Raw genomic sequence first — 56,830 nt, forward strand, 5'->3', positions numbered from 1 at the left:
AAGACGTCGGTGAGGACCAGCTGCTCGCTGACGTCGAGGGCGATGATCTCCTGGGCCTTGCGCTGGGAGGCGGCACGCGCCGCGGTGATCGCCAGCTCGACCGCGCGATCCGTGGCCGTCATCGGGTTCCTCCCTCGTCGGTCAGCGTCATGGTCGCCGATGCCTCCTCCGTGCCGAAGTCCTCCGTGTCGGGGCCGTCGAGCAGGAGGTTCCAGACCAGTGCGCCGAGGACGAACGCCACGACGACCAGCACGATGTAGTGCAGCCAGGTGTAGGACGGCTCGGCCTCGTCCCACTCGTCGTCCTCGTCGAGCTCCGGGTCGAGGTCGACCCGGACGGGCTGCCCCTCCCCGACCACCGAGGCGAAGGGCGAACCTGGCGCGTCCTGGCGGAGCGGTGCCGCAGGCTGACCTGACGGGGCGGGGGCCGACCCGGCGCTCGCCGAGCCCCACGGCAGAGGCGGGGCGACGGTGGTGGCGTCCGGGTCGTGGCTCGCGGGAGCCGCAGGGGTGGCGGGGCTCGCCGCACCAGGCCACGCCGGCGCGGTGCGGGCCTGCGTCGGAGCCGCCGCCGGCGGCGTGCCCGCGGGCGACGCGACGGGCGCACCCGGCGCGCCCGGGGAACCCGACGACGGGCCGAACGCCGAGCGTCGGCTGGGCGCGCCCTCGAACGGCGACGGCGCAGCCTCCGGGCCGGTGGCCGACGACGCGGACGAGGCGGACGCGCCCGCTCCTGCACCGGCGAACGGCGATCGCGGCGACTCGGTCCGCCCGGGCGCGCCACCGGCGGGAGCAGAACCGCTCTGGCTGCCGAAGGGGGTGGCCGGGCGCGGCGACGGCCGGGCCGAGGTGCGTGGGGGCCCGGTCGGCGTCGGCGGCCCGGCCGCGCCGGGCTCACCGCCAGGGCGGCGCACCGGCGTCAGACGACCCGTCTCGTCGACGCCCCGCACCCCGCCGGACGTCGACGGCGGTCGGACCGTCGGGGAGGGAGCGGGTGCCGGGCTCGCGGCAGCGGGTTGCTGCTCCCGCAACGACCGGCGCGACGGCGGCGCGGCGGCACTCGGTGCCGGAGCCGGCGGGGCGGGCGGCGCCGACGAGGCGCTCGGCACACCGCGCCCGAAGGCGGCCGGGCCCGCACCGGGGACCGGTGCCGACGGGCCGGGCGGTGGAGCGGCCTGCCGGGCCGCAGCCTCGGCGGCGGCCTGCTCACGTTCGCGGATCTCCCGACGTGTCAGCGGCCGGGACGTGTTGTCACTCATCGAGACCTCGATACAGACCGTGCTTGGCGATGTACTGAACGACGCCGTCCGGCACCAGGTACCAGACGGGCTGGCCCGCCTCCGCGCGCCGACGGCAGTCCGTGGACGAGATCGCCAGCGCCGGCACCTCGAGCGTCGTGACGCCCTCCGAGGGCAGGCCGTCGACCGTGAGCCGGTGGCCCGGCCGGGTGACGGCCACGAAGTGCGCCATCTCCCACAGCGATCCCGCGTCCTTCCATGTCAGGAGCTGCTCGATCGCGTCCGCGCCCGTGATGAAGTACAGGTCGGCGTCGGGGCGATCCTGCCGCAGGTCGCGCAGCGTGTCGACCGTGTAGGTGAGACCGGGGCGGTCGATGTCCACGCGACTGACCGTGAACCTCGGGTTGGACGCCGTGGCGATGACCGTCATGAGGTACCGGTGCTCGGCCGGGGAGACCCGGGTGTCCTGCTTGAAGCTGGGCTTGCCCGTCGGCACGAACACGACCTCGTCGAGGTCGAGCAGCGCCGCGGCCTCGCTCGCGGCCACGAGGTGACCGTGGTGGATGGGGTCGAACGTACCGCCCATCACCCCGATCCGGGGACGACCCTGCTCACTCACCGGTAGGCGGTCTCGTCAGTGCTTGTTGCTGGCGTTGCGGAAGGCGAACGTCGCGAGCAGCGCGACGACGAATCCCCCGAAGGCGAGCACGCCCAGCATGACGGGCGAGATCCCGGACGACGCGTGCTCGGCTGCCTCCTCGGCAACCTGGACGGCGGTGTGCAGCACGGGGGCTCCTCAAGAAGTAGTCGGGGCAAGTCGGGGCACAGTCTCTCACGACGCACGGTCAGGGCCGTACGTGACCGTCACCGTGCACCACCCACTTGGTCGTGGTCAGCTCCGCCAGCCCCATCGGCCCCCGGGCATGGAGCTTCTGGGTGGAGATGCCGATCTCCGCACCCATGCCGAGCTGGCTGCCGTCGGTGAACCGGGTGGACGCGTTCACCATCACCGCCGCGGAGTCCACCTCCGCCACGAACCGCTCGGACGCGGCCAGGTCGCGGGTCACGATCGCCTCGGTGTGGCCGGAGCTCCAGGTGCGGATGTGCTCGATCGCCTCGTCGAGCGAGCCGACGACCCGCACGGCGAGCTCGGCCGCGAGGTACTCGGTGGCCCAGTCCTCGTCCGTGGCGGGAGTCACCTCGACGCTCTCGGGTGCCAGCGCCCGCGTGCCCTCGTCCCCGTGCAGGACGACGCCCGCGCCACCGAGCGCGGCGAGCGCGGCCGGCAGGAACCGCTCCGCGGCGTCGGAGTGCACCAGCAGGGTCTCCGCGGCGTTGCAGACCCCTACGCGCTGGGTCTTGGCGTTCATGATGATCTCGACGGCGGTCGCCGGGTCCGCCGAGGCGTCGACGTAAACGTGCACGTTGCCCGTCCCCGTCTCGATCACCGGGACCGTCGACTGCTCCACCACGGTGCGGATCAGGTCCGCGCCGCCACGGGGGACGAGCAGGTCCACCAGACCGCGCGCCTGCATGAGGGCGATCCCGCCAGGACGGCCGTAGGCGTCGATGGACTGCACGAGGTCGGCGGGCAGCCCACGGGCCTCGAGCGCCGCGCGCAGGACCGTCGTGATGGTCGTGTTGGACGACGCCGCAGCGCTGCCGCCGCGCAGGATGACGGCGTTGCCGGACTTGAGCGCGAGGCCGGCGGCGTCCACCGTCACGTTGGGACGTGCCTCGTAGATCATGCCGACCACGCCCATCGGGACCCGGAGCTGTCGCATCCGCAGCCCGTTCGGCAGCGTCTGGCCACGGACCACCTCCCCGACCGGGTCGGGCAGCGCGGCGAGCTCACGCAGGGCGTCGGCGATCGCGACGACCCGGTCGCCGGTGAGCGTGAGGCGGTCGAGCAGACCGTCGCTCATGCCGTTCTCCCGCCCGCGGGCGAGGTCCTCGGCGTTCGCCGTCACGATCTCGCCGGACGCCGCCACGAGGGCGTCGGCCAGCGCGTGCAGCGTCTGGTCCTTCTCGGCACGGGTCGCGGTGGCCAGCACGCGGGACGCCTTCTGGGAGCGGCGCGCGACGTCCTGGACGGCCGCCGTCACCTCGGCGTCCGGCTGCGGCCTCCCGACGGGGCCGGGCGTCGCGGTCGCTGCGTGCTCGAACGTCGTGGTCATGCCCTCGAGACTACGACGCCGAGGCGGACGAGGACAGGCCGTTCCGTCCTTCGAGCACCAGGTCGTCGCGGTGGACCACCTCGCGGTCGTACCCCACGCCGAGGTCGTCCCGCAGCTCGTAGGTGGACCGGCCCAGCAGCGGCGGCAGCTCGGCGGCGTCGTAGGCCACCAGCCCGCGGGCGACCACGGAGCCGTCCGGCCCGACCAGCTCCACCGGGTCACCGGCGTCGAACTGTCCCTCGACCCGGGTGATCCCGGCGGGGAGGAGCGACGCGCGTCCACCCAGCACCGCGCGCGTGGCGCCGTCGTCCAGGTGCAGGACCCCTGCGGCGCGTGCCGCGTGCGCGATCCACAGCCGCCGAGCCGTGGTCCGCTTGCCGCCGGCGGCGAAGAAGGTGCCGACGTCGTCGCCCGCCAGCGCCCCGGCCACGTTCGCGGCGGCGGTCAGCACCACGGGCACCCCGGCCTCCGTCGCGATGCGCACCGACTCCAGCTTGGTGACCATCCCGCCGGTGCCGACGCTGCTCCCCCGCGCCGTCACCTCGATCCCGGAGACGTCGGCGAGGTCCGCGACGTGCGAGATCCGTCGCGCGCCGGGACGGCTCGGCGGGGCGTCGTGGAGGCCGTCGACGTCGGTCAGCAGCACCATCGCGTCCGCCCGGACCAGGTGCGAGACCAGGGCGGCGAGCCGGTCGTTGTCGCCGAAGCGCAGCTCGTCGATGGTCACGGCGTCGTTCTCGTTGACGACCGGCACGACGCCGAGGGCGAGCAGCTTCTCGAGCGAACGCTGGGCGTTCCGGTACCGCACGCGGCGCACCGTGTCCTCGGCCGTGAGCAGCGCCTGGCCCACCTGCAGGCCGTGCGCGGCGAACGCCTCGTTGTACCGGGCGACCAGCTGACCCTGCCCGAGCATCGCGCAGGCCTGCATGGTGGCCAGGTCGCGCGGCCGTGCCGCCAGGCCGGCCGGACCGATGCCCGCGGCGATGGCCCCGGAGGTCACGAGGACGACCTCCTGGCCCTGCGCGCGGCGCGCGGCCAGCACGTCCACCAGCGCCCGCAGCGCCACCACGTCGAGATGCCCGTCCGGCCGTGTCAAGGAGGACGAGCCGATCTTGACGACGAGCCGACGAGCGGCGGGCAGCGCAGCGCGGGAGGAGGCGTTCACGAGGCCATCATCCCCGCAACCGGCGTCAGTCGTCGGCGGGGTCCGCCCAGTGACCCGCGTCGCGCTCGGTCCACAGCTCCTCGCGGGCCGCCGTCTTGGCGTCCATCCGCTCGCTGTGCTCCTGGCGCTTGCTCGCTCGGGTAGGCCGCGAGGGCTCGTCGAAGCGCAGGTCGGTCCCCCGGGCGCCGAGGAGCTCGGCACCCGTGCTCATGGTGGGCTCCCAGTCGAACACGACGGCGTCGCGCTCGGTCCCGATGCGGACCTCGTCGCCCGCCACCGCCCCGGCCTTGAGGAGCCTGTCCTCCACGCCGAGCTTGGCCAGCCGGTCCGCGAGGAACCCGACGGCCTCGTCGTTGTTGAAGTCCGTCTGCCGCACCCAGCGGTGCGGCTTGCGCCCCTCGACCAGGAAGTACACGTGGCCGGTGCTGCCGTCCGTGCGACGGGTGACGGTGAACCCGGCGTCGTTGACGGCCCTGGGCCGCAGGACCACCCGGGCCGGCTCGGGCGGGGGCGCCGCGGCGCGGGCCCGCGCGACGATCTCACCGAGCGCGAACGTCAGCGGACGCAGGCCCTCGTGCGAGGCGGTGGAGATCTCGAAGACCCGCAGCCCTCGTGCCTCCAGATCGGGCCGGACGAACTCCGCGAGCTCACGCGCCTCGGGCACGTCGATCTTGTTCAGCACGACGAGCTGGGGACGCTCGGTGAGCGGCACGCGGCCGCCCTCGATGCCCAGGTCGCCCGCGTACGCCGCGAGCTCCGCCTCGAGCAACTCCAGGTCGCTGATCGGGTCGCGGCCCGGCTCCAGCGTCGCGCAGTCGAGCACGTGGACGATCACGGCCGTCCGCTCGATGTGACGCAGGAACTCCAGACCCAGCCCCTTGCCCTCGCTGGCGCCCGGGATCAGGCCGGGCACGTCGGCGATCGTGTACCGGGTGTCGCCCGCCTGGACCACCCCGAGGTTCGGCACCAGCGTCGTGAACGGGTAGTCGGCGATCTTCGGCCGGGCCGCCGAGACCGCGGCGATCAGGGAGGACTTGCCGGCGCTCGGGAAACCGACCAGCGCGACGTCGGCGATCGACTTGAGCTCGAGGACGACCTCGCGCTCCTCTCCCGGCTCGCCGAGGAGCGCGAAGCCGGGCGCCTTGCGCTTGGGCGACGCGAGAGCGCGGTTGCCCAGCCCGCCACGGCCACCCTCGGCGATGACGAACTCGGTGCCGTCGCCCACGAGGTCGGCCAGCACGTTGCCGTCACGGTCCTTGACGACCGTACCGTCGGGGACCCGGAGGATCAGGTCCTCGCCCTTGGCCCCGTCCCGGTCGTCGCCCATGCCCTGGCCACCCTTGGGAGCCCGGCGGTGCGGCGAGTGGTGGTACTCGAGCAGCGTGGTCGTCTGGGCGTCCACGACGAGCCGGACGCTGCCGCCGTCGCCACCGTTGCCGCCGTCCGGGCCGCCGAGCGGCTTGAACTTCTCGCGGTGCACGGACGCGACCCCGTGCCCGCCGTCACCGCCGGCGGCGTGCAGCACCACTCGATCGACGAAGCTGGCCATGGGTAGATCCTCTCAGGACGGCGGGCGGAGAACAGCACGAGGGGCGCACCCGAGATGGTGCGCCCCTCGTGGGAAGTGCGGCAGCGGTTCGCTGCGCGACGGCTCAGATCCGGTGGATCAGGCCTGCGCGGCCGCGACGATGTCGACGACCTTGCGGCCACGGCGGGTCGCGAAGGCGACCTCGCCGGCGGCCAGGGCGAACAGCGTGTCGTCGCCACCGCGACCGACGTTCTCGCCCGGGTGGAAGTGGGTGCCACGCTGGCGGACGATGATCTCGCCGGCGTTGACGGCCTGGCCGCCGTAGCGCTTCACGCCGAGCGACTTCGCGTTCGAGTCACGACCGTTGCGCGAGGAGCTCGCGCCCTTCTTGTGTGCCATGTCAGGCCTGCTTTCTGGGAGTACGAAGAGAGTACGAAGAGGGTGGGACCGGGAGGCCGGGGCCGCCGGGCGTCACTTGATGCCGGTGACCTTCAGGCGGGTCAGCTGCTGACGGTGACCCTGGCGCTTCTTGTAACCGGTCTTGTTCTTGTACTTCTGGATCGAGATCTTCGGGCCCTTGGCGTCCCGCACGACCTCGGCGGTGACCTTGACCTTCGCGAGCTTCTCGGCGTCGGAGGTCACCTTCTCCCCGTCCACGAGCAGGATCGCGGGCAGCTCGACGGTGTCGCCGGCCGCGCTCTGGATGCGGTCCATGACGACGATGTCGCCCACGGACACCTTTTCCTGACGGCCACCGGCCTTGACGATCGCGTACACCATGCTGATGCTCATCTCTCCTGGTCTTGGCGTGCTCGCCCGACGTCGGTCACCGGCTTGATCTGGGACTCGGGCCGCCGCGGCGGTCGAGTGCGGTGCGCCGAGGGCACACGGGACAGGCACGCTGAGGGCGCGCCGACGCACTACTGTACGCGACGCCGCCAGCCGCGATCAACTGCCACGGCCGCCCGCGGGCGTGACCTCAGGCACGTCGCGGCCGGGACCGGCGCCCGACAGGGCGCACTCGCTGGGCCCGCTCGCAAGGGGCCCGCTCGCAAGGGGCCCGCTCGCAACGGGCCCGCTCGCGACGGGCCCGCCTCCGGCCGATCATGGCACGGTGAGGTCATCACCTCCGCCGGCCGGCAGCCCACCCACCGACGACGGCGCCGACGCCGTCGCGGGGGTGATGCATGCCGTCGACCGGCGCGACTTCCTCCCCCGGACCCAGCGTGCCGCCGCCTCCCAGGACCGCCCCTTGCCCATCGGGCACGAGCAGACGTGTTCGCAGCCGTCGACGGTCGCCGCCATGCTGTCGCTCCTGCGCGTCCCGTGGGGCGGCTCCGTCCTCGACGTGGGCTCCGGGTCGGGATGGACGACGGCGCTGCTCGCGCACCTGGTCGGCCCCGGCGGCGAGGTGCTCGGCGTGGAGCTCGTCCCCGACATCGCGGCCTGGGGCGCCGCGAACCTGGCTCGGCAGGAGATGCCGTGGGCCACGATCGTGCCGGCGACGAGTGGCACGCTCGGTTCGCCCCGCGAGGGCGGGTGGCAGCGGATCCTCGTCTCGGCGTCCCCCGCCGAGCTGCCCGGCGAGCTGGTGGACCAGCTCGCCCCCGGCGGTCGGATGGTCATCCCCGTCCGCCACGCGATGCTGCTGGTCGAGCGGTCCGACGACGGCACGGTGCGCACCACCGAGCACGGGACCTACAGCTTCGTCCCGCTCGTCCAGGACTGAGCCGACTGGTCGTCACTTCACCTTGACGATGTCCGCCGCCCGGTCCGACGTCAGCGTCGACGTTCCGGTGTACTTCACGATCCACTTGCCGGACTTCGACTGCTTGAACTTCTTGGAGAAGGCCCCCTTCGACGTCACCGTCGCCGTCCCCTTGTACACCGCGCCGCGAGAGCCGGCCGGATCGAAGTAGATCTTGACCTTCTTGCCCTCAAGCGGGCGGGTGGCACCATCACCGTAGTGATAAGCAGGGTTCCAGAACTTCAGCGTCCCCTTGACCGTGACGTACCGCCCTTGGCGGACCGGCTCGGGCGAGACGTTCACACCGAGGTACGTCGCCCGCTTGAAGTAGAAGGTGTCGGAGTAGTGCGCGTCCGGGAGCTGGCAGTAGTGCTCCCAGTCCCATCCGTCCTCGTCCACGCCGAAGACCTCGAAGTCCCGGTCGACGGTCGCCACGGCCTTGTACCGACCGAACTGCTCCCAGTCGTACCAACGGCTCGAAGTCACCGCGCCGGACGCAGCGGCCTTGCTCGGGTAGAGATACGCCCCGCCGCCCACGTAGTTCCCGTACCGGTCGTGGTAGGCGACGTCATAGGTCCAGTCGAAGCCACCCCAGCCCGTGTATTCCTCACCGTACTGGGGAAAGCTCTGCGCATCGAAGCAGGCACGGATCTGCGCACTCGTCGGCTTCTTCACCGAGTACGAGATCTTGACAGTCTTGTTGTGCTGACCCTTGTACAGCACGACGTCGGGATGATTCACTTCGCCACCCGATCCGCTCGAGGCGGCGGCTGCGGGAGCCACTGCCGCACCGACGCCGAGAGCGGCTCCGACGAGCACCGCGATGACCTTTCGCCTCATGTCGTCCCTCGTTCTTCAGCGGGCCGCCCGGACCGGGCTCGCTCAGATTAGTCCGGACTCCGCGGTTTCGACTCGGCTGCGGGCGGGTGATCTTCCGGTCGGACCTGCGCGAGACCTTCACGTCGGGGCCCGTGCCCCGAAACCTACGGTCCCGTAGGCTCGGGCCATCTGCACGACCGGGCACCTGCCCACCACCTCGGCTGGGAAGCCGACACCGACCCTCTGCGAGGCATGCATGGCCCCCACCGCCCCGTCCGTGATCGACCAAGCCGGTCCCCCACCCACCGCCGCCGCCAAGTTCACGAGCAGCTACAGCGACCTCGCCCGCCAGGTGCGGGAGGCGGGTCTGCTCCGGCGGGCCTACGGGTACTACCTCGCGACCGGCATCGGCGTGGCACTCGCGCTCGGCGGCATCATCACCGGGATGGTCCTGCTCGGCGACTCGTGGTTCCAGCTCCTCATGGCGGGCGCGCTCGGCATCGTGCTCACGCAGATCGCCTTCCTGACGCACGAGGCCGCGCACCGGCAGGTCTTCGCGAGCGGGCCGGTCAACGACAAGGTCGGGCGCTGGCTGGCCAACGCCGTGGTCGGCATCAGCTACTCGTGGTGGATGACCAAGCACACGCGCCACCACGCCAACCCGAACCAGATGGGCAAGGACCCGGACATCGCGCCGGACACGATCCGGTTCAGCGCGGAGGACGCCGCCGAGGTCCGCGGACCGTTGCGCCACATCACGCGGCGACAGGGCTGGCTGTTCTTCCCCCTGCTGACCCTCGAGGGCCTGAACCTGCACGTCACCTCCATCCGTTCGCTCCTGACGGGTCCTCCCAAGACCCTCGCCGCGCGCCGTCGCGAGCTCGTCACGATCGCCGTCCGGCTGACCCTCTACGTGGGCGTGATCGTCTGGTTCATGCCGCTGGGGCTCGCCGCCGCGTTCATCGGCGTCCAGCTCGCCGTCTTCGGCGTCTACATGGGCGCGTCGTTCGCCCCGAACCACAAGGGGATGAAGCTGGTCCCGGCGGGGACCAAGATGGACTTCCTGTCCAAGCAGGTGCTCACCTCCCGCAACATCCGTGGCGGCTGGTTCATGAACGTCCTGATGGGCGGCCTCAACCACCAGGTCGAGCACCACCTGTTCCCGAGCATGCCGCGGCCGAGCCTGGCGAAGGCGCGCCTCCTCGTGCGTGAGCACTGCGCGAACCACGGGCTGCCGTACACGGAGACCAGCCTCGTCGCCTCCTACGCCATCGTCGTCCGCTACCTCAACCAGGTCGGCCTCGCGGCGAGGGACCCGTTCGACTGCCCCCTCCGGCAGGAGCTGCGCGGGTACTGACGCCCGCGAGCCGTAACGAGGGCCGGCAATCGGTCGGGTGCCACGCCGTCAGGCATGGCGGTGCGCCCGGCAGCGCGCCTGGTAGGAGTCAGTCCCGCCGACGTGTGCGGGCACCGCGACGAGGGCGTCGCCAGGCGAGTTCCCGGCGTCGGGCAACCGCACGTGATACGCGGCGTCCCGTCCGCACACGCTGCACACGGCCGTGAGCTTGACGACGGTCTCGGCCACCGCCATGAGGGCGGGCAGCGGTTCGAACGGTCTGCCGTCGAAGGTCACGGTGAGCCCGGCGACGACGACGTCGAGCCCGGAGTCCAGCAGGTCGAGGACGACCGTCACCAGCCCAGGACCGAAGAACTGCGCCTCGTCGATCGCGACCATCCGGGTGTCGGCTGAGACGAGCCCCGGGATCCCGGAGGTCGCGTCCACGGATCGCGACGCGATCTCGACCCCCGAGTGGGAGGCCAGCACCCCCGCCCCGTAGCGGTCGTCCAGCGTGTGCGCGACCGTGAGGACCTCATGTCCCGCCACCTGCGCGCGCCGCACCCGGCGGGCCAGCTCCTCCGTCTTGCCCGCGAACATGGGCCCGCCGACCACCGCGAGCCGACCGGGGTCTCGACCGTCGTCCATGCGGACCAGTCAAGCACCCGCCCGGCCGCCTCCGCCCCGGAAACGCCGACGCCCGTGCCCGACCGCTGACGGTCGGGCACGGGCGTCGGGACGCGACGACCTATCGGCCGTCGGTCGGCTCGCCGTCGGTCAGCGCCGCAGCCTCGTCATCAGCCTGCTCAGGAGCCTCTTCGGCTCCGGCTCCTTTGGCCGGTCCGGCCTCCGGGCCCGCCACCGGCTCCGGCTGCTCGCCGGGCTCGGGCGCCGGCTCGGGCAGCACGATCGCCTCGACCGCAGCCTCCACGGCGGCACCCGCCTCGGCGGCGGTCCCCTCCGTGACGGGCTCCGGCTGGTCCACGGTCTCCGCGGACGCCACGGTGTCGGCAGCGGTGGCCACCGACCCGTCCGCGTCGTCGTGCTCGTCGTGAGCGTGGTCGTGGTCGTGGGCGTGGGCGGCCGCGGCCGCGATCGTGGCCAGCGTCGCCTTGACCGCCTCGCGCGCCTCGGACTTGTCGTCCGGCAGCTTCGCCATGTCGACGCCCGCCGTCTGCGACTCCTCCTTCTTGCCGCCGCCGCGCTTACGGCGCGACCGCTTGGACGCGTCGTCGCCGGAGCCCGCGGTCGCAGCAGCGCCACGCTCGACCGGCTCGCTGTGCACGATGAAGCCGCGGCCCTTGCAGTGCTCACAGGTGGAGGAGAAGGCCTCGACGAGCCCCTGCCCGACACGCTTGCGGGTCATCTGGACCAGTCCCAGCGACGTCACCTCGGCGACCTGGTGCTTGGTGCGGTCCCGGCCGAGGCACTCGACCAGCCGCCGGAGCACGAGATCGCGGTTCGACTCCAGCACCATGTCGACGAAGTCGATGACGATGATGCCGCCGATGTCCCGCAGCCGGAGCTGGCGGACGATCTCCTCGGCCGCCTCCAGGTTGTTGCGGGTCACCGTCTCCTCGAGCGTGCCGCCCGAGCCGGTGAACTTGCCCGTGTTGACGTCGACCACTGTCATGGCCTCGGTCCGGTCGATGACCAGCGAGCCGCCGGAGGGCAGCCAGACCTTGCGGTCCATGCCCTTGGCGAGCTGCTCGTCGACGCGGTGCTTGGCGAAGACGTCACCCGGCTCGATCCACTTCGAGACCCGCTCGCGCAGGTCCGGTGCGAGCTCGGCCACGTAGGACGAGATCTCGGACCAGGCGTGGTCGCCCTGCACGACGAGCGAGGTGAAGTCGTCGTTGAAGATGTCGCGCACCACGCGGATCGCCATGTCCGCCTCGCCCTGCAGCAGGCTCGGCGCGCTGGTCGACGACCTGCCCGCCTTCTCGCTGATCGCCTGCCACTGCGCCTCGAGCCGCTCGACGTCGGCGCGCAGCTCGTCCTCGGACGCACCCTCGGCGGCGGTGCGGACGATGACCCCGGCTCCGTCGGGGACGACGTCGCGCAGGATCTTCTTGAGGCGGCTGCGCTCGGTGTCGGGCAGCTTGCGGCTGATCCCGGTCATCCCGCCGCCCGGCACGAACACCAGGTAGCGGCCCGCGAGCGTGATCTGCGAGGTGAGGCGCGCACCCTTGTGCCCGATCGGGTCCTTGGTCACCTGGACCAGGACGGAGTCACCCGACTTGAGGGCGTCCTCGATGCGCCGCGGCTGCCCGTCGATCCCGGCGGCGTCCCAGTTGACCTCGCCGGCGTAGAGCACGGCGTTGCGGCCCTTGCCGACGTCGACGAACGCCGCCTCCATGGAGGGCAGCACGTTCTGGACCCGGCCGAGGTAGACGTTGCCCACCATCGAGGCCTGCTCCTGCTGGGAGACGTAGTGCTCGACGAGCACGCCGTCCTCGAGCACGGCGATCTGCGTGCGGTCGTGCTCCTCGCGCACGAACATCGAGCGCTGCACCGACTCCCGGCGCGCCAGGAACTCCGCCTCGGTGATGACCTGGCGGCGGCGGCCGGCGTCGCGCCCGTCCCGGCGACGCTGACGCTTCGCCTCGAGGCGGGTGGAGCCCTTGAGCGCCGTGACCTCGTCCTCGGCACGTTCCTTGCGCCCCGTGTCGCGGTCGTTGCCGCGGCCACCACGCCGGCGACGGCGACGGCGACGGCTGGAGCCCGACGACTCGGACTCGTCCGTCTCGCCCACGTCCTCGGCGCCGGGCTCGGCCGCGTCCTCCGGGTCAGCGCCCTGCTCCGGCCGCGAGGTGACCTCGTCGGCCGACGACTCGGACTCGTCCGCGCTGTCCTCGCCCTGGTCGTCACCGTCGTCGGAGTCGTGCTCGTCGTCGCGCTGGTCGACCTTGCGCCCGCCCCTGCGGCCACGCCCGCCACGCCGGCGCCGGCGCCGCGGGCGGATGTCCGACTCGTCGCCGTCCTCGCGGAAGTCCTCCGGCCGCAGCTCGGGGAGCGCGACACCCTCCGACTCCAGCTCGCTCTCGATGACCTCGAGCTCCGAGACGGCGGCCTCCTCGGCCTCGCTCAGCGTCAGCGCCGTGGGCTCCTCGTCCGCAGCGGGCTCGGCAGCGGCAGCCGTGGGCGCCTCGGCGGGCGAGGACTCGACGGCCTCCTCCAGGGCCTTCGTCGACCGGGCCCGGCGGGAGGTGCCGGACCTCTTCGTGGACCTCTTCGCGCTCGTGGTGGCGGCCGTCCCGGTGGCGGCATCGTCGGTCGGCGCGTCGGTCGCCGGACGGTCGTCCGCCGGCTGCGGCTCCGGTGCGGCGACCGCGTCGTCGTCGTGCGACCGGGGCGGACCGGCCGGTGCCTGGGCCCGACGCGACTTGCGCGGTCCGGACATCTCGGGGGCCTGGAACAGCAGTGCGGTCGTCGCGAGGCGCGGGCTGCCACCCCCACCGGCAGTGCGCGCGGTCGCCGGCTCGGCGGCCTCCTGCGCGGCAGGCTGCTCCGTGGCGGCCTTGCGGGTGGCGGACTTCTTCGCAGCAGGTTCGGCAGCCGGGGTCTCGGGAGCCGAGGTCTCGGCAGCCGGTGCGGCGGTCGCGCGCCCGGCCCGGCGCCGCTTGGGCGCCCGGGTCTCGGGTGCCTGCGCGTCCGGTTCCTGCGTCTCGGGCGCCGGAGCCTCAGGGGCCTGCTCCGCCTCGGCGGCCGGCTCGGCCTTCTTGGCTGCTCGCGAACGGGAGCGCTTCGCCGGCTGCTCGGTCGTGCTCGGGCTCTTGGCACGCGAGGTCCGCTTGGCCGCCCCCGTGGACGACGGCGCCGAGTCGGCCGCCGGTCCGCCGGGCAGCACGATGTCGTCCAGCGAGAGGGCGGCGGCGGACGGGGCGGGCTCCTGGGCGGGCTCGGGCAGCGCGATGGCCTCCGGGCCCGCGCCGCTGTCAGCGTCGGCGGCCGACGCCGGCGCCTCGTCCGGCGCGTTCGTCGTGGGTCCGGCGGTGCGCCGGGTGGCCCGGCGCGGCCGGCGGCCTGAACCGGTGGCGGGCGCGTCCTCGGCGGTCACCGGCTGCTCCGGCTGCGCCGGTGCGGAGGTCGCCGGCGGCGTCGGCTCGTCGGGCGGACCTGCCGTCCCGGGTGCCGTCGCGGCGGGCACCACGATCGGCGCCGGTCCGCTGGTCTGGGGGGCCGAGGTCGGCCGGGTGACTCGCCGGCGGGTCGCGCGGCGAGGCGGGGTGCTCTCGGCCTCGGTCGTCGCCTGGTCGCCGGTCGGGATGTCGGACGTCACGAAATACGCTCCTGCTCCCGGTCGCCGGCCCACACCTACCGGCCGCCGGGTGGTCGCCGTCGGGGTGGCAGCGCTGCTCAGCGCGCCGCCCGGACGGAAGTCTCGGTCTCGGCTGCGTCACCCCCGTCTTCGCGGCCGCCGGCTGCCGGGCCCCTTCACGCCCCGCCGCGGCACCGCGTGCGGGACGCGGGAGCTGCAAGCTTGTCGACCGTCCGGGGGATGTGGCCCCGAAGGTCTGCCGTCCAGTATCGCACTCCTCACCGGAGGTGCCGACCGGTGTACGGCGTCGGCGTGGCGCCGCTCACAGTCGGCCCCCACGGCTTGACTTGTGAAAACCTTCACGAGATTGTTCGTGAAGACCTTCACAAACCTGATCGTCGCCCTCCCCGCGCGGACCCGCCTCGCCGGTTCTACCGTCATGGCACAGCCCATCGGCCGCAGGGCGACCAGCCTCCCCTCCGGCTCGTACCGAAGGAGTCGTCTCGTGGACGCTCTCGCACTGGCTCGGTGGCAGTTCGCCATCACCACCGTCTACCACTTCATCTTCGTCCCGCTCACGATCGGCCTCGCTCCGATCGTGGCCGGGATGCAGACGGCGTGGGTCGTCACGAAGAAGGAACGCTGGCTGCGTCTGACGAAGTTCTTCGGCAAGCTCCTCCTCATCAACTTCGCCCTCGGCGTCGTCACCGGCATCTGGCAGGAGTTCCAGTTCGGCATGGCCTGGAGCGAGTACTCCCGGTTCGTCGGCGACGTCTTCGGTGCGCCCCTGGCCATGGAGGCGCTGGCCGCGTTCTTCGTCGAGTCGGTGTTCCTCGGCGTCTGGATCTTCGGCTGGGACCGGGTGTCCAAGAAGATCCACCTCGCCTCCATCTGGCTGTTCGCGCTGGCGACCAACCTGTCGGCGTTCTTCATCCTGGCCGCGAACTCCTGGATGCAGCACCCGGTCGGCGCGGTGTACAACCCGGAGACCGGCCGGGCCGAGATGGAGTCCATCTGGGCCGTCCTGACGAACAACACCCTGCTGGCGGCCTTCCCGCACACCATCACCGCAGCCTTCCTCACGGCCGGCACCTTCGTGGCGGGTATCGCCGCGTGGTGGATGGTCCGCCTCGCGCGCAGCAGGAAGCCCGAGCACCTCGAGACCGCACGGACCGTGTACCGGCCCGCCGTCCTCGTGGGCGTGTGGGTGATGATCGTGGCCGGGCTCGGCGTCGCCTTCACCGGGGACGTCCAGGGCAAGCTGATGTACGAGCAGCAGCCCGGCAAGATGTCCTCCGCGGAGGCTCTCTGCGAGGGCACCGAGTCGGCCGAGTTCTCCATCCTGGCCATCGGCCCCCTCCAGGCGGGCTGCGAGGACGTCAACCACGTGCTGTCCGTCCCCGGGCTGACCAGCTACCTCGGGACCGGCCACTTCTCCGGCGAGGAGTCCTACCTGCCGGGCGTGTACGACGTCCAGGAGGCGTACAGCGAGCGGTACGGCGACGTCACCGTCGACGGCGAGCCCGTCACGTACACCCCGCCCCTGGCCATCACCTACTGGTCCTTCCGGCTCATGATCGGGTTCGCCGCGTTCTCCGTGGCGCTCGCGCTCGCGGCGCTGTGGCTGACGCGTCGGGGCCGTGTGAGCGACAACGTCTGGCTGGGCCGGCTCGGCATCCTGGCGATCCCCATGCCGTTCCTCGCCTGCTCGTTCGGCTGGATCTTCACCGAGGTGGGCAGGCAGCCGTGGGTGGTCGCACCCAACCCGACCGGTATCGACGCCGTCCGCCTGCTCACCGACCGGGGCGTGTCGACCGCTGTCCCCCCGGGCATGATCCTCACCTCGATGATCGTGCTCACCGTGATCTACGCGGCCCTCGCCGTGGTCTGGTACCGGCTCATGCACCGGTACACGATCGAGGGGGTGCCCGACGCCGTCCGGGACGAGTCGCCCGAGGCCCGGGACGACGACACCGACCGCCCCCTGTCCTTCGCCTACTGAGCGCCCGAGCATCCCGACTGGAGACCTGACGTGGACCTCGCGATCCTCTGGTTCGTCATCATCGCCGTCCTGTGGACCGGCTACCTCGTGCTCGAGGGCTTCGACTTCGGCGTGGGCATGCTGCTGTCGATCCTGCCCCGCGGCGACCGGGAGCACCGGGAGAAGGAACGTCGCGTGCTGGTCAACACCATCGGCCCCGTCTGGGACGGCAACGAGGTGTGGCTGCTCACGGCCGGCGGCGCGACCTTCGCCGCGTTCCCCGAGTGGTACGCCACCATGTTCTCCGGGTTCTACCTCCCGCTGCTCATCATCCTGGTGGGTCTGGTCGCCCGCGGCGTGGCGTTCGAGTACCGCGGCAAGATCGCCGACCCGGCCTGGGCACGCCGCTGCGACCTGGCGATCCAGGCCGGGTCGTGGATCCCGGCCGTGATGTGGGGCGTCGCGTTCGGCAACCTCGTGCGCGGCCTGCTGCTCGACGAGTCCTTCCAGTACGTGGGCGGCTTCTGGGCGCTGCTGAACCCGTTCGCTTTGCTGGGCGGGCTGACGACGGCGACGCTGTTCCTGCTGCACGGTGCCGTCTTCGTCGCGCTCAAGACCGACGGCGACATCCGCCACCGCGCGGCCCGGCTCGCCTCCGGGCTGTCCGTCGTGACGCTCGTCGTCGCGGGCGGCTGGGCGCTCTGGGCGCAGCTCGCCTTCTCGGAGCCCTGGACCTGGATCGCCGTCCTCGTCGCGGCCGGCAGCCTCGTCGGGGTCGTGGTGACCACCCGGCAGCGCCGCGAGGGGCTCGCGTTCGCCCTGTCCGCGGTGACCATCGTCGCGGCCGTCGTGCTGATCTTCGGCTCGATGTTCCCCGACGTGATCCCGGCGGTCGACGGCGGGACGTCGCTCTCCGTCGCCGAGGCCTCGTCCACCGACTACACCCTGACGGTGATGTCGTGGGTGGCGGTCTTCCTCACCCCGCTGGTGATCGCGTACCAGGCCTGGACGTACTGGGTGTTCCGCCGTCGTCTCAGCACCCGGGACATCCCCGCCCCGGCCGGCCTGAGCTGGCAGAAGATCAAGGACGCGGCGTTCTGACGTGAGACCGCTCGACCCGCGACTCCTGCGGCAGGCCCGCGCCGCCCGCTCCTACGTCGTCCTCACCGCCCTGCTGGGGGCCGCCTCGGCCGCGCTCGTGGTGGTGCAGGCCTTCGCGATCGCGCACGCCCTCGGACCGGTCGTCGTCGCCACCGGGCCCGGTGGCGACGGGGCTCTCGACCCGGCGCGAACCGCCCCCTGGCTGGTCGTCCTGGCCGGCGCCGCCGCCGGCCGCGCCGCCGTGGGCTGGGCGCAGGAGCGCTACGGGCGGCGCGCCGCCACCCACGTCGTGGCGGACCTGCGTGAGCAGGTGGTGGCGCACGCGGTGGAGCTCGGGCCGCGGCCTCCGGCAGGTGCCCGGCCCGCCGACGTCGCGACGCTGGCCACCCGCGGGCTGGCGGATCTCGAGCCCTACCTCGTGCGGTTCCTGCCGCAGCTGCTCCTCACCGCTCTCGTCACTCCGGCCACGGTGCTGGTGGTGCTGGGCCTCGACTGGGTCTCCGCGCTGATCGCGGCGGTGACCCTGCCGCTGGTGCCGTTCTTCATGTGGCTGATCGGCACGATGACGGCAGGCACGTCCGAGCGACGCCTGGCCACCGTGGAACGACTGGGCTCGCAGGTGCTCGATCTCGTCGCCGGCCTGCCGACGCTGCGTGCGTTCGGTCGCGAGATCGGCCCTGGCGCACGGGTGCGGGCGCTCGGCGAGTCCTCCCGCCGGGCCACGATGGCCACCCTGCGTGTCGCGTTCCTCTCCGGAGCCGTGCTCGAGCTGCTGACCACGCTCTGCGTGGCGATCATCGCGGTGGGTGTCGGGCTGCGCCTGGTGCACGGCGGCATCGAGCTGGTCCCCGCCCTGGCCGTGCTGGTGCTCGCGCCGGAGATCTTCCTGCCGCTGCGTCGCGTCGGTGCCGAGTTCCACGCCTCGAGCGACGGGCTCGCCGCCACGGCCCGCGCCTTCGCCGTGCTCGACATGCCCGTCCCGCCACCCGCTGACCGGGCCGCACCGGGCGCCGTCGGCGGCATGCTGGTGCTCGACGACGTCACCGTGCGTGCACCGGGCCGGAACGTCGACGCGCCGGCTCACCTGTCGGCCCGGATCCCGCTCGGCACCGGCGAGCCGGGTGGCGGCCGGGTGGTCGCGCTGCGCGGCCCCAGCGGCGCCGGCAAGTCCACGCTGGTCCTGCTGCTCCTCGGCCTGCTGCGCCCGGACGAGGGTCGCGTCCTCCTCGCCCCGTCCGCGGCCGGGGAGGACGCTCAGGAGCTGGACCGCGTCTCCGGCTGGTGGGAGCAGGTCGCCTGGGTGCCGCAGCGCCCCGCGATCGGCCCGGGGACCGTGCACGACGTCGTCACCGACGGCCGCGACGTGCCCCTCCCGACGCTGGAGGCGGTCGCCAGGACCACCGGACTGGACACGGTCCTGGCGAGCCTGCCGGACGGCTGGCGGACCCGGGTGGGCCTCGGCGGCACCGGGCTCAGCGTCGGGCAGCGTCAGCGGGTGGCCCTGGCCCGCACGCTCATCGGTGCCACCGACCGCCCCGTGGTGGTCCTGGACGAGCCGACCGCCCACCTGGACGCCCGTGGCGAGCAGGTGGTGCTCGACACCGTGCGGGCGTGGCGGGACGCCGGACGGACCGTCGTCGTCGTCGCGCACCGCGGATCCGTCCTCGCCCTGGCCGACCAGGTCGTCGACGTCGACGCGCGAGAGGTGGTGGCGTCGTGACCGACCCGCTGCGGCAGCTCCTGCCCCTGCTGGAGATCCGATGGTCCCGGGTGGCCCGTGCCGTCGCGCTCGGCACCCTCACGCTGGTGTGCGCGATCGGGCTCGCGGCCGCTGCCGCGTGGCTCGTCGCGCGGGCCTCGCAGATGCCACCGGTGCTGGTGCTGTCCGTGGCGACGGTCGGCGTGCGCGCCTTCGGGACGGGCCGGGCCTTCTTCCGCTACCTCGAGCGGCTCGCGTCCCACGACGTCGCGCTGCGCGGCATGGCGGCCCTGCGCGCCAACCTGTACGAGCGGATCGCCCGGGGCGGCGCCGACGTCGTGGCGCTGCGTCGCGGCGACCTCCTGGCCCGGGTCGGCAGCGACGTCGACGACGTCGGCGACGTCGTCGTGCGGGCGATGATCCCCGCGGCCGTCGCCGTCGTCGCGGGACTCGGCTCGGTCCTGCTGGTGGGGGTCTTCCTGCCGGCCGCCGGGCTCGTGCTGCTGGCCTGCCTGCTCCTGACCGGCGTGGTCTCCCCCTGGCTGGCGTCCCGCGCGTCGGCGTCGGTCGAGCTGCGCGGCGCGGCGGCACGTGGAGAGGTGGCCGCTCGCACGCTGGAGCTGCTGGAGGACGGCCAGCAGCTCCGGGTCGGCGGCCTGCTCGCCGACCGGCGGGCCGGGCTCCGCGCGGCCGAGGCCCGCCTCGCCGCCGCGACCGACGACGGCGCGCGCGTCGCGGGCGTCTCGGCAGGCATCGAGGCCGGCGCCCAGACGCTGGCCGTGCTCGGCTGCCTGCTGCTCGGCGTCCCGGCGGCGCTCGCCGGGGACCTGGCCGCGACGGAGCTCGCCGTCGTCGTCCTGACCCCGCTGGCGGTGTTCGAGGTCACCGCGGCGCTGCCGGCCGCCGCCGTCCAGCTGCGCCGGTCCCGCGCGGCGGCGCGGCGCCTGCTCGAGCTCCTCTCCCCCGCCGACGGCGCGTCCGCGCCCGCACCCGAGGCCCGGCCGGTGCGGCCCGGCACGTCGGGCCACCTGGTCCTGACGGGGGTGGGTGCCGGGTGGGGCGGCCCCGCGGGAGCCACCGTGGTGTCCGGTGTCGACCTCGACGTCCGTCCCGGATCGGTCGTCGCGCTGGCCGGTGCGTCCGGCGTGGGCAAGACGACGTTGCTGCTGACCGCCGCCGGTCTCCTGGCGCCCACCGCGGGCGAGGTGGACGGGCACGGGCTCTTCGTCGCCGAGGACGGCCACGTCTTCGGCACGACGGTGCTGGAGAACCTCCGGGTGGCCCGGGCGGACGTCGACGAGGCCGAGGCGTGTGACGCCCTCGCGGCCGTGGGGCTCGGCGACTGGCTGGACGGGCTGCCGGACGGCCTGGCCACGGTGCTCGGCACCGGCGGCAGCGACGTCTCCGGCGGCGAACGGCGGCGCCTGCTCGTCGCGCGGGCGCTGCTCGCCCCGCACCGCGTGCTGCTGGTCGACGAGCCGGCCGAGCACCTCGACGCCCGCACCGCCGACGCCCTGGTGGAGACGCTCGCGACGATCGCCCGCACGACCGGCCGCTCCGTGGTGCTCGCCTCCCACCGGCTCGCACCGCTCGGCACGGCCGACGAGGTCCTCCTGCTCGGGCACCACGGCACGAACGAGACCGGCGCGCCGGCGCACGTCCTCGCGCGCGGCACCCATGCGGACCTCCTGCGCGACGTCCCGGACTACCGCTGGGCGGCGGGTCAGGAGCTGGCCCCGGCCTGAGCCGGCCAGGCTCCGCCCGAGAGGACCCTGGGCGCACGGCACCCCGACCAGGGTGGGGTTGGGGGTGTTCCCTGATGTCCGGCCGTGCGCGGCCTCCGTAGCGTTCCAGCCATGATCAGGATCGACTCGCTCACCCAGCGCTACGGGAGCGTCGCCGCCGTCGACGACGTCTCGTTCGCCGCGTTCCCCGGTCGTGTCACCGGATTCCTCGGCCCGAACGGCGCCGGGAAGTCCACCACCCTGCGAGCGCTCACCGGGCTCTCCACCCCGACGGCAGGCCGCACGACGGTGCTGGGCCACCGCTACCAGGACCTGCCGAACCCCGGGCTGGAGGTGGGCGTCCTGCTCGACGCCTCTGCCCAGCACGGCGGCCGCACCGGTCGGGAGACGCTCGTCCTGGCCCAGCGCATCATGGGCCTGCCCGCCATCCGGGTCGACGAGATGCTCGATCTCGTCGGCCTCACGTGGGCCGAGGGCAAGCGTCGCGTGCGCGACTACTCCCTCGGCATGCGCCAGCGCCTCGGGATCGCGACCGCGCTCATGGGCGACCCGAGGGTCCTCGTGCTCGACGAGCCCGCCAACGGGCTCGACCCCGCGGGCATCCGCTGGATGCGGGACCTCCTGCGCGGTTTCGCGGACGACGGCGGGACCGTCCTGCTGTCCAGCCACCTGCTCTCGGAGATCGAGATGATCGCGGACGACATCATCATGATCGGCCACGGCCGCATCGTCGCCTCCGGTGCGACGGCCGAGCTCCTCGCCGGCGCCGGCACGCTGGTCCGGTCGGACGACGGCGCGCTGCTCGCCGACGCCCTCGTCGCCGCGGGCTTCCAGGCCACGCCGCGACCCGACGGTGCGGTGGCCACCGACGCCGACCCGGCGACCGCGGGGCAGGTCGCGTTCCGCGCCGGGCTGCCCGTCACCGAGCTCCGCACCGCCGACGGCCACGGCCTGGAGGAGATGTTCCTCGAGCTCACCGCGGCCGACCAGCGCGAGGGAGCCACCCCGCGAGGAATCCACCACCCGAACGGAGCCGCAGCATGAGCGCCCCGGTCCTGGACACCGCCGTCGTCGAGCAGCTCGCCACCACGCGACCGCGCATCCCCCTGGCGCGGCTGGTCGACGTCGAGTTCCGCAAGCTGGTCGACACCCGGTCGAGCCGCTGGCTCCTCGCCTCGGTACCCCTGCTCACCCTGGTCGTCGTCACCGGCGTCACGCTCTGGGGCCGCGACGACGAGGTCACCTTCGGCATGCACACGACCACCAACATGATGCCGCTGGAGCTGGTCCTGCCCCTGGTCGCCGTCCTCTCCGTGGCCGGTGAGTGGAGCCAGCGGAGCGCACTGACGACGTTCGCTCTGGTGCCTCGGCGGGGCCGCGTCGTGGCGGCCAAGGCGGTCGCCCTGCTGGTCGCCACGCTGGCGGCGACGGCGACCGTCGTCGCCCTGAGCGCGGTCGGCACGGTGGTCGCCGCGCAGGTCCGCGGCATCGGGACCGTCTGGGACCTCCCGGTCGACCTGGCGCTCCGCCTGGCCCTCGCGAACGTCCTGGCGGTGGCGTTCGGGTTCCTGGTCGGCCTCGCGATCCGCAGCACGGCGCCCGCCATGGTGGCCTACCTCGGCTTCATGCTCGTGCTGCCGATGGTCTCCAGCGTGATCGCGGGGCTGTGGGACTGGTGGGCCGCGAACGGTGCCTGGCTGGACCTGAGCTGGTCGACGAGCTTCGTCACCGCACCGGAGATGACGGGCGAGCAGTGGGCCCAGGTCGGCACCTCGGCCCTGCTCTGGATCGTGGTGCCCCTGGCTCTCGCGGTGCGGCGGCTGCTGCGGACCGAGATCCGCTGAGAGATCGGGCCCTCGGGGCGGTCAGCGACCCAGCAGCGACATCGCCGCCGCCCTGCCCGGGATGGCGCTGACTCCCCCGCCCCGACGTGCCCCGGCGCCGGCCAGCAGCACGCGGGCGTGGACGGTCTCGACGCCCCACGTGCCCGGGGCGTCGAGACCGTCACCCGTCTCCGACCAGGGCCACGACAGGTCCCGGTGGAAGATGTGCCCGCCCGGGAGCCCGACGCTGCCCTCGAGGTCCACCGGCGTGCGCGCCTCGAGGCAGGGCGCACCGTCGGGGGCACGCCACAGCACGTCCTCGACCGGCTCGGCCAGCACCGAGTCCAGCGAGCGCAGCGTGGCCGCGAGCGCCCGCTCCCGGGCTCCCTCCGGATCGGCCCGGAACAGTCGTGCCGGCATGTGCAGCCCGAACAGCGTCAGGGTCTGCGCCCCGGCGGCCCGCAGGTCCGGCCCGAGGATCGAGTCGTCGGTCAGCGAGTGGCAGTAGATCTCGCAGGGTGGCAGGTCGGGGACGTGCCCGGCCGCGGCCTGGCGGTACGCCGCCTGGAGCTGGCTGTGGCTCTCGTTGACGTGGAACGTCCCCGAGAAGGCCGCGACGGGGTCGAGGTCCTCCCGCAGCCGCGGCAGGCGGCGCAGCAGCATGTTGACCTTGAGCTGGGCCCCCTCGGGCTCCGCGGCGGTGGCGCGGCCCGACGGCGTCGCCCCGGCGGCGGCCAGCACGGCGTCCAGCGTGGCGGGGGCGGCCCCGCTCACGACGGATCCGGCACGCACCCCGTGGGTCCTGCCGTCGACGTCGGTCCACGCGACCTCGGCGTCGCTGTCCGCCGAGCCGGGGTCGACGGCGGTGACGTCCGCTCCGGTGACCACCGTGGCACCGGCGGCCAGCGCGGCGTCCCGCAGCGCTCCCGAGACCGCGCCCATCCCGCCCACCGGCACGTCCCAGTCACCTGTCCCACCACCGATGACGTGGTACAGGAAGCACCGGTTCTGGATCAGCGAGGCGTCGTCGAGGTCGGCGAACGTCCCGATGAGGCCGTCCGTGGCCGCCACGCCGCGCACGACGTCGGAGTCGAAGGTGGCACGCAGGGTCTCGCCCAGCGGCTGCTCGACGACGGCACGCCAGGTCGCGTCGTCGTCCACCAGCGCCCGGGCCTCGTCCCGGGAGACCAACGGCCGGGTGACGGTCGGGAAGAGCCGCTCCGCCAGGCGGCCGACCCGGGCGGAGAACGCCTGCCAGGCCGCGTGGTCCGCGCCGGCGCCGAGCGCCTCGAACGAGGCGCGCGTCGCGTCGTCGGACCCGGTGTCGACGAGCAGCCCGCCCGTGCCCACCGGCGTGTACGACGAGAACCGTCGGCGGCGCAGGGTCAGGCGCAGACCGAGCTCGTCGACGACCTGCCGCGGCATCAGGGAGACGAGGTAGGAGTACCGCGACAGGCGCGCGTCGACGCCGTCGAACACGCGCGCGGACACCGACGCACCGCCCACCGCTGCGAGACGTTCGAGGAGCAGTACCGAGCGACCGGCACGGGCGAGGTAGGCGGCGGTGGTCAACCCGTTGTGGCCGCCGCCGACGACCACGGCGTCGTAGCGGGCGGCGGTCTGCGGTGCGCTCATGCGCGTCATCCTGGCACGGCGTCTCGGGTAACGTCCGAGCCGTGAAGATCCTCGTGCCGAGCAACGTGCCCTTCGACCTGACGATCGACGTCGACGGCGTCGAGGTCGCCCCCTACGTCATGCGCGAGGAGGTGCCGGCCGAGCACCTCGACGCCGAGGCCATCGTGACGTGGGCGAGCCCCCAGCGGGTCATGGACGACGCGGCGCGCCGGCTGACCCGGCTGCGCTGGGTGCAGACCCTCAACGCCGGACCGGACCAGGCCCTGGCCACCGACTTCGCGCCGGACGTCGTGATCGCCTCGGGCCGCGGGCTGCACGACACCACCGTCGCCGAGCACACCCTGGCACTCCTGCTCGCCTCCGTGCGCCGCCTCGACCGGACGCTGGACGCCCAGCGCGCGCACGAGTGGGACCGGGACCTGGGCCGCGAGCAGGCCCGCGCGGAGTCGGAGTTCACGCTGCGCGGCGCCCACGTGGTGGTCTGGGGCTTCGGCTCGATCGCTGCCGTGCTGGCTCCGCTGCTCACCGCGCTGGGTGCCCGCGTGACAGGCGTGGCGTCCACCGACGGCGAGCGGTACGGCCACCCGGTCGTGGCGGCGTCCCGCCTGGCGGAGGTGCTGCCGACGGCGGACGTGCTCGTCTCGCTGCTGCCCGCGACGCCGCAGACGCGCCACGCGCTCGACGCGTCGGTCCTGGCGATGCTCCCCGCCCACGCGCGGTTCGTGAACGCCGGCCGTGGCGCCACGGTGGACGAGGACGCGCTGGCGACCGCGCTGCGCTCGGGTGCGCTGGCCGGTGCCGCCCTGGACGTCACCGAGACCGAGCCGCTGCCCGCGGGCTCCGACCTGTGGGACGTGCCCGGGCTCATCCTCACGCCGCACGTCGCCGGGGGACGTCCGCAGGGAGCCGCGCGGTTCGTCAGCGAGCAGGTGCGCCGCTGGCTGGCCGGCGGCGCCGCGGACCTGCGCAACGTCGTCGACCGCTGACCTGTCAGCCGGCGGCCCGGCTCCGCTGCCGCACGTGGCGGCGCTCCTGGAGGTAGGTGGCCACGATGGTGACGAGGAAGAAGAAGCCGACGCCCTTCAGGCGATCCTCGGGCGCCGTCGTGCCGAGGACGACGGCGAGCAGCACCAGCACGACGCCGAGGTAGAGGCCGAACCAGAGGTAGCGCCGCGGGTCGCCGTCGTCGTACGCCGTCCAGTAGCGCGTGGTGAGGAACGACGCCGCCACCGGACCGACGATCGTCACGGCAGAGCTGAGGTCGGCGGCGTCCAGCACGGGGGCTCCTCGTCGGTCGGTCGGTCGGTAGGCGGCTCGGCGACCGAGCCTAGTGCTCCCCGCCGGGGGCGAGCGACGCTCCAGCGGGCCTGGACCGGTCTACCAGCGCCCCTGACGCGGGCGTGGCTGGCAACCGGGGCAGCTGAACGACGAGCGGTTCATGAACTCGTCGCGTCGCACCGGTGTCGCACAGCGCGGGCACGGCTCGCCCGCCTGCCCGTAGACCGCCAGGGAACGGGAGAAGTAGCCCGACTCGCCGTTGACGTCGACGTAGAGCGCGTCGAAGCTCGTGCCGCCCTGGCCGAGCGCCTCGGTCATCACCTCGGCGGCGGCGTCGAGCACACGGTGCGCCACCGGGCGCGTCATCGCGTCCGTGGCGCGGGCGAAGTGCACCCGGGCGCGCCACAGCGCCTCGTCGGCGTAGATGTTGCCCACCCCGGACACCACGGTCTGGTCCAGCAGGGCACGCTTGATGCCCGTCCGACGCCGGCGCAACCTCGCGACCACCAGGTCGCGGTCGAGCGCGGGGTCGAGCAGGTCGCGGGCGATGTGCGCCACGGGCTCGGGCAGCGCGGGCAACGGCGAGCCGTACCCGCCCGGAGCGCCGTCCGGCGTCGGCGCCAGATCGGTCACGGAGAGGTGGCCGAAGGTGCGCTGGTCGACGAAGTCCACGTAGCGCGCCCCGGACGGCGCTCCGTCGACGTGCAGCCGCACACGCAGGTGGGGGTGGGCCCACTCCCCCGCGACCGCCGGATCGCGGACCAGGAGCTGACCGGACATCCCCAGGTGTGCGAGCAGCGCCGCCGACGGCTCGTGCCCCGGCTCGTCCAGCGGCAGCCAGAGGTACTTGCCGCGGCGCGCCGCACCGATGACGCGACGCCCGCGGAGCTGGTCGGCGAACCCGGCCGGGCCGCCGTCGTGCCGTCGCACGGAGTACTCGCGGAAGACCTCGACGTCGCGCACCACGGCGCCCACGACGAGCCGGTCGAGACCGTCCCGCACGGTCTCGACCTCGGGGAGCTCAGGCACCGACGGGGAGGGCCGTGATCGCGCGGTACGCCTGCTCGGCGGCCGCCTGCTCCGCGTGCTTCTTCGCGGTGCCCTGGCCGATCCCGACCACCGGGCCCGCCGTCACCTGCGCCTCGAACCTGCGCGCGTGCTCGGGCCCTTCGCCCACGACCGAGTAGACCGGCGCCCCGAAGCCCCGCTCGGCCGCAGCCTCCTGCAGGGACGTCTTCCAGTCCAGGCCGGCGCCGAGGTCGGCGGCCTGGTCGAGCGTCTCGTCGACGAGCCGGTGCACGAGGTCGCGGGACACCTCGAGCCCGTGCGAGAGATAGGTGGCGCCCAGGAGCGCCTCGACGGTGTCCGACAGGATCGAGTCCTTGTCGTACCCCCGGGTGCGCATCTCCCCCTTGCCGAGCAGGACGTAGCGGCCGAGCTCCAGGCGGCGGGCGATCGCCGCGAGAGAGCGCTGGGAGACCGTCGCGGCGCGCATCTTCGCCAGCTCGCCCTCGGGCTTGTCGGGGTGGCGCCGGTACAGCGCCTCCGTCACCACGAGTCCGAGCACGGTGTCGCCGAGGAACTCGAGCCGCTCGTTGGTGGGGATCCCCCCGGCCTCGTGCGCGAAGGACCGGTGCGTCAGGGCAAGCACGAGAAGCTCGGGATCCAGATGGACCCCGAGCTTCTCGAGGAGCTCACGCGGCTCCGGCCTCCCGGAAGAAGATGCGGGGCCGGTTGCAGGCATCTCAGCCGGCGTGCTCGGTACGCAGCGCCTCGGCGTACTGACGACCCTTGTACGCGCCGCAGGTCGGGCACGCAGTGTGGGACAGCTTCTGTCCCTTGCAGCTCGGGCACGTGGTGAGGGTCGCCGCGGTGGTCTTCCACTGCGAACGACGCGCACGGGTGTTGCTGCGCGACATCTTGCGCTTCGGAACAGCCACGGTCAGCTCTCTTTCGTCTCGTCGGACACGCTCGACTCCTCGAGCATGGTCTGCAGCGCCGCCCAGCGAGGGTCGACGACGTCATGATGGTGCTCGGGGTCGTCCGCGAGCCGCGCTCCGCACTCGGAGCACAGGCCGGGGCAGTCCTGCCGGCACAGCGGTTGAAATGGTAGTGCAGTCACGAGCGAATCCCGAACCACGGGTTCGAGGTCCGCCAGGTCGTCGGTCAGCTCGGGCTCGTCCTCGGCCTCGTCGTCGCCCGACTCGTCGGCCGCCTGGGCCCGCTCCGGGTAGACGAAGAGCTCCTGGACGCGGACCGTCACCTCGTCACGGACCTCGTCGAGGCAGCGCACGCACTCGCCCACGGCCGTGCCCCGCACGACGCCGGAGACCAGCACACCCTCCAGCACGGACTCGAGCCGCAGCCCGAGCGTCAGGTCGGCACCCTCGGGCACGCCGATGACCGCCGTGCCCATGTCGGCGGGCGCAGGAACGACGCGCGCGACCTCCCGCATGGTGCCGGGACGTCGCGACAGCTCGTGCGTGTCGAGCACGAGCGGCGATCGCTTGTCGGTCGTGATGAGCTGCTCCTGGGGGTGGGCGCGCCGAGACCGGCGCACGCAGGCGGTGGGGATGCTGTGGTCCGAGCGGACCAGCGTCCCAGTCTACGCGATCGTGCGACCTCGGCCAACGGACCGCCGACGTGACGTGCACAACGCCGGCCGGGGGCGGCAGGTCAGGCGCTGCGCTCCTCCGCGCGGTCGCCCGCCTGAGGCCACTCCGGGTCGCTCACGGCGTCCCAGCGCACCCGCGGCGCCCCGGTGTTCAGCCGGCCCGCCAGCTTGGCGCGGCCCGCCTGGACCTGGGCCCCGAGCTTGCCCAGGTCGGCCTCGAAGTCCGCGAGCCGCCCGTCGTAGTACTCGTCGGCATCGGTGCGCAGCGCGGCGGCCTGCCGCTCGGCGTCGGCGACGATCTCCGCGGCGCGGGACTCCGCCTGCACCACGACCTGCTCGGCCTGCACCAGCTCGATGGCCCGTGCCCGGGCGGTCGCGAGGACCTCCTCGGCCTGGCGATGGGCACCCTCGAGCGTCCGCTCCGCGTCGGCGAGGACGTCGTCCGCCCGCGCCAGCTGGGTGGGCAACGACCCGCGCAGCTCCTCGACGAGCGTCAACGCCTGCTCCCGGTCGATCTTGACGTTCGTCGACAGCGGCGACGTGCGCGCGCTCTCGATGAGGGCGGCCAGGTCGTCGATGATCTCGAGAAGTCCGGCGGTCGGGTTCTGTGTCTCGGTCATGTGCTGCTCCTCACGCACGGTGCGCGATCGCGGCGCGCACCGCCTCGGCCGCGGCGGGCGGCACGAGGTCGTCGATCGGCCCGCCGTGACGGGCGATGTCCTTGACCAGCGACGACGCCACGTGGGCGTAGCGCTGCTCGGCCGGCAGGAAGACGGTCTCCACACCGCTCAGGTGTCGGTTCATCAGAGCCATCGGATGCTCGCCGTCGAAGTCCGCCCCGCCCCGCAGACCCTTCACGACGGCGACGGCCCCGACCTGCCGGCAGAAGTCGACCAGGAGGCCGGGCACCGGCTCCACCCGCACGGAGCCGAGGTCCGGGTCCTCGGCGAGCGCACCGCGCACCACCTCGATCCGTTCCTCGGGCTTCAGGAGAGCGGACTTGGAGGCGTTGTGGGCCACGCCGACCACGACGACCTCGAACAGGCGCGCCGCGCGGCGCACGATGTCGAGGTGCCCGTACGTGATCGGGTCGAAGGACCCGGGACAGACTGCGATGCTCACGCCCCGACGCTAACGCGGGAGGCGGCGGATCCGGCCGAGGCTCCCCGGAGTGGTCCGCACCCGACCGGAGCTGCGGCTCGCGGACCGTCAGGACGGCCGGTCGGGCTCCGCGTAGTGCACCGTCGTGTCCCCGTACGTCTTCGAGGCGATGGGCACCAGCCCGTCCGGCCACTCGGGTTCGCCGCTGCGCCGGGCGCGCTCCACCACGACGACCGCTTCGGGCGCGAGCACGCCCGGTGCGGCCAGGTCGACGAGGATGCCGGCCAGGGCGGCTCCGGCCAGGTCGTACGGCGGGTCGATGAGCACCAGGTCGAACGGCACGACCGGGCCGCCCGCGCCGCCGTCGGACGCCAGCCGGGCCGCGCAGCGCTCCGCGGGCTCGGCGAGGACGCGGACGGTGCCGCCCAGGCCGAGGGTGGCGACGTTGCGCCGGGCGACGTCGGCGGCCTTGCGCGCCGACTCCACCAGGAGCACCTCGGCCGCTCCACGGCTCGCCGCCTCGATGCCGAGGGCTCCCGAGCCGGCGAAGAGGTCCAGCACCCGGCCGCCGTCGATCACCCCGTAGTGCTCCAGGCGGGAGAACATCGCCTCACGGACACGTTCGCTCGTGGGCCGGGTGCCCGACGGCGGCACCGCGAGGGTGCGCCCGCCGACGGTCCCGGAGACGATCCTGGTCATGCCGCCGAGCGTAGCCGCCGTCGGTCAGTCGGACGGGAGCGCCACCTCGGCGAGCACCGGCCGGTGGTCGCTGCCCGTGCGCCCCAGGGTGGCGACGCGGGTGACCTCGGCACCCCGGGCGAGCACGTGGTCGATCCGCACCACGGGCAGCGTGGCCGGGAAGGTGAAGCCGAACGAGCCGCGCGGCGTCGCCACCTGCTCGAGCACCGGGTCCAGGGCGCGATCGGCGAGGGTCGTGTTGAGGTCGCCGCCCACGACGATCGCGGTCGAGGTGTCCTCGGCCAGCACGTCCGCGAGCCTCCGCAAGGAGGCGTCCCGCGCGTCCGACCCGAATCCCTGCGCACCGAGCCGGACCGACGGCGAGTGCACCGCGTACACGCGCACGTCCGCGCCCTCGACGGTGTCGACGACGACCCGGAGCCCGCGGTCCCACGAGGCGTCGCCGCCGGGTGGGCGCAGGTCGACCGGCTCGGCCCCGACCAGCGGGAACCGCGACCACACACCGACGGTGCCCTGGACGGCGCGGTAGGGCAGAGCCGCGGCCAAGGCCTCGGTGAGCTCCTCGTCGAGCTGGGGCGTCACCTCCACCAACGTCACGACGTCCGGCTCCGGCTCGAGCAGCACGGCCACCGTGCCGGCGACGTCGGTGTTGGTGTCGGCGACGTTGTGGTGGACGACGACGAGGTTCGGCCGGGGTGCCGGCGTGGCGGCGGAGAACGGCCAGCACACCCACAGCCAGATGCCCGAGGCGAAGAGGACGGCGAGGCCCGCACCGCCAGCACGACGCCGGACGGCGAGGACGCCCAGCACCAGGAGGACGAGGCAGCACCACGGCAGGAACGTCTCCACCAGGCTCCCCAGGCCGCCGACGTCCGGCAGCGCGCCGTGCAGGATCATCAGCAGACCGGTCGCCAGCGCCACCGCGGCCAGGACCGTCCCGGAGCGACCGGCCGGGCCCTGCCCCGCAGGGCGGACCTTCGGCCGGTCCTTCGGGCGGCCTGGAGGACGGGGCGTCGGCCGACCCGGCCGACGAGCCGCCGGACGTCGCCGCGGGCGCGCCGACGGGCCGGGCGTCGCGACGGTGTTCACGCCCCGACCGTAGCCAGCGGCGGCGGACCGCGCCGGTCGCCACGCTCAGGCGCGCTCCAGGAACTCCTCCTGCTCGGCGTCGAGCTGCGCCGCGATGGCGTCCCGGAGCGTCGCGTGGTCGCCCAGCGCCGGGTCCGCCTCGACCACCTGCGTGGCCTCCGCGCGCGCCTCGGCGATCAGGTCGGCGTCCTTGACCACCCGCAGCAGACGCAGGGAGCTCGAACGGCCCGACTGCGCGGCACCGAGCACGTCACCCTCCGAGCGCAGCTCGAGGTCGAGCGTCGCGAGCTCGAAGCCGTCGGTGGTCGCCGCAAGCGCCTCGACGCGCGCCGCCGCGGGCGTACCGGGCTGCGCCGTGGAGACCAGCAGGCACAGGCCGGGATGCCCGCCACGGCCGATGCGGCCCCGCAGCTGGTGGAGCTGGGAGATGCCGAACCGGTCGGCGTCGAACACGACCATGACGGTGGCCTCCGGCACGTCCACACCCACCTCGATGACCGTGGTGGACACGAGCACCGACGCCTCGCCCGCGGCGAACCGCGCCATCGCGGCGTCCTTGTCCGCGGGCGGCAGCTGGCCGTGCAGCACACCGATCTCGACACCGGCCAGGCGCGGCATCGAGCGCAGCATGTCGGCGACCTCCAGCACGGCCCGCAGCGGCGCCCGGTCGCCGGCCTCGCCGTCGGCCAGCTCGAGGAACTCGGGGACGTCGTCGAACTCCGCCGAGCCCTGCGCGCCCCGGCCGGTGCTGCCGGGCACGTCGACGTCGTCGTCCGGATGGATCCGGGGGCACACCACGTAGGCGCGCCGTCCCGCGTCGACCTCCTCGCGCACCTTCTCCCACACACGCTCGTTCCAGCGCGGGTTGGCCGCCGGCACCACGTGGGACGTGATCCCGGCCCGGCCGGCGGGCAGCTCCGTGAGCGTCGACGTCTCCAGGTCGCCGAACACCGTCATCGCGACGGTGCGTGGGATCGGCGTGGCGGTCATGACCAGGAGGTGCGGCGCGACACGCCCCTTGGCGCGCAGCGCATCGCGCTGCTCGACCCCGAACCGGTGCTGCTCGTCGACGACCACGAGCCCGAGGTCCGCGAACTGCACCTGGTCGCCGAGCAGGGCGTGCGTGCCCACGACGATCCCTGCCTCGCCGCTCGCCGCCTGCAGCAGCGCCTCCTTGCGTGCGCCGGCCCCGAGCGACCCGGTCAGCAGCGCGACGCGGGTGCCGTGCGCCGCACCGCCGAGCAGACCCCCCTCGGCCAGCGGCCCGAGCATGCCCCGGAGGGTGCGGGCGTGCTGGGCGGCGAGCACCTCGGTCGGCGCGAGGAGGGCTGCCTGCCCCCCGGCGTCGACCACCTGGAGCATGGCCCGCAGGGCGACCACCGTCTTGCCCGAGCCGACCTCGCCCTGCAGCAGCCGCTGCATCGGGCGCGCCTCGGACAGCTCGGCGGCGACCTGCTCGCCGACGCGGCGCTGGCCGTCGGTGAGCGCGAAGGGCAGCGCCGCGTCGAAGTCGTCGAGCAGACCGGCGGGTCGAGGCGGCCGGGCCGTGGCCTCCTCCGCGGCGGTGCGGGCGCGGCGCTGGGCGAGCGCTGCCTGCAGCACGAACGCCTCCTCGAACCGCAGCCGACGGCGTCCGCGCTGCCAGTGCTCGGCGGCGTCGGGGACGTGCACCGCCCGCAGGGCGTCGAGGCGCGTGGGAAGGCCCAGCCGTGCCCGGACCTCGTCCGGCACCGGGTCGTCGACGTCGTCCTCCGTGAGCGGGTCCAGCACCGTGCGCACGGCCCGCTGGATGCGCCACGTCGGCACGGCGGCGGTCGCGGGGTAGAGGGGGATGGGACGCGACGCCTCGACCATCGCCTCCTCGTCGTCGTCCGCGTCGACCCCCACCAGGATGTAGTCCGGGTGCGTGAGCTGACGGGTACCGCGGTACTCGGAGACCACGCCGGTGAAGAGGCCGGACCGCCCCGGACGCAGCTTGTCCTCGTGCGGGCGCAGCGCACCGGCCCGCTTGGCGAAGAAGGTGAGGCCGAGCTCGTGCCGCCCGTCCGTGACGACGGCCTGCAGCAGCGCCCCGCCGCGGCTGCGCATCGGGCGCACCGTGGCCCGGGCGACCCGCGCCATGACGGTCACGTGCTCACCCAGCTGCAGCCGGTCCATGTCCGTCAGCCGGCCCGGGTCGCCGTAGCGCCGTGGGTAGTGCCGCAGGAGGTCGTCGACGGTCTCCAGCCCCATCTTGGCCAGGGGCCCTGCCGCGCGCTTGCCGAGCGTCGTGGCGAGCGGCTCGGCCAGCCGTCCGGTCACCAGGCCTCCCCGCTCAGCGCCCCGATCGCCGGTTCGTCCCCGGGGTCCTCCGCCGGTTCGACACCGATGCCCACGTGGTCCCCGGCGCGTCCCGTGGGCAGCACGACGACGTCGGCACCGGCGGCGACGGCCGCCACCTGCTCGGCGAGCGCGTCCACCACCGCTGCCGGGACGTCCCGGTCCGGCAGGAGCGCGACGATGCCGGCGTCCGCCCCGAGGTCGGACACGAGCCGCGTCAGCGCGGTGGGCGCGGCCGCCGCGGCGGGCCGTGCGGCGCGCAGTCGGTCCAGGGCGCCACGGACGACGCCGGGGACGTCGGCCGGTTCGCCACCGCTGCCCGCGGCGTCGAGGGCTCCGGCGAGCGCCGCGACGGCGGTGACCAGGTGCACGTCGCTCGCGGCAGGCACGACGACGACGTCGGAGGCCGCGGCGGGGCCGTCCCCGACCCCGTCCCGCCCGCCGAGCGCGTCCACCGCGTCCTGCAGCCCGCCGTCGCCGAGCACGGCGGGTGGGGCGAGCACGAGCACGTGGGGCGTCCCCGCCCCCAGGACCGCCTGCGCGAGGTCCTCCCGGGTGGGCGGCACGTCGAGGTCGAGCAGCACGACCGCACCTCCCGAGGCGAGCTCCGTCGCCAGGGCGGGGGCCGACGTCGTCGTCACGACCGCCCAGTCCGCCGGCGGGACCGCCAGGTGGCGCACGTGGACACGGGAGACCGCGCCGCGGCCGGACCAGCGGCGGGCGACCTCGAGCGCCCGGTCCAGCTCGGGCGTGTGCACGTGCGCCTGCCACACGGACTCCACGTCCTCGCCGGTCGCGTCACCGGCGCCGCCACCCACGACGACGACGGAGTTGCCCACCTCGTCGAGATCGGCCCGCAGGGCGTCGGCCACAGCACCCGGCCGGAACCCCGCGGCGTCGGCCGCCCGGTGGAGGACGAACATGAGCTCCACCTCGTCGGCCGCCGGGACCTCGCCGTGCCCGCCCGGGGGCGCGACGGCGGTGTCGGCCCCGCCGTCCGCCGGCGCGTAGCCCGTCAGGTCCAGGTCGAGCAGCACGGGCGCCATGATGCCTTCCGGGGCTGACACACCGTCGTGGCCGGATGCCGCGCCCGCGTGCCGCTGGGCCTCGGCGAGCGCGGCCAGGATCAGCAGCAGGCCGCACGCCCCCGCGTCCAGCACACCGGCGTCACGCAGCGGGGCGAGCGTGCCCACGCTGCGCAGCGCGGCCTCCCGGGCGCCCCGGCGCGCGGCGTCCAGGACCGTGAGCCGCTCCGGTGCGCCCAGCGGCCCGACCATGCCGCCGGCCTCGGCGTGCCGGGCAGCCGCGGCCGCGGAGTCGGCTGCCGTGAGGATGGTCCCGGACGCCGGGTGCGCCACGGCCCGCCGCGCCGACCGTGCGGCCACGTCCAGGGCCACGCCGAGGCTGTCGCGCCGGCTCGCCGCGAGGGCGAGTCCTCGCCACCACTCGCTGAGGATCACCCCCGAGTTGCCGCGGGCCTGCAGGAGCGCGGCACGGGCACCCAGCCGGAGCAGGCGCGCCCCGCTCGCCCCGTCGTCCGCGTCGTGGATGGCGGCGCCCGCCTCGCGCACGGTGAGGTACATGTTGGTCCCGGTGTCGCCGTCGGCCACGGGGAACACGTTCACGCCGTCGAGCTCCGTCCGCGCGGAGGCGAGCGCGTCGGTGGCGCCACGGGCCCACGCACGGACGACGGAGGCGTAGAGGAGCTCGGGCTGGACCACGCCCCCCACCGTAGCGGTGACCAACCCAACGCCGGCGCTGTTGAGCCCGGCGCCGTCCATCGGCTATCCTCGTGTGGTTGCCCGGACTTCCGGGCGCCCCCAGACCATCAACACCTCACGTCTTGCTGCCATGGTGCGCGGGACGTGCACGACGATTCAGGAGAAACCGTGGCTGCCAACTGCGACGTCTGCGGCAAGGGCCCGGGCTTCGGGCACAGCATCTCGCACTCCCACATCCGCACCAAGCGCCGCTGGAACCCCAACATCCAGCGCGTGCGTGCTGTCGTCGCGGGCACTCCCAAGCGCGTGAACGTGTGCACCTCGTGCCTCAAGGCCGGCAAGGTCCAGCGCAAGGCATGAGCCCCAGCGCCTCGGCGCGACGAACTGCATGACGAACGCCCGTCGGGTCCTCCCGGCGGGCGTTCTGTCGCGCCTGGACACCTGCCGAAGGCAAAGGGTTCGTGAAGCGTTCACCTCCACCCCTAGGCGAACCTTCCCCGACGTGGCAGTCTGAGGTCATGATGGTGGAGACCGACAACGACGTGGTGATTCGCTCTGCGACGACTGCCGACGCCGCTGCGATCGCCCACGTGCACGTGACGTCCTGGAAGGGCGCCTACTCCCACGTGCTGCCCGCCTCCTACCTCGACTCCCTCGACGTGGCGGAGCGCGCCGAGAAGTGGGAGAAGATCCTGACGTCCGGACACGGCACCACCATCGTCGCGGAGGCCGACGGCCGCACGCTCGGGTTCGCGAGCTACGGCCCGTCCCGGGACGAGGACGCCGAGGACGACTGCCTCGAGCTGTACGCCATCTACCTGGACCCGGAGGCCTGGGGCCGCGGCGTCGCACGGGACCTCATCCGGACGGTGCTGGCGGACGTCTCGCCGACCCAGTGCATGACCCTGTGGGTCCTCGACGAGAACGAGCGGGCGCACCACTTCTACCGCCGCCACGGGTTCCAGCCCGACGGCATCGAGCGCATCGAGGACATCGAGGACGTGCCGGTGACGGAGGTCCGGTTCCTCCGCGCGGCCGAGCGCTGACCCGGAGCGAGCCTGCGAGCACAGGGCCAGCGCGACCGCAGGAACCGGCGCTGACCCGGAGCGAGCCTGCGAGCACAGGGCCAGCGCGACCGCAGGAACCGGCGCTGACCCGGAGCGAGCCTGCGAGCACAGGGCCAGCGCGACCGCAGGAACCGGCGCTGACCCGGAGCGAGCCTGCGAGCACCGTCTAGCTGCGGAAGTGGTCCCACCCCTGCGGCACGTCGGGCTCCTCGCCGTCGAGCAGCACCTGCGGCCCGTCGTCGACGGGCGTCCGCACCTCCCCGATCTCCCGGAACCCTGCGGGCAGCCCGTGGTCGGCGACCTCGGCGGGGAAGGTGGCGAGCAGGCCGTGGTCCTCTCCCCCGGACAGCACCCAGCGGCGTGCCTGCTGCCAGCCGTCGACGTCCTCGGACACGACCGCGAGCTCGACCGCGGCGGGGAGCAGCGCGCTGACGTCGCCGGACAGCCGGCCGCCGGTCAGGTCGACGGTCACACCGCTGGCCCGCGCGAGCCGGCCGGCGTCGCGGAGCAGACCGTCGGAGACGTCCAGCATGGCGCTGGCCCCTGCCGCGGCGGCCGCCGGACCGCCGGGCAGCGGTGGTTCGGGTCGCAGGTAGGCCGCGACGAACGGCGCGACCGGGCCCCGAGCGCCCGGTGCCCCGTGCTGACCCGAGGCCGCGCCGGAGGCGAGCAGCGCCAGGCCGGCGGCGGACCTGCCGAGGACCCCGGCGTGCGCGACGACGTCGCCGGGCTGCGCACCGGAGCGCAGCACGGGCGCGCGCCCGTCCAGGTCCCCGTGGACGGTGACGGCGACGACGATCTCGTCGCCCCCGGACAGGTCGCCCCCGACGACGGTGGCGCCGGCAGGGGTGGCCGCGTCGGCCAGGCCCCGGGCCAGCCCGGTGACCCAGTCGACGGGCAGGTCGCCGGGCACGACGAGGGAGACGACGAGCGAGGTCGGGCGGGCGCCCATCGCGGCGATGTCGGCGAGGTTCTGCGCCGCAGCACGACGCCCGACGTCGAACCCGGTGGACCAGGATCGACGGAAGTGGCGATCTTCGACGAGCACGTCGGTCGAGACGACGACCCGACCGTCCGGGGCCCGCACGACCGCGGCGTCGTCGCCCGGTCCGACGTCGACGGCGTCGCCGGTCGGCAGGAGCGGGAAGATGCGGGCCAGGAGCTCTGACTCGTCGAGGTCGCGCACTCGCACGGTGGAGTCGGTCACGACGGAACCCTAACCGTCCGTGGTACCGCCGCGGGCGGGTACGGTGGGCGCGTGCCCGTCCGTCGCCTCCGCGCGCTGCTCTGCCTGCCCGCCCTCGCGCTGCTCGCCGCCTGTGCACCCACCATCGGGGTGGAGGCCGGCGCGGACGCGACGAACCCGGACTGCGCACCGGTGATGCTCGCGCTGCCGGACGTCGTCGCGGGCGACCTGGAGAAGGTCCGCACGAATGCGCAGGCGACCGCCGCCTGGGGTGAGCCGGGTGCTGCTGTGACGTTGCGCTGCGGCGTGACGCCGCCCGGACCGTCCGCCGACTGCCAGCGCATCGAGTCCGCGACCGGCACGGTGGACTGGATCGTCGCGAGCAGCGACGACGGCACCTGGCGCTTCACGACCTACGGTCGGGAGCCGGCCATCGAGGTGACCGTGCCGCCCGCGGTGACCGAGGACCACTCGACGTCGTTCATCGCCGACCTGACCCAGGCTGTCGACCTGGTGCCCGCCACCCGGCAGTGCACCTGAGGACCACCCTCCTGAGGTGGCACCGCCCGGCCGAGGTGGTCACGGCACCACGAGCTCTCCCACGGGTCCCGGCGCGTAGGCGACCTCCCAGACGAATCCGTCCGGGTCGGTGAAGTAGCCGGAGTACCCGCCCCAGTCGCGCTCGGTGGCGTCGCCGATGGTCGGGGCACCGGCACGACGCGCGTCGTCGAGGACGGCGTCCACCTGGGCCGGGTCGCCCACGTTGTGCGCGAGCGTCACCGGCGGCGTCCCGCCCCGGACGACGGGACCGATCTCCTCGAGCGCCGCTGCCTCGTCCCACAGGGACAGCAGGAGGTGCGGCCCGACCTGCAGCATGAGGACCTCGTCGGTGACGTCCACGAAGCTCTCCCACCCCAGGCCGTCGAGGTAGAAGCGGCGGGTGGCCCCCAGGTCCGCGACCACGAGCGTGACGAGGCTCAGTCTCTGATCCATGGCCTCACGGTGCCATCAGCCCCCGACACGCCGGTGAGGAACGGATCACCGGAGCCCGGTGGGGCGCTCCAGGGCGAGCTGGATCAGCTCGTCGACGAGCTCCGGGTAGCTCACGCCGGACGCCTCCCACATGCGCGGGTACATCGAGAACGGGGTGAAGCCGGGCATCGTGTTGATCTCGTTGACGATCACCTGCTCGTCCGGCGTCACGAAGACGTCCACCCGCGACAGGCCCTCGGCCTCGACGGCCTCGAACGTGCGGACGGCGAGGTCGCGGATCGTGTCGACCACGGCGTCCGGCAGCTTCGCGGGGCAGTCGAGCTGCACGTGGGCCTCGTCGAGGTACTTGGCCTCGAAGTCGTAGAACGCGTGCGTGCCGTCGACGGCGATCTCGCCGGGCAGCGAGGCGCGGGCCGGCGCCCCGGCCCGACCGCCCAGCACCGCACACTCGATCTCGCGCCCCTCGATGCCGGCCTCGACGACGACCTTGGGATCGTGCTCGCGGGCCGTCTCGACCGCGGCCGGGAGGTCGGCGAGGTCGTCGACGCGGGTGATGCCGAGCGACGACCCGGCGCGTGCCGGCTTCACGAACAGCGGCAGCCCGAGCCGCTCGACGCGTGCCACGCAGCCTGCGGGATCGGCCACCCATTCGTGGGGCCGGATCACCTCGTAGGGACCCACGGGCAGGCCGTGGCCGGCGAGCACCAGCTTCATGAAGTGCTTGTCCATGCCCACGGCGGAGGCCAGCACGCCCGCGCCGACGTAGCGCACGTCGGCGAGCTCGAGCAGGCCCTGGACCGTGCCGTCCTCGCCGAACGGCCCGTGCAGCAGCGGGAAGACGACGTCGACCGCGCCGAGCAGGCTCGGTACCTGGCCGGGCTCCAGCACGCGGAGCGTGCCCTCGCCGGAGGTGAGGGACAGCACGACCTCCGCGCCGTCGTCGGACGTCACCTCGGGCAGCCGCCCGTCGGTGATCTGCCAGCGTTCGGCGCGGTCCTCGGCGACGACCCAGCGACCGGCTCGCGTGATCCCCACGGGGACGACGTCGTACCGGTCACGGTCGATCGCGCCGAGCACCCCGGCCGCCGTCGACGCGGACACGGCGTGCTCGCCGGAACGGCCGCCGAACAGCAGGGCGACGCGCGGCTTGCGCGCGGGGGCGGGAGGCTGGGTCTCGGACATCGGCCCGACCCTACCGGACCCGCCCCCTGCTCCCGCCCCCGTGCACCGGCACGTTCACGCGGCCTTCAGGTCCTTGCGCAGGATCTTGCCGGCGGCAGACTTCGGGATCGCGTGCGTGAACTCCACGAGCCGGATCTTCTTGTACGGAGCCACCTTGGCGGCCACGTACTCCATGACGTCCTCCGCGGACAGGTCGGCACCGTCGGCGCGGACGACGAACGCCTTGGGCAGCTCCTCGCCCTCGCCGTCCGGCACGCCGACGACGGCGGCGTCGGCGATCTGCGGGTGCGCCACGAGGAGCGCCTCGAGCTCCGCGGGCGGCACCTGGTAGCCCTTGTACTTGATGAGCTCCTTGAGCCGGTCCACCACGTAGAACACACCGTCGGCATCGACGGTGACGATGTCGCCCGTGTGCAGGAACCCGTCGGGGGTGATGGTGTCCCGCGTCTCCTGCTCGTTGCCCAGGTACCCGACCATGACGTTGGGCCCGGCGCACAGGAGCTCGCCGGGTGCGCTCATCCCCTCGGCCGGCTGCTCGATCTCCTCGCCGGTCGCGGGGTCGACGACCTTGGCCTGCATGTTGGCCACGAGCAGCCCGATGGAACCGGGCGAGATGTCGGTCCGGTCGGCGGGGATGGTGTGCGAGACCGGTGACATCTCGCTCATGCCGTAGCCCTGCATGACCCGGGCGTGCGGCAGCCGCTGCGCGACGACGGCCGCGAGCTGCTCGTCGAAGGGTGCCGCTCCCGACATCATGAGCCGGACGCTGGACAGGTCCGCCTCGAGCGCGAGCGGGTGCTTGGCGACCGCGAGGGCGATCGGCGGCGCGACGAAGAGCACGGTCGCCCGGTGCTCGGCGATGATCCGCAGGTACTCGGGCAGGTCGAACCGCGGCATGGTGACCACGGACGACCGCTGGTAGATGGCGCCGTTCATGAGCACTGTCATGCCGTAGATGTGGAAGAACGGCAGGACCGCCGGGATGACGTCGTCGGCGTAGAGCGGGATGTAGGGCTCCGCCTGCAGCACGTTGGCCACGAGGTTGCGGTGGGTGAGCATGACGCCCTTGGGCAGGCCGGTGGTGCCGGAGGAGTACGGCAGCACGGCCAGGTGCGTGGCGGGGTCGAAGGACACGTCGGGCGCGGGCGCCCCGGACGTGAGCAGGTCGCGCAGGCTCGGGTGCCCCGGGGCCCCGTCGAGCACGATGACGTCCTCGGTGTCGAACCCGGCGACCTCGGCACCCTCCGCGGCCTGCGCCAGCAGCGGCGAGACGGTGAGGAGCGCCTTGGCACCGGAGGCGACGAGCTGCTTGCCGACCTCGGGACCGGACGCGAGGGCGTTGATGGTGGTGACCGTGACACCGGCGCGCAGCAGGCCGTGGAAGACGCTGACGAACGCGGGGACGTTCGGGCTGTGCAACGCCACCACGTCGCCGGGCTCGAGACCACGGGCCGCGATCCCGCCGGCGACCGCGTCGATGTGGGCGCGCAGGGTGCCGTAGGTGGTCTTCTCACCGGTGGGGCCGTCGACGAGGGCGATTCTCTCGAGGTCCTCACCGGTCAGGTCGGCGAACAGGAAGTCGTACAGGCTGACGTCGGGAATCTCCACGTCTGCCTGAGGGCTGCGGATGACCAACGGTGGCTCCTCTCGTCGTTGCGGTCCTCGTCGACCGCTCTGGCAGCAGCGTAGCGGACAAGACCGACCGGACGGTATGCCGGCTGCCGACCGGTTGCCCACGGGTGGTGGTTGAATCGACGGATGGCCGCCGACCCCGCATCCTTCACCGACCGCCAGGTCCTCTCCGACGAGCTGCTCGCGACGATCCGCGGGCGCGCCGCGATCCACGACCGGGAGAACTCGTTCTTCACCGAGGACCTGGCCGACCTCGCAGCCACCGGCTACCTGCGGGCCATGGTGCCCGCCGACCTGGGCGGCCACGGCCTCACCCTGCGCGAGACGATCCGCGAGCAGGCGCGGCTCGCCGGCGCGGCACCCGCCACCGCGCTCGCGGTGAACATGCACCACGTCTGGGTGGGGGTGGCCCGGTACCTGCACGAGCGCGGCGACGGCTCGCTCGACTGGCTGCTCGCCGAGGCGGCCCGCGGCGAGGTCTTCGGGTTCGGCTACTCCGAGGCCGGCAACGACCTCGTCCTGCTCGGCTCACGCACCGAGGCGCGGCCCGACGGCGAGGGCGGCTACCGCTTCCACGGCCGGAAGATCTTCACCTCCAACTCCCCCGGCTGGACCCGGCTCGGCGTGATGGGGTTGGACGACACGGATCCGGACGACCCGCGGATCGTCCACGCCTTCATCACCCGCGACGGCGGCGGGTTCCAGATCCTCGACGACTGGGACACGCTCGGGATGCGCGCCTCGCAGTCGTGCACGACGGTGCTCGACGGCGCGCACGCCCCGGCCGACCGGGTGATGCGCCGGCTGGTGCCCGGCCCCGGCCTCGACCCGTACGTGCTCGGCATCTTCACCAGCTTCGAGCTCCTGCTGGCGGGCGTGTACACGGGGATCGCGGACCGGGCGCTGCACCTCGCCGTCGAGGCCGCCGGTCGCCGCACCTCGATGAAGACGGGCAAGGCGTACTCGCAGGACCCGGACATCCGGTGGCGCATCGCGTCGGCGGCGCTGGCTCTCGACGGGATCTGGCCGCAGCTCGACCAGGTGGCCGGCGAGATCGACGCCCTGGTCGACCGGGGCGCCGGGTACTTCCGCGCGACGGCGGGGCTCAAGGTCCGGGCCACGGAGACGGCGCGGTACGTGGTGGACGAGGCGATCCGCTGCTCGGGCGGCTCGACGTACTTCAACCGCTCCGAGCTCGGTCGGCTCTACCGCGACGTGCTGGCCGGGATCTTCCACCCCAGCGACGACGAGTCCGCCCACGCCCAGGTAGCCCAGTCGCTGCTCGGCCCCGTCGACGCGGGCTGAGGCCCGGCGCCCGCCAGCGACCGACGCTCGGCCCGTGGACGGTGACGGACGTCACGCGACGTCTCGTAGGATCCCCGCATGACCCTCAGCCGCGGCACCGTCGCCCGCTACGCCGTCGGATCCGTCGGCACGGGTGGCTTCGGCACCCTGCCCGGCCTCGTCCTGGTCTACTACCTCACGGACACGCTCGGGGTGGCGGCTCTGATGGCCGGCCTCATCGTCACGATCGCCAAGGTGTGGGACGTGGTCATCGACCCGGTGATCGGGGCGGCCAGCAACCACGACCGTGCCCGCCACGGCTCCCGGCGCCGGCTCATGGCGGCGGGCGGGCTCCTGCTGCCCGTCTTCTTCGTCCTGACCTTCGCCGTGCCGGCGGCGTGGAGTCCGGCGGCCGGCGCGGCCTGGGTGCTGCTGGCGTTCCTCTGCGCGGCGACCGCCTTCTCGCTGTTCCAGGTGCCGTACATCGCCCTGCCGGCCGAGCTCACCGACGACTACGACGAGCGCACCCGCCTGCTCACGGCCCGCGTGGTCGTCCTGACGGTCGCCATCCTCGCGTTCGGCGGCGGGGCGCCGGCCCTCCGCTCGGTGGTGCCGGACGAGCACACCGGCTACCTCGTCATGGCCGCCGTCGCCGGGCTCGTGCTCGGCGTCTCGCTGCTCGTCTCGGCCGGCGTGGAGCACGGTGCCCGACGGCGGCACGCCCGGTCGCGGGTGAGCCCTGCGGCCGCGAACGCCGCACCCGCGACCGGGGCGCCGTCGTCGGCCCGGTGGCGCAGCGTCGGTGGCGCGTACCGCGACGGCTTGGCGGTGCTGAGCACGAACCTGCCGTTCCGCATGCTGCTGACCACGTTCGTGCTGCAGGCGCTCGCGACGGGCACGATGCTCGCCGGTGCGCAGTACGTCGCCCGCTGGGTGCTGGGCGACGAGGCGGCGGTGACGCTGCTGTTCGCCGCGCTGGTCGGCCCGGCCGTCGTCTTCGCACCGGTGTGGGGCGCTGTCGCGCGCCGGGTCGGCAAGGAACGAGCCTTCCGGATGGCCTCGACGCTCTTCGCGCTGGCGGCGTTCTCCCTGCTGGGCATGGCGTGGGCGCCCGGGGCGTGGGTGTACGCGGTCGTCGCCGTCGCAGGCGCCGCCTACGCGGGCCTGCAGTCCCTGCCGATGGCGATGCTGCCCGACGTGGTGGCGCACGACGCCCGCACCCGCGGACCGGGTCGGGCCGGCACGTTCTCCGGCGTGTGGACCGCCGGGGAGACCACGGGCTTCGCGCTCGGGACGGCCGTGCTGGCGCTGACCCTCGCCGTGACCGGGTACGTCACCTCGCAGGCCGAGCAGCTCGTGGTGCAACCGGACAGCGCCGTCCTGGGTATCGTGCTCGCGTTCTCCGTGCTGCCCGCCGCCCTGGTGGCGGTCAGCCTGGTCACCCTGCGTCGCTACCCGCTGCGCCGGGCCGACATCCACGCCGCGGGACCCGCGGCCGTCCACGAGGAGCCCGCATGAGGTTCGCCGCATCGCCCGACGACGTCCTGGCCCGGCTCGCGACCCTGCGCGAGCACGACGCCCCCACGCACGGCGGCCACGTGCTGAGCTACGTGTACGACTCGGGCGAGCCGGAGCTCGACGAGCTCGCCGCCGCGGCGATCCGCGCCATGCAGCCGGTCAACGGCCTCGACCCCACCACGTTCGGGTCCGTGGCCGCGCTGGAGCGCGACCTCGTGGCGTTCACGCGTGAGCTGCTCGGCGGTGAGGTCGACGGTGCGGACGGCGGCGAGCCCGTGGTCGGCACGGTCACCTCGGGCGGCACCGAGAGCTGTCTGCTGGCGGTCAAGGCCGCGCGGGACGCGTGGCTCGCCGCCCACGGAGCCGTGCCCGGTACCGCGCGCCCCCGCCTCGTGGCGCCCGTGACGGTGCATGCCGCCTTCCAGAAGGCCGCCCACTACTTCGGCCTCGAGCTCGACCTGGTCCCGGTCCGCCCCGGCGGCGCGGTGGCGGCGGACGCCGTCGCCGAGCGGCTCGCCGACCGTCCCGACGACGTCGCGCTCGTCGTCGTCTCCGCGCCGTCCTACCCGCACGCCGCGCTGGACCCGGTCGCCGAGGTCGCCGCGGTCGCCGCCGCCCACGGCGTACCCGTCCACGTCGACGCGTGCATCGGAGGCATGGCCCTGCCGTTCTGGCCCGACCTGCCCGACTGGGACCTGCGCGTGCCCGGCGTGACGAGCCTGAGCGTCGACCTGCACAAGTACGGCTACGCGCCCAAGGGTGTCTCGGTGCTGCTGCACCGCGGGCGGGAGCGCCAGCGCGGGCAGTACTTCGCCACCACCCGCTGGCCCGGGTACCCGGTGGTCAACCCGACGCTCCTCGGGTCCCGCTCCGGCGGTCCGCTCGCCGCGGCGTGGGCGATCACCAGCGCCCTGGGGACCGACGGACTCGGCGACCTCGCCGAGCGGGCCCGCCGGGCCACGGACGAGCTGCGCGCCGCCGTCGGGCGGATCGAGGGGCTGCGGGTGGTCGGCGAGCCGGTCGGGCCGCTGTTCGCGGTCGCGGAGGACGACGCGGTGCCCGCGGCCCGCCGCGTGGACCCGCACGTCTGGGCCGACGCCGTGGCCACCCGCGGCTGGGTGCTCCAGGCCCAGCCCGCGCACCGTCAGGCGGACGGGACGGTGCTGCCGCACACCACCCACCTGACGGTCACGCCCGTCACGGCCCGCGTGCTGGACGAGCTGGTCCCGGCGCTCGTGGCGGCGGCCGACGAGGTGCGGGGCGTCCCGCGGCCGGGTTCCTCGCCGCTGCTGGGCGGCCTGGCGGGGCTCAGCACCCTCGACTCCGACACCGCGGCCGACCTGCTCCGGACCATGGGGCTCGACGCGTCGCGCATCGGCGACGACGGTCCCGGCGTCGGGCCGATGGCCCCTCTGCTCGCTGCGGTCGAGGCCCTGCCCGCGCCGGTCGCCGAGCGGCTGCTGACCGAGCTGCTCGGGCGGCTGGTCGAGCCGCGCTGACCGGACCGACGCGGGATCGACGGCGCCCGCACCGTCCGCGCACCCACGTACCCTGACGCCATGACGCACGAGCACGCCGAGACCGTTGCCCCGCACTCCCCCGCCACCGTGGCGGTGACCGCCGGACGGCCCCCGCGGGTGCAGGGCGGCCCGGTCAACGCGCCGGTCGTCCTCAGCTCCACCTACGTCTCCCAGGGCGTCCCGGGGAGCGAACAGCTCTACACCCGCGGCGGCGCGGAGACGTGGGAGCCGTTCGAGTCGGCGCTCGCCGCGCTGGAGGGCGCTGCGCACGGCGTCGTCCTCGGCTCGGGGATGGCCGCCGTCGCCGCGGCCCTCGGTGACCTGCCGCCGTCCGGCGTCGTCGTCGTACCGCGGCACGCCTACCAGGTGACGTTGGGCTACCTCGACGACCTGACGCGACGGCACGGCCTCGAGGTGCGGCGGGTCGACGTCGCGGACACCGACGCGGTGGTCGCCGCGCTCGACGGCGCCGACCTGCTCATGGCCGAGTCCCCCACGAACCCGATGCTGGAGGTCGCCGACCTGCCCGCGATCCTCGCCGCCGCCCGGGACCGTGGTGTGCCGTCCGTCGTCGACAACACCTTCGCCACGCCCCTCGGGCAGCGTCCGCTGGACCTGGGTGCCGACGTCGTCGTGCACTCGGTGACCAAGTACCTGGCCGGCCACTCCGACGTCGTCCTCGGTGCTGTCGTGACGAACGACGACGAGGCCGCCGCGCGGATCCGGGCCTACCGCACGCTGCACGGTGCGATCGCCGGGCCGATGGAGGTGTTCCTCGCGCTGCGCGGCCTGCGCACCCTGCACCTGCGCGTGGAGCGCGCGAACGCCAACGCCGCCGAGCTCGCGCGGCGCCTCGCCGACCACCCGGCCGTCGCCGAGGTCCGTCACCCCTCGCTGCCGTCGGACCCGGGGCACGAGCGGGCGGCGGCGCAGATGACGTCGTTCGGCGCCATCATCGGCCTGCGGCCGGTCGGTGGACGGGAGGCCGCCGACGCCGTCGTCGCCGCGGTCCGGCTCTGGGTGCCGGCGACCTCGCTCGGCGGGGTGGAGTCCGCCCTCGAACGCCGCCGCCGCTTCACCACCGAGTCGGTGACGGTGCCCGAGGACCTGATCCGCATGTCGGTCGGGGTCGAGGACGTCGAGGACCTGTGGGCTGACCTGGCCCGCGCGCTGGACGGCCTGCCCGCCTAGGGTGAGGGCCGGGGGCCGCTCCGGGCTCCCCGGACCCCTGGAGGACCTCATGCGCGCGACGCAGCACCGCCGAGCAGGACGGGGGGCGGCCGCCGCGGTCGCCCTCGCGCTGACGGTCGCCGGCTGCGGCGGCGGGGCGGACCTGCCGGGCTACGGGGGCGGCGGTGGCGCCGCGACGGAGACCACGACACCGTCGGAGAGCACGCCTAAACCGTCGGACGAGGCCGGCACGGCGACCCCCGAGGCATCACCCGACGCGTCGCCCGAGGACGGCGGCGGGACCTTCGAGGGCGGCACCGCCGTCGCGACGGGCGAACCCGGGGGCGACCAGCTGCTCACCGTCACCGACGTCGCCGTGGAGCCGCAGGACGGGTTCGACCGGGTCACCTTCACCCTCGACGGCAGCGGCACACCCGGCTGGCGGGTCGAGTACGTCGACGAGGCGCTCGACCCGGGCAAGGGCGACCCCGTCGAGGTCGACGGCGACGCGGTGCTGCAGGTGGTGATCCTCGGTACGGCGATGCCGATGGACTCCGGCGTCGAGGAGTACGACGGCACGCCGGTCGAGCCCGACGACGCGGAGTCCGTCGAGGAGGTCGTCTACCGCTTCGTCTTCGAGGGGCAGACGACGGCCTTCGTCGGGGTCGACGGCGAGCCGAAGCCGTTCGCCGTGTCCGTCGAGGAGGACCCGACGCGCCTCGTGGTCGACGTCGGCCACTGACGGCCGGCCACGGAGACCAGCCACCGGGACCGGCCAGGTCAGTCCGCCGCGCTCTCGGCCTTCTGCGGGCGCGACAGGAGGGCGCGGGCCATGTCGTCCACGGACATCCCCTCGTACAGCACCGCGACCACACCGGCGGTGATCGGCATGTCCACCCCGTGCTTCTGCGCCAGCTCCAGCACCGACCGGGACGACTTCACGCCCTCCGCCGTGGTGCCGGTAGCGACCAGCGCGTCGTCGAGGGTCATGCCCTGCCCGATGTACTTGCCGAGGGTGTGGTTCCGGGACAGCGGTGAGGCGCACGTCGCCACCAGGTCGCCCATGCCGGCGAGGCCCGCGAACGTCTCCGGCTGCGCGCCCAGCGCCCGGCCGAGGCGGGTGATCTCGACGAGGCCACGCGTGATGACCGTCCCCGAGGTGTTCCAGCCGAACCCGCGACCCTGGCCCATCCCCACGGCCAGCGCGATGATGTTCTTCACCGCGCCGCACAGCTCGACGCCGACGACGTCCGAGTTCGTGTACGGGCGGAAGTAGGAGTTGGAGCACGCCTCCGCGGCGAGGCGCGCGTTGGCCTCGTCGGGGCAGGCCACGACCGTCGCCGTGGGCTGGCGGGTGGCGATCTCCTTGGCCAGGTTGGGGCCCGAGACGACGACGACCCGGTCGAGCGAGATGTCCAGCGCCTCGGCGATGACCTGGCTCATGCGCTTGTCCGTGCTGAGCTCGATGCCCTTCATGAGCGAGACCACCACGGCGTCGGGCTCCACGTGCTCGCGCAGACCCTCCAGGGTCCGGCGCGCCACCTGGGACGGGATGGCGACCACGACGACGCGGGCACCGGACAGCGCCGCGGCGGCGTCCGTCGTCGCACGCATCGCGGGCAGCTCGACGCCCGGCAGGTACTTGGCGTTGCGGCGCTCGTCCGCCACCTCGCGGGCCACGGCCTCGTCGCGACCCCACAGCGTGACGTCGCACCCGGCGTCGGCCATGACCATCGCGAAGGTGGTCCCCCAGGACCCCGAACCGAGGACGGCGGCCTGCAGGGCGCTCACGGGCGCTCCACCGGTGGGTAGGTCATCTTCTTCACCTCGTAGTCAGGGTGCTTGCGCAGGTCGAACCGGTGGGCCGGCGGCTGCTCGTCGCGCAGGTCGGCGAGCAGCACGGTGATCGCGTCCATGACGCGGTTCATCACCTCGCGCAGCGTGGCCGCGTCCTGCGGGCGCTCGTACAGGTCGGACAGGTCCACGGGCGGACCCGCGACGACCTGCACCCGCTTGCGGGGGAACAGCCTGGGCAGCTTGCCGTAGCGCGGCAGGATGTCGACGGCTCCCCACTGGGCGACGGGCACCACGGGCAGCCGGGTGGTCAGGGCGATGCGGGCCAGGCCGGTCTTGGGCTCCATCGGCCAGCAGTCGGGGTCCCGCGTGAGCGTGCCCTCGGGAAAGACCGCCACGCAGGCACCGTCCCCGAGCTCGTCCCCGGCGCGCTGCAGCGAGCGCGCCGCGGCGGCGCTCCCCCGGTCCACCGGGATCATGTTGGTGCCCCGCAGCACGGAGCCGACCACCGGTGCGGTGAACAGGCTGCGCTTGGCCAGCACGCGCGGTTCGAAGCCCTGGTCGAACAGGTAGTGCACGAACGTCAGGGCATCGAGCTCGGTGACGTGGTTGGCCGCGGCGATGAAGCCGCCCTCGGCCGGGAGGTTCTCGCTGCCGCTCCACTCGTAGCGGCACATCGAGAACATCAGGGGTCGGACGATCTTCGCGATGACGCGATAGAGGCGCGACTCAGGTCTGGCGGGTGGCACGGCCACAGAGCCTACCTGCCCGACGGCGGCACGGGACGCAGCGCGTCCGGCTCCCGCCGGGCAGGTCGCACCCGACCTCAGCCGCGCGAGACGTCGGCGCCGAGGGCGACGAGCTTGTCCTGGAACGACTCGTACCCACGGTCGATCAGCGAGATACCCCGCACCGTGGAGGTGCCCTTGGCCGCCAGCGCCGCGATCAGGTGCGAGAACCCACCCCGCAGATCCGGCACCTCGATGTCCGCCGCCGCCAACGGCGTCGGACCCGAGACCACCGCCGAGTGATGGAAGTTGCGCTGCCCGAACCGGCAGTCGCCCCCACCCAGGCACTCCTTGTACACCTGGATCGTCGCGCCCATCTGTCGCAACGCCTCGGTGAACCCGAAACGGTTCTCGTACACCGTCTCGTGCACGATCGACAGCCCCGTGGCCTGCGTCAGGGCGACCACCAGCGGCTGCTGCCAGTCCGTCATGAACCCGGGGTGCACGTCCGTCTCCAGCACGATCGGACGCAGGTCCCCACCCGGGTGCCAGAACCGGATCCCGTCGTCCTGCACGTCGAACTGCCCACCCACCTTGCGGAACGTGTTCAGGAACGTCATCATCTCCGGCTGCGTGGCGCCCTTGATCGTCACGTCACCACCGGTCGCCAGCGCCGCCGACGCCCACGACGCCGCCTCGATCCGGTCACCCAACGCCGTGTGGTTGTACCCCTCGAGACGGTCCACACCCTCGATCCGGATCACCCGGTCGGTGTCCACCGAGATGATCGCGCCCATCTTCTGCAGCACTGCGATCAGGTCCATGATCTCCGGCTCCGTCGCCGCCCCCGACAGCTCCGTGATGCCCTCGGCGCGCACCGCCGTCAACAACAGCTGCTCCGTGGCGCCCACCGACGGGTACGGCAACGAGATCTTCGTGCCCTGCAACCGCCGCGGAGCGCGCAGGTGGATCCCGTTCGGGCGCTTGTCCACCACCGCACCGAACTGCCGCAGGATGTCCAGGTGGTAGTCGATCGGACGATCCCCGATCCGGCAGCCACCCAGGTCCGGGATGAACGCCTCACCCAACCGGTGCAGCAACGGACCGCAGAACAGGATCGGGATCCGCGACGAGCCCGCGTGCGCGTCGATGTCCGCCACGTGCGCCGACTCCACGTTCGACGGGTCCAGGTCCAGGATCCCCGCGTCCGGGTCGTACTTCACGTTGACCCCGTGCAGGTCCAACAACCCCGAGACCACACCCACGTCACGGATCTGCGGCACGTTGCGCAGCACGCTCGCCGACTCGCCCAGCAACGACGCCACCATCGCCTTGGACACGAAGTTCTTCGCGCCTCGCACCGAGATGGTGCCCTGCAACGGCGTCCCACCGTTCACGTACAGCAGATCAGTCATAGCTCGTCGTCGTCCTGTCCTCGCGGAATTCGCAGCACGGTGGTGCTGCTCTCGGTGCGGGCCCGCCCCGGCTCGCGTGGCGCGTGGTGCGCAGCCCGACCGATCCTGCCCCCGCAGGCCCGGTGGTGCCAACATCCGGCGCACCCACCGTATTCACGTTCACCACACCTTCACGCGGTACACGCCGACTCGCGCGGGGGCGCGCTGGTCTTCACCGGATCGCGACGTACCGGGGACGCGGCCCTCAGGCGCGCTCCGGGCGCGCCGGGTCGCGGCCGCCGGCGTCCAGGCGGAAGGGCGGGTACACGTCCGTCATGAGCGCGGCGTAGACGGTGACCCGCAGCACCCAGCGGTGCATGCCGAGGACGAAGTCGAACACGCCGTGCGGGTACGTGCCACGGAAGAGCAGGACCACCGCGGCGACGAGGACCAGGAAGCCGATGAGACCGGGGGTGGACGGCCCGTCCTGGACGACGACGCCCTCGGAGGTGATCGTCGTCGTCGACGTGCTGGTGCCGACGAACAGGGCGACGACGACGTAGTGCGGCAGCGCGAGCAGCCACCACTTCACGAGGACGAGGCCGCGCGAGAGCCGACCCGGCTCCTCGACCTCGAGCCGCGCCGGGTAGTCGGGGACGTCGGCGAGCGTGAACGGCGGGTACCGGTCGGTCCCGAGCACTCCGTAGGAGTAGTACGCCACCCGCCAGCTCCAGCGCAGGACGCCCACGTTGAACCGGAAGATCCCCGAGGGGTAGTGCGCGGTGAAGAGGATGCCGAAGAACGCGACGAGACTGAGCACCGCGAAGGCGATCCAGAGCCCGACGAGCACCACGACGTGCGGCAGGACCAGGATCCACTTGACCAGCCACAGCCACCGGGACAGCGGCTCCGGTGGGTCGGCATCGACCCGGACGATGTTGCGGACGAGGCCGATCCCGGCCGGTGGCTGGACTGCCATGTCTCGCTCCTTCTGCTCGTGATCGCGTCCCGCGCCCGGTCACCGGGCCGGGCTCCGCGTCCTGCTGCCCCGGGCCAGCCTGACCAGCGCCACGACGATCGCGACCACGCTGCCGACCATCCCGGCGACGAGCAGCACCCGGAGCACGGTGTCCCAGGGAAAGGTCTGGCCGGTGAACTCGAAGGGGAAGACGTTCCACACGGCGATGGTCGCGACCAGTCCGACCGCGGCCGTCACGACGTCACCCAGCGCGCGCAGCCACGGGGGGTCCGCGACCAGGTACCCGAGGTTGGCGACGATGCCGACGACGATCGCGGCGTCGACCTCGCCGAGCACCTCGGCCGTCTCCGGCGTCAGGAACGGGACGGACTCCCATCCCGGCCACCCGTGCACGAGGACGAGGAGGAGCACGTTGACGAGCACGCCGAGGACGTAGCCGACGCGCCGCGCAGCCGCGGTGGTGCCTGGCCCGGTGGGGCTGTCGCTCGACGGAGCGTCCATGAGACGTCGACCTCTGGTGGTCACGTGCACGGTGGTGTCAGGGGAGCGACACCCGGCCGGCCTTCATCTTGGCGAGCGAGTACTTCTCGAACGCCACCTTGAACGCGTGGTTCTGCGGTCCCGGGACCATGACCGCCGCCTTGCGCGGGGGCAGCATGTGGTCGGCGACCATCGCGACGCCGTTGTTGCCCGCGTCCATGACGCACAACGCCGGGATCTTGGCGAACTCCTTGGCGACCGTCGGCTCCTCGCCGCGGACCTGCGAGACGATGTTCTTGGCCGCGACGTGGGCCTGCTGCTCGCTGGGGAAGCCGGTCTTCGGGATGCCCGTGGCGACCTGTGTGGTCCACGGCACGGGGACGGCCGCGGCGATGCCGACGGCGTACACGTCGTCCCAGCGCTCGGACTGGTAGGTGGGCCGCACGGGGACGTACCCTCCGGCGTCCACGAGGTCCGGGGTCTTGGCGAGGAAGTCCTGGCCACGGAACGGCGGCACGATCATCGCGAACCGGTAGTCCAGCTCGCGTCCGTCGTCGAGCACGACGGCGTCGGGCCGGATCTCCGACATCGACTGGTTCGCCTCGACGGTGATGCCCTCCTTCTTCGCGAACATCTTCATCAAGGTCCTGGCGCCGGGCATGCCGTCGATCCCGAAGTGGCCTGCGTAGGGCTCGGAGGTGACGTAGGTGAGCTTGACCTTCCCGTGCAGGCCGGCCCGGCGCAGCTGGTACGAGGTGTTGAACAGGAACTCGTAGGCCGCGCCGAAGCAGCTGGCGCGCTGGGTCGCACCGATGACGACGTCACCCGGGTGGTCGAGGAACCGGCGCCAGGCGTCGTAGGTGCGTTCGGCGTCCGGGAGCGTGGTGATGGTGGGCGTCTCGGACATCCCGGGGACGACGTCGAGGTCGTTCCGGTAGCCGGTGGCGATCACGAGGTAGTCGTAGTCGAGATCCCCCTCGGTGGTCTCGACCCGGTGGGCCTCGGGGTCGACGTAGGTGGCGGCGCCGTGCACGAAGGTCGCACCACGCTTCTCGAGCGTGGGAGCGACCGGGAACGAGACGTCGGTACGCCCCCGGCGGCCGAACGGCAGCCAGATGAGCGACGGGTTGAAGACGAACTTGTCCGACGGCGCCACGACGGTGACGTCGGCGTCCCGGCCGAGGTGCGACCTGATGGAGAGAGCGGCGGTCAACCCGGCGAAGTTGCTACCGAGGACCAGGACACGAGCGGACATCACGGGCTCCTTCGCCGGACGGTCCCCCCGGTACTTTCACGTTAGCACCGGGCGACCGCACCGGCGCGAGGTCGCGCTGGTCCTCATCGGGTCCCGAGGTACCGCGACACGAGCTCGGCACCGATCCGGGCGAGCTCGGCGCGAACCTCCGGCGGCCCCTCCACCACGATCCCGTCGCCCCAGCCCGCGAGGTGGCGAGCGACGTCGAGCGGCGTCGGCGCGCCGACGCGGACGCGGGCCACGCCGTCGTCGGCCATACCGTCGCCCGCCACGACCTCGACCTCGACGTGCCGCCCGAACTGGGCGCGCAGGACCCCGACGTGTCGCTCCGGGACCCGGACCGTGGCCCATGTCGTCGAGCGCAGCGCCTCGACCTCCTCGACGACCCGCGCCCACACCGCGGCGAGGTCGAGGTCGGCCGGGACCTCGGCGGCTTCACCGGTGACCTCCGCCTCGGCGATGCGGTCGACCCGGTAGGTGCGCGGCCCGCGCTCCGTCCCGGCGACGAGGTACCAGGTGCCGTCCTTGTCCACGACACCCCACGCGTCGACCACGCGGTCCGACGTCCGCCCGGTGGCGCCGGTGTACCGCAGCCGGACGCGTCGCCGCCGGACGACGGCCTCCCGCAGGGCGTCGAGGTGCAGCGCCCGCTGCCGAGCGGCAGCACCCCAGCGCTGGTCGTCGACGACGGTGGCGACGGCCGCGGCCTCCGCCTCGGCCCGGAACGGCGTGGGCAGCGCGCGGACGAGCTTGCGCAGCGCGCTGCTCGCCTCGCCGTCCGCGGCCGTCGCGGGGCCGGCGAGGAGGAAGAGGGCACGAGCCTCCGGTGCGGTGAGGCCGCTGAGGTCGGTCCGGGCACCGCCGAGCAACGACCACCCACCGCCCCGGCCGCGCTGCGGGTACACGGGTACCCCGGCGGCGGACAACGCCTCCAGGTCGCGGCGCGCCGTGGCCACCGACACCTCGAGCGCGGCGGCGAGCTCGGCCGCGGTGACCCGTGGCCTCGACTGCAGGTGCAGGAGCACCTGGATGAGTCGGTCGGCACGCACCTGTCGAGAGTCCCACGAAAAGCGGTCAGGAGGTGAGCACTTTGGCGACCAGCATGGTCTCGACGGCGTCACCGGGCGCCGCCCGACCCTGGAGGACTCCCATGCTGCGCGGACTCACCACCACCACGTACTTCGCCGACGACGTCACCGCGGCCCGCGACTGGTATGCCGAGGTGCTCGGCACCGAGGCGTACTTCGGACGCGACGCCGACGGCACGCTCGCCTACGCCGAGTTCCGGATCGGCGACTACCAGCACGAGCTCGGCATCCTCGACCGCCGGTTCGCACCCGTCGCGCGCACCGGGGAGCCGGCCGGCGCCGTGGCGTACTGGGCGGTCGACGACGTCGAGGCGGCGTACGCACGGCTGCTCGCCCTGGGCGCGGTCGGGCACGACGAGCCGACCGAGCGCGGTCCCGGGTTCGTCACGGCGATCGTCGTCGACCCGTTCGGCAACCTGCTCGGCGTGATGGAGAACGCGCACTACCTCGAGGTGCTCACCTCGCGGCGTGGGTGAGGCCCGTCAGTTGAGCATGAGCAGGACGCCGTCGCCCGCCTCGGCCGCGGCGGTGCAGAACCGCCGCAGCTCGTCGTAGCGCTCTCCGAGCACCTGCGGGCGCTCCTCGGCCAGGTGCTCGGCGGGGTCCGGGCAGCCCTCGCTGTCGCAGAGCTGCGTCATGTCGTAGCCGTCGGCGAGCCTCGCGAAGGGCGTCGAGCTCAGGAAGTCGGCGGCCCGCCGCACCTCGTCGGGCGCGAGCGACCGCACGGGGCCGAGCCCGCCGTCGAGGCCGAGCGGTGTGCCGCCGTGGACGACGTCGACGGCCGGCTCGCGCTCGCGGAGCAAGGCGTGCAGCGGCCCCCACGCCCGGCCCACGCTGAAGTACCGGGCACGCTCCGGCTCCAGGTCGAGCTCGACCCACTCCTCGGCGAGCGCGTCGAGGTGCTCGGCGGCCCAGGCCGCGTCGGATCGGGCTCGGTCCAGGTCGGCGGCCGCGAGCCGCGCGTACTCGCAGTGAATCCCCATGGCCCGCGACCGTAGCGGTCGCGGCGTTCCCGCAGGCCGGGCAAAAGGTGCGGAACCGCCCTCACCACCCAAACCGTCGACCAAGACTGTGAGATACGACAAGTTTCGCGCGCCGATCCGGGCCCAGGTCGCACGTAGCCAACAGGGGGCCGCCGGCGCTACGTCAGGCGGCGCACGTGCCGGGCGTGACCGGGGCGTCCAGGTCGGGTGCCTGCGCGACGACCGGCATCAGCTCGGTGGTGGTCACGCCGTACGCCATGGCCTCGCCGCTCTCGGAGCGCCCGAAGATGACACCGACGACATCACCGTCCGTGGACAGCACCGGTCCGCCGGAGCTGCCGGGGTACACCGACGTGGCCAGCACGTAGATGTCGCGCTCGCCGCCGCCCATGCCTCCGGACTGCGGGATCCGGGCCGTGCCGGCGTCGAGCACCTCGGCTCCCACCGACGTGAAGGGACCGCCGTGCGGGTAGCCCTGGACGGCCGCGAGGTCACCGGGAGCGAGCGACGGCGCGACAGGCAGCGGGTCGCCGTCCAGCCCGTCCACGGCGACGACGGCGAGGTCGGCCTGCGGGTCGAAGTAGACGACGCGGCCCTCCTCGGCGGGTCGGCCCGGCAGCTCGACGAGCGGCCGCTCCACGCCGGCGACGACGTGCGCGTTCGTCACGACCCGGTCCGGCGAGCTGACGAACCCGGACCCGGTGATGCCCGTGCCGCAGGCGTAGGCCGTGCCCCAGATGCGTGCCACCGACTGCGCCGAGGCCTCGAGCGCCGGGCCGTCCAGGTCGACCGTCGGCGCCGCCGTCGTGCGGCGCGGGTCGAGCAGGCCGTCGAGCTGCGGGATGCCGTCGTCGATCACCGCGGCGCGTGCCGTGGCGAGCGTGCGGCTCACGGGCGCCGGCGTGAGGTCCTCGATGGTGCGCAGCACCGTCGACGAGGACACGGCGGAGGCGACGACCGGCATGCCGGTCGCCTTGACGGCGGTGCCGACGAACGACAGCGCGAGCGCCGCCACCACGAGGCTCGCGGCCCCGCCGAGCAGCCGGTCGAGCGGCCGCAGCGGCGTGCGGTCGACCTGTCGCCGCAGCCCGTGACCCACGCTCGACCCGATCGACGCCCCCAGCAGCGGGAGCACGACGGCGAGGATCACCGTGGCCGGCCCGCGCCACTGGGGCTCGGGCAGCGCGCCGACGACCAGCGGGACGACGAAGAACGCTGCCACTCCCCCGACGACGAGCCCGACGAGACCGCCGAGCGTGGCCAGCAGCCCGCGGCCCAGGCCCGCCACCAGGGCGAAGATCAGGACGACGACGAGCACGAGGTCGAGCAGGGTCACGGGCGGCCTCCGCGGGCGGGCTGGGTGGCGAGGACCGCTGAGGATACGTGGTCCGCCTGGGGACTCCCTGGGTGCCGGGCCTGCGCCCCGCCGGCCCGGTTGGTCTCCGAGCCCGGCGTAGACTCCGGACAGGAGCTGACCTGGGTTCCCCGATCATGGGAGACCG

Annotated in this window: 55 protein-coding genes (1 of these 55 running past the window's edge); 18 read left to right on the top strand and 37 right to left on the bottom strand. The window is 73.7% G+C overall.

Going from position 1 to position 56,830, the window contains the following annotated elements; all coding sequences use genetic code 11:
* The 9 genes from rsfS to rplU form a co-directional block, all read right to left on the bottom strand.
* A protein-coding gene (gene rsfS / locus BCL65_RS12465) for a ribosome silencing factor (protein ID WP_106268499.1) crosses the window boundary here: on the bottom strand, window positions 1-122 show its start. The gene continues 322 nt to the left of window position 1, outside the view; only the first 122 of its 444 coding nucleotides appear in the window; the start codon lies at window positions 120-122; its stop codon lies beyond the left edge, outside the window.
* On the bottom strand, window positions 119-1,258 hold the full coding sequence (locus BCL65_RS12470) for a hypothetical protein (protein WP_125206540.1): 1,140 nt from the start codon (window positions 1,256-1,258) through the stop codon (window positions 119-121). The genes rsfS and BCL65_RS12470 overlap by 4 nt, the downstream gene beginning before the upstream one ends.
* The gene (gene nadD / locus BCL65_RS12475) at window positions 1,251-1,856 is read right to left on the bottom strand and encodes a nicotinate-nucleotide adenylyltransferase (protein WP_258176970.1); all 606 of its coding nucleotides are present in this window, start codon (window positions 1,854-1,856) and stop codon (window positions 1,251-1,253) included. The genes BCL65_RS12470 and nadD overlap by 8 nt, the downstream gene beginning before the upstream one ends.
* Window positions 1,857-1,871: 15 nt before the next feature.
* Window positions 1,872-2,024 carry a hypothetical protein gene (locus BCL65_RS18020; protein ID WP_165800016.1) on the bottom strand — a complete coding sequence of 51 codons (153 nt, stop codon included), beginning with the start codon at window positions 2,022-2,024 and terminating at the stop codon, window positions 1,872-1,874.
* 58 nt (window positions 2,025-2,082) lie between these two features.
* The gene (locus BCL65_RS12480; protein ID WP_106268505.1) at window positions 2,083-3,414 is read right to left on the bottom strand and encodes a glutamate-5-semialdehyde dehydrogenase; all 1,332 of its coding nucleotides are present in this window, start codon (window positions 3,412-3,414) and stop codon (window positions 2,083-2,085) included.
* A gap of 10 nt (window positions 3,415-3,424) precedes the next feature.
* Window positions 3,425-4,579, bottom strand: coding sequence for a glutamate 5-kinase (gene proB, locus BCL65_RS12485; RefSeq protein WP_106268507.1), 1,155 nt, complete (start codon window positions 4,577-4,579; stop codon window positions 3,425-3,427).
* Window positions 4,580-4,604: 25 nt separating this feature from the next.
* Window positions 4,605-6,128 (bottom strand): GTPase ObgE, encoded by a 1,524-nt coding sequence (gene obgE / locus BCL65_RS12490; protein ID WP_106268509.1) that lies wholly within the window; start codon window positions 6,126-6,128, stop codon window positions 4,605-4,607.
* 117 nt (window positions 6,129-6,245) lie between these two features.
* Window positions 6,246-6,506, bottom strand: a complete 261-nt coding sequence (gene rpmA / locus BCL65_RS12495) for a 50S ribosomal protein L27 (RefSeq protein ID WP_106268511.1) — start codon at window positions 6,504-6,506, stop codon at window positions 6,246-6,248.
* Between the two features lie 72 nt (window positions 6,507-6,578).
* Window positions 6,579-6,887 (bottom strand): 50S ribosomal protein L21, encoded by a 309-nt coding sequence (gene rplU / locus BCL65_RS12500; RefSeq protein ID WP_106268722.1) that lies wholly within the window; start codon window positions 6,885-6,887, stop codon window positions 6,579-6,581.
* A gap of 334 nt (window positions 6,888-7,221) precedes the next feature.
* Here rplU and BCL65_RS12505 point away from each other — a divergent pair, with 334 nt between their 5' ends.
* Window positions 7,222-7,836 carry a protein-L-isoaspartate O-methyltransferase family protein gene (locus tag BCL65_RS12505; RefSeq protein WP_258176971.1) on the top strand — a complete coding sequence of 205 codons (615 nt, stop codon included), beginning with the start codon at window positions 7,222-7,224 and terminating at the stop codon, window positions 7,834-7,836.
* Window positions 7,837-7,848: 12 nt separating this feature from the next.
* Here the strand turns inward: BCL65_RS12505 and BCL65_RS12510 are convergent, their stop codons facing one another.
* The gene (locus BCL65_RS12510; protein ID WP_125206541.1) at window positions 7,849-8,595 is read right to left on the bottom strand and encodes a hypothetical protein; all 747 of its coding nucleotides are present in this window, start codon (window positions 8,593-8,595) and stop codon (window positions 7,849-7,851) included.
* A 334-nt stretch (window positions 8,596-8,929) separates the two neighbouring features.
* Between BCL65_RS12510 and BCL65_RS12515 the strand changes: the two genes are divergently transcribed.
* Window positions 8,930-10,030, top strand: a complete 1,101-nt coding sequence (locus BCL65_RS12515; protein WP_106268517.1) for a fatty acid desaturase family protein — start codon at window positions 8,930-8,932, stop codon at window positions 10,028-10,030.
* A gap of 48 nt (window positions 10,031-10,078) precedes the next feature.
* On the opposite strand, the gene BCL65_RS12520 is transcribed toward BCL65_RS12515, so the two are convergent.
* Together BCL65_RS12520 and BCL65_RS12525 are read right to left on the bottom strand one after the other, a co-directional pair.
* Complete coding sequence (locus BCL65_RS12520; protein WP_106268519.1) at window positions 10,079-10,657, bottom strand: thymidine kinase; 579 nt, start codon at window positions 10,655-10,657, stop codon at window positions 10,079-10,081.
* A gap of 100 nt (window positions 10,658-10,757) precedes the next feature.
* Window positions 10,758-14,291 (bottom strand): Rne/Rng family ribonuclease, encoded by a 3,534-nt coding sequence (locus BCL65_RS12525; RefSeq protein WP_243401036.1) that lies wholly within the window; start codon window positions 14,289-14,291, stop codon window positions 10,758-10,760.
* 484 nt (window positions 14,292-14,775) lie between these two features.
* Here BCL65_RS12525 and BCL65_RS12530 point away from each other — a divergent pair, with 484 nt between their 5' ends.
* The 6 genes from BCL65_RS12530 to BCL65_RS12555 all read left to right on the top strand — a co-directional run bounded on the left by BCL65_RS12530 (window position 14,776) and on the right by BCL65_RS12555 (window position 22,640).
* On the top strand, window positions 14,776-16,272 hold the full coding sequence (locus tag BCL65_RS12530; RefSeq protein WP_106268521.1) for a cytochrome ubiquinol oxidase subunit I: 1,497 nt from the start codon (window positions 14,776-14,778) through the stop codon (window positions 16,270-16,272).
* A 30-nt stretch (window positions 16,273-16,302) separates the two neighbouring features.
* Window positions 16,303-17,352, top strand: a complete 1,050-nt coding sequence (cydB, locus tag BCL65_RS12535) for a cytochrome d ubiquinol oxidase subunit II (RefSeq protein WP_106268523.1) — start codon at window positions 16,303-16,305, stop codon at window positions 17,350-17,352.
* Between the two features lies 1 nt (window position 17,353).
* Window positions 17,354-19,072, top strand: a complete 1,719-nt coding sequence (gene cydD, locus BCL65_RS12540; RefSeq protein WP_106268525.1) for a thiol reductant ABC exporter subunit CydD — start codon at window positions 17,354-17,356, stop codon at window positions 19,070-19,072.
* Window positions 19,069-20,796 (top strand): thiol reductant ABC exporter subunit CydC, encoded by a 1,728-nt coding sequence (cydC, locus tag BCL65_RS12545; RefSeq protein WP_106268527.1) that lies wholly within the window; start codon window positions 19,069-19,071, stop codon window positions 20,794-20,796. The genes cydD and cydC overlap by 4 nt, the downstream gene beginning before the upstream one ends.
* Before the next feature lie 111 nt (window positions 20,797-20,907).
* Window positions 20,908-21,840 carry an ABC transporter ATP-binding protein gene (locus tag BCL65_RS12550; RefSeq protein WP_106268528.1) on the top strand — a complete coding sequence of 311 codons (933 nt, stop codon included), beginning with the start codon at window positions 20,908-20,910 and terminating at the stop codon, window positions 21,838-21,840.
* Window positions 21,837-22,640, top strand: coding sequence for an ABC transporter permease subunit (locus tag BCL65_RS12555; protein WP_106268530.1), 804 nt, complete (start codon window positions 21,837-21,839; stop codon window positions 22,638-22,640). The genes BCL65_RS12550 and BCL65_RS12555 overlap by 4 nt, the downstream gene beginning before the upstream one ends.
* Window positions 22,641-22,661: 21 nt before the next feature.
* On the opposite strand, the gene BCL65_RS12560 is transcribed toward BCL65_RS12555, so the two are convergent.
* Window positions 22,662-24,263: a phytoene desaturase family protein gene (locus tag BCL65_RS12560; RefSeq protein WP_106268532.1), complete on the bottom strand. Its 1,602-nt coding sequence runs from the start codon at window positions 24,261-24,263 to the stop codon at window positions 22,662-22,664.
* Window positions 24,264-24,295: 32 nt separating this feature from the next.
* On the opposite strand from BCL65_RS12560, the gene BCL65_RS12565 reads away from it, so the two are divergent.
* Window positions 24,296-25,240, top strand: coding sequence for an NAD(P)-dependent oxidoreductase (locus BCL65_RS12565; RefSeq protein WP_106268533.1), 945 nt, complete (start codon window positions 24,296-24,298; stop codon window positions 25,238-25,240).
* Between the two features lie 4 nt (window positions 25,241-25,244).
* On the opposite strand, the gene BCL65_RS12570 is transcribed toward BCL65_RS12565, so the two are convergent.
* From BCL65_RS12570 to BCL65_RS12620, 11 genes are all read right to left on the bottom strand, one after another.
* Window positions 25,245-25,532 (bottom strand): hypothetical protein, encoded by a 288-nt coding sequence (locus BCL65_RS12570; protein ID WP_106268535.1) that lies wholly within the window; start codon window positions 25,530-25,532, stop codon window positions 25,245-25,247.
* A gap of 99 nt (window positions 25,533-25,631) precedes the next feature.
* Entirely contained in the window at window positions 25,632-26,561 is a 930-nt protein-coding gene (gene mutM / locus BCL65_RS12575; RefSeq protein ID WP_106268537.1) for a bifunctional DNA-formamidopyrimidine glycosylase/DNA-(apurinic or apyrimidinic site) lyase, read from the bottom strand.
* A complete protein-coding gene (gene rnc, locus BCL65_RS12580) occupies window positions 26,554-27,276 on the bottom strand; it encodes a ribonuclease III (protein WP_106268539.1) in 723 nt (240 codons plus the stop codon). The genes mutM and rnc overlap by 8 nt, the downstream gene beginning before the upstream one ends.
* 1 nt (window position 27,277) lies before the next feature.
* Window positions 27,278-27,472, bottom strand: a complete 195-nt coding sequence (rpmF, locus tag BCL65_RS12585) for a 50S ribosomal protein L32 (RefSeq protein WP_106268541.1) — start codon at window positions 27,470-27,472, stop codon at window positions 27,278-27,280.
* 2 nt (window positions 27,473-27,474) lie between these two features.
* Window positions 27,475-28,026 (bottom strand): YceD family protein, encoded by a 552-nt coding sequence (locus BCL65_RS12590; RefSeq protein ID WP_106268726.1) that lies wholly within the window; start codon window positions 28,024-28,026, stop codon window positions 27,475-27,477.
* A 182-nt stretch (window positions 28,027-28,208) separates the two neighbouring features.
* Window positions 28,209-28,766, bottom strand: coding sequence for a hypothetical protein (locus BCL65_RS12595; protein ID WP_106268543.1), 558 nt, complete (start codon window positions 28,764-28,766; stop codon window positions 28,209-28,211).
* A gap of 10 nt (window positions 28,767-28,776) precedes the next feature.
* Window positions 28,777-29,268 carry a pantetheine-phosphate adenylyltransferase gene (gene coaD / locus BCL65_RS12600; protein WP_106268545.1) on the bottom strand — a complete coding sequence of 164 codons (492 nt, stop codon included), beginning with the start codon at window positions 29,266-29,268 and terminating at the stop codon, window positions 28,777-28,779.
* Window positions 29,269-29,355: 87 nt separating this feature from the next.
* Complete coding sequence (gene rsmD / locus BCL65_RS12605) at window positions 29,356-29,946, bottom strand: 16S rRNA (guanine(966)-N(2))-methyltransferase RsmD (protein WP_106268547.1); 591 nt, start codon at window positions 29,944-29,946, stop codon at window positions 29,356-29,358.
* A gap of 24 nt (window positions 29,947-29,970) precedes the next feature.
* A complete protein-coding gene (locus BCL65_RS12610) occupies window positions 29,971-31,035 on the bottom strand; it encodes an endonuclease/exonuclease/phosphatase family protein (protein ID WP_125206542.1) in 1,065 nt (354 codons plus the stop codon).
* Window positions 31,036-31,080: 45 nt separating this feature from the next.
* On the bottom strand, window positions 31,081-33,336 hold the full coding sequence (locus tag BCL65_RS12615; RefSeq protein WP_106268551.1) for an ATP-dependent DNA helicase RecG: 2,256 nt from the start codon (window positions 33,334-33,336) through the stop codon (window positions 31,081-31,083).
* Window positions 33,333-35,075, bottom strand: a complete 1,743-nt coding sequence (locus BCL65_RS12620; protein ID WP_243401037.1) for a DAK2 domain-containing protein — start codon at window positions 35,073-35,075, stop codon at window positions 33,333-33,335. Before BCL65_RS12620 ends, BCL65_RS12615 begins: the two co-directional genes overlap by 4 nt.
* A gap of 168 nt (window positions 35,076-35,243) precedes the next feature.
* Here BCL65_RS12620 and rpmB point away from each other — a divergent pair, with 168 nt between their 5' ends.
* Complete coding sequence (gene rpmB / locus BCL65_RS12625) at window positions 35,244-35,435, top strand: 50S ribosomal protein L28 (protein ID WP_106268555.1); 192 nt, start codon at window positions 35,244-35,246, stop codon at window positions 35,433-35,435.
* 158 nt (window positions 35,436-35,593) lie between these two features.
* Entirely contained in the window at window positions 35,594-36,121 is a 528-nt protein-coding gene (locus BCL65_RS12630) for a GNAT family N-acetyltransferase (RefSeq protein WP_106268557.1), read from the top strand.
* Window positions 36,122-36,308: 187 nt separating this feature from the next.
* On the opposite strand, the gene BCL65_RS12635 is transcribed toward BCL65_RS12630, so the two are convergent.
* Complete coding sequence (locus tag BCL65_RS12635; protein ID WP_106268559.1) at window positions 36,309-37,349, bottom strand: thiamine-phosphate kinase; 1,041 nt, start codon at window positions 37,347-37,349, stop codon at window positions 36,309-36,311.
* A gap of 51 nt (window positions 37,350-37,400) precedes the next feature.
* Between BCL65_RS12635 and BCL65_RS12640 the strand changes: the two genes are divergently transcribed.
* Window positions 37,401-37,868: a DUF3515 family protein gene (locus BCL65_RS12640; protein ID WP_106268561.1), complete on the top strand. Its 468-nt coding sequence runs from the start codon at window positions 37,401-37,403 to the stop codon at window positions 37,866-37,868.
* Window positions 37,869-37,907: 39 nt separating this feature from the next.
* On the opposite strand, the gene BCL65_RS12645 is transcribed toward BCL65_RS12640, so the two are convergent.
* From BCL65_RS12645 to BCL65_RS12655, 3 genes are read right to left on the bottom strand one after another with little or no spacing between them, the layout of a single operon-like run.
* Window positions 37,908-38,321 carry a VOC family protein gene (locus tag BCL65_RS12645; RefSeq protein WP_106268563.1) on the bottom strand — a complete coding sequence of 138 codons (414 nt, stop codon included), beginning with the start codon at window positions 38,319-38,321 and terminating at the stop codon, window positions 37,908-37,910.
* 45 nt (window positions 38,322-38,366) lie between these two features.
* Complete coding sequence (locus tag BCL65_RS12650) at window positions 38,367-39,503, bottom strand: D-alanine--D-alanine ligase family protein (RefSeq protein ID WP_106268565.1); 1,137 nt, start codon at window positions 39,501-39,503, stop codon at window positions 38,367-38,369.
* Window positions 39,504-39,557: 54 nt separating this feature from the next.
* A complete protein-coding gene (locus BCL65_RS12655) occupies window positions 39,558-41,111 on the bottom strand; it encodes an AMP-binding protein (protein WP_243401038.1) in 1,554 nt (517 codons plus the stop codon).
* A gap of 150 nt (window positions 41,112-41,261) precedes the next feature.
* Between BCL65_RS12655 and BCL65_RS12660 the strand changes: the two genes are divergently transcribed.
* The 5 genes from BCL65_RS12660 (at window position 41,262) to BCL65_RS12680 (ending at window position 47,369) form a co-directional block, all read left to right on the top strand.
* Window positions 41,262-42,440, top strand: a complete 1,179-nt coding sequence (locus tag BCL65_RS12660; protein ID WP_106268569.1) for an acyl-CoA dehydrogenase family protein — start codon at window positions 41,262-41,264, stop codon at window positions 42,438-42,440.
* Window positions 42,441-42,518: 78 nt separating this feature from the next.
* Entirely contained in the window at window positions 42,519-43,937 is a 1,419-nt protein-coding gene (locus BCL65_RS12665) for an MFS transporter (protein WP_106268571.1), read from the top strand.
* Window positions 43,934-45,436, top strand: a complete 1,503-nt coding sequence (locus BCL65_RS12670; protein WP_106268573.1) for a pyridoxal phosphate-dependent decarboxylase family protein — start codon at window positions 43,934-43,936, stop codon at window positions 45,434-45,436. Before BCL65_RS12665 ends, BCL65_RS12670 begins: the two co-directional genes overlap by 4 nt.
* 60 nt (window positions 45,437-45,496) lie before the next feature.
* On the top strand, window positions 45,497-46,648 hold the full coding sequence (locus BCL65_RS12675) for a trans-sulfuration enzyme family protein (protein WP_106268575.1): 1,152 nt from the start codon (window positions 45,497-45,499) through the stop codon (window positions 46,646-46,648).
* A 49-nt stretch (window positions 46,649-46,697) separates the two neighbouring features.
* On the top strand, window positions 46,698-47,369 hold the full coding sequence (locus BCL65_RS12680) for an AMIN-like domain-containing (lipo)protein (RefSeq protein WP_106268576.1): 672 nt from the start codon (window positions 46,698-46,700) through the stop codon (window positions 47,367-47,369).
* A 38-nt stretch (window positions 47,370-47,407) separates the two neighbouring features.
* Here the strand turns inward: BCL65_RS12680 and BCL65_RS12685 are convergent, their stop codons facing one another.
* From BCL65_RS12685 to BCL65_RS12715, 7 genes are all read right to left on the bottom strand, one after another.
* Window positions 47,408-48,409, bottom strand: a complete 1,002-nt coding sequence (locus tag BCL65_RS12685; RefSeq protein ID WP_106268728.1) for an NAD(P)H-dependent glycerol-3-phosphate dehydrogenase — start codon at window positions 48,407-48,409, stop codon at window positions 47,408-47,410.
* A 5-nt stretch (window positions 48,410-48,414) separates the two neighbouring features.
* Window positions 48,415-49,170 (bottom strand): lysophospholipid acyltransferase family protein, encoded by a 756-nt coding sequence (locus BCL65_RS12690; protein WP_106268730.1) that lies wholly within the window; start codon window positions 49,168-49,170, stop codon window positions 48,415-48,417.
* Between the two features lie 77 nt (window positions 49,171-49,247).
* Entirely contained in the window at window positions 49,248-50,564 is a 1,317-nt protein-coding gene (gene murA / locus BCL65_RS12695) for a UDP-N-acetylglucosamine 1-carboxyvinyltransferase (protein ID WP_106268578.1), read from the bottom strand.
* A gap of 244 nt (window positions 50,565-50,808) precedes the next feature.
* A complete protein-coding gene (locus BCL65_RS12700) occupies window positions 50,809-51,522 on the bottom strand; it encodes a DUF4389 domain-containing protein (protein ID WP_106268580.1) in 714 nt (237 codons plus the stop codon).
* A gap of 39 nt (window positions 51,523-51,561) precedes the next feature.
* Window positions 51,562-52,023 carry a hypothetical protein gene (locus BCL65_RS12705; protein WP_106268581.1) on the bottom strand — a complete coding sequence of 154 codons (462 nt, stop codon included), beginning with the start codon at window positions 52,021-52,023 and terminating at the stop codon, window positions 51,562-51,564.
* A 37-nt stretch (window positions 52,024-52,060) separates the two neighbouring features.
* The gene (locus BCL65_RS12710) at window positions 52,061-53,257 is read right to left on the bottom strand and encodes an NAD(P)/FAD-dependent oxidoreductase (protein ID WP_106268583.1); all 1,197 of its coding nucleotides are present in this window, start codon (window positions 53,255-53,257) and stop codon (window positions 52,061-52,063) included.
* Window positions 53,258-53,340: 83 nt separating this feature from the next.
* Entirely contained in the window at window positions 53,341-54,306 is a 966-nt protein-coding gene (locus tag BCL65_RS12715) for a helix-turn-helix transcriptional regulator (protein WP_106268585.1), read from the bottom strand.
* A 101-nt stretch (window positions 54,307-54,407) separates the two neighbouring features.
* Between BCL65_RS12715 and BCL65_RS12720 the strand changes: the two genes are divergently transcribed.
* A complete protein-coding gene (locus tag BCL65_RS12720) occupies window positions 54,408-54,821 on the top strand; it encodes a VOC family protein (RefSeq protein WP_106268587.1) in 414 nt (137 codons plus the stop codon).
* A gap of 6 nt (window positions 54,822-54,827) precedes the next feature.
* Here the strand turns inward: BCL65_RS12720 and BCL65_RS12725 are convergent, their stop codons facing one another.
* Together BCL65_RS12725 and BCL65_RS12730 are read right to left on the bottom strand one after the other, a co-directional pair.
* Window positions 54,828-55,328 carry a YfbM family protein gene (locus BCL65_RS12725; protein WP_106268589.1) on the bottom strand — a complete coding sequence of 167 codons (501 nt, stop codon included), beginning with the start codon at window positions 55,326-55,328 and terminating at the stop codon, window positions 54,828-54,830.
* A 163-nt stretch (window positions 55,329-55,491) separates the two neighbouring features.
* Entirely contained in the window at window positions 55,492-56,664 is a 1,173-nt protein-coding gene (locus tag BCL65_RS12730; RefSeq protein WP_106268591.1) for a MarP family serine protease, read from the bottom strand.
* Window positions 56,665-56,830 lie beyond the last annotated feature (166 nt).

Source organism: Isoptericola halotolerans (assembly GCF_003003075.1).
In the GTDB taxonomy this organism is placed as follows: Bacteria; Actinomycetota; Actinomycetes; order Actinomycetales; family Cellulomonadaceae; genus Isoptericola; species Isoptericola halotolerans_A.

Coding starts and splice junctions, on each gene's coding strand:
- murA (WP_106268578.1), bottom strand. CDS start 50,564: ATGACTGATCTGCTGTACGTGAACGGTGGGACGCCGTTGCAGGGCACC.
- BCL65_RS12710 (WP_106268583.1), bottom strand. CDS start 53,257: ATGTCCGCTCGTGTCCTGGTCCTCGGTAGCAACTTCGCCGGGTTGACC.
- rsmD (WP_106268547.1), bottom strand. CDS start 29,946: ATGACCAGGATCGTCTCCGGGACCGTCGGCGGGCGCACCCTCGCGGTG.
- BCL65_RS12680 (WP_106268576.1), top strand. CDS start 46,698: ATGCGCGCGACGCAGCACCGCCGAGCAGGACGGGGGGCGGCCGCCGCG.
- BCL65_RS12555 (WP_106268530.1), top strand. CDS start 21,837: ATGAGCGCCCCGGTCCTGGACACCGCCGTCGTCGAGCAGCTCGCCACC.
- BCL65_RS12470 (WP_125206540.1), bottom strand. CDS start 1,258: ATGAGTGACAACACGTCCCGGCCGCTGACACGTCGGGAGATCCGCGAA.
- BCL65_RS12595 (WP_106268543.1), bottom strand. CDS start 28,766: ATGACCGAGACACAGAACCCGACCGCCGGACTTCTCGAGATCATCGAC.
- BCL65_RS12660 (WP_106268569.1), top strand. CDS start 41,262: ATGGCCGCCGACCCCGCATCCTTCACCGACCGCCAGGTCCTCTCCGAC.
- BCL65_RS12700 (WP_106268580.1), bottom strand. CDS start 51,522: ATGGCAGTCCAGCCACCGGCCGGGATCGGCCTCGTCCGCAACATCGTC.
- BCL65_RS12520 (WP_106268519.1), bottom strand. CDS start 10,657: ATGGACGACGGTCGAGACCCCGGTCGGCTCGCGGTGGTCGGCGGGCCC.
- BCL65_RS12705 (WP_106268581.1), bottom strand. CDS start 52,023: ATGGACGCTCCGTCGAGCGACAGCCCCACCGGGCCAGGCACCACCGCG.
- obgE (WP_106268509.1), bottom strand. CDS start 6,128: ATGGCCAGCTTCGTCGATCGAGTGGTGCTGCACGCCGCCGGCGGTGAC.
- BCL65_RS12550 (WP_106268528.1), top strand. CDS start 20,908: ATGATCAGGATCGACTCGCTCACCCAGCGCTACGGGAGCGTCGCCGCC.
- BCL65_RS12720 (WP_106268587.1), top strand. CDS start 54,408: ATGCTGCGCGGACTCACCACCACCACGTACTTCGCCGACGACGTCACC.
- rnc (WP_106268539.1), bottom strand. CDS start 27,276: ATGCCTGCAACCGGCCCCGCATCTTCTTCCGGGAGGCCGGAGCCGCGT.
- BCL65_RS12725 (WP_106268589.1), bottom strand. CDS start 55,328: ATGGGGATTCACTGCGAGTACGCGCGGCTCGCGGCCGCCGACCTGGAC.
- rplU (WP_106268722.1), bottom strand. CDS start 6,887: ATGGTGTACGCGATCGTCAAGGCCGGTGGCCGTCAGGAAAAGGTGTCC.
- BCL65_RS12645 (WP_106268563.1), bottom strand. CDS start 38,321: ATGGATCAGAGACTGAGCCTCGTCACGCTCGTGGTCGCGGACCTGGGG.
- BCL65_RS12675 (WP_106268575.1), top strand. CDS start 45,497: ATGACGCACGAGCACGCCGAGACCGTTGCCCCGCACTCCCCCGCCACC.
- rpmA (WP_106268511.1), bottom strand. CDS start 6,506: ATGGCACACAAGAAGGGCGCGAGCTCCTCGCGCAACGGTCGTGACTCG.
- BCL65_RS12670 (WP_106268573.1), top strand. CDS start 43,934: ATGAGGTTCGCCGCATCGCCCGACGACGTCCTGGCCCGGCTCGCGACC.
- BCL65_RS12665 (WP_106268571.1), top strand. CDS start 42,519: ATGACCCTCAGCCGCGGCACCGTCGCCCGCTACGCCGTCGGATCCGTC.
- BCL65_RS12480 (WP_106268505.1), bottom strand. CDS start 3,414: ATGACCACGACGTTCGAGCACGCAGCGACCGCGACGCCCGGCCCCGTC.
- BCL65_RS12560 (WP_106268532.1), bottom strand. CDS start 24,263: ATGACGCGCATGAGCGCACCGCAGACCGCCGCCCGCTACGACGCCGTG.
- BCL65_RS12515 (WP_106268517.1), top strand. CDS start 8,930: ATGGCCCCCACCGCCCCGTCCGTGATCGACCAAGCCGGTCCCCCACCC.
- BCL65_RS12650 (WP_106268565.1), bottom strand. CDS start 39,503: ATGTCCGAGACCCAGCCTCCCGCCCCCGCGCGCAAGCCGCGCGTCGCC.
- BCL65_RS12630 (WP_106268557.1), top strand. CDS start 35,594: ATGATGGTGGAGACCGACAACGACGTGGTGATTCGCTCTGCGACGACT.